This window comes from Streptomyces sp. NPDC020731 (genome assembly GCF_044334705.1).
Classification (GTDB): Bacteria; Actinomycetota; Actinomycetes; order Streptomycetales; family Streptomycetaceae; genus Streptomyces.
The window spans coordinates 278,349-336,019 of the sequence record NZ_JBIRTN010000003.1; the positions used below are offsets into that span (position 1 = coordinate 278,349).

At 73.5% G+C, this 57,671-nt stretch carries 43 protein-coding genes and 1 pseudogene (2 of these 44 cut by a window edge); 17 read left to right on the forward strand and 27 right to left on the reverse strand.

Annotated elements, in window-relative coordinates; genetic code table 11:
• On the forward strand, positions 1 to 65 hold the final stretch of the coding sequence (locus tag ACH4VX_RS06365) for a DUF2510 domain-containing protein (protein WP_398366176.1). 931 nt of this gene lie to the left of the window's left edge; 65 of the gene's 996 nt are visible here — the last part of the coding sequence; its start codon lies beyond the left edge, outside the window; it ends in the stop codon at positions 63 to 65.
• 139 nt (positions 66 to 204) lie between these two features.
• On the opposite strand, the gene ACH4VX_RS06370 is transcribed toward ACH4VX_RS06365, so the two are convergent.
• Complete coding sequence (locus ACH4VX_RS06370) at positions 205 to 819, reverse strand: TetR/AcrR family transcriptional regulator C-terminal ligand-binding domain-containing protein (RefSeq protein ID WP_398366177.1); 615 nt, start codon at positions 817 to 819, stop codon at positions 205 to 207.
• A 260-nt stretch (positions 820 to 1,079) separates the two neighbouring features.
• Between ACH4VX_RS06370 and ACH4VX_RS06375 the strand changes: the two genes are divergently transcribed.
• Positions 1,080 to 2,108, forward strand: coding sequence for a hypothetical protein (locus ACH4VX_RS06375; RefSeq protein WP_398366178.1), 1,029 nt, complete (start codon positions 1,080 to 1,082; stop codon positions 2,106 to 2,108).
• Between the two features lie 54 nt (positions 2,109 to 2,162).
• Here ACH4VX_RS06375 and ACH4VX_RS06380 read toward each other — a convergent pair whose 3' ends face one another.
• The 5 genes from ACH4VX_RS06380 to ACH4VX_RS06400 all read right to left on the reverse strand — a co-directional run bounded on the left by ACH4VX_RS06380 (position 2,163) and on the right by ACH4VX_RS06400 (position 15,990).
• Positions 2,163 to 4,217: a phosphocholine-specific phospholipase C gene (locus tag ACH4VX_RS06380; RefSeq protein ID WP_398366179.1), complete on the reverse strand. Its 2,055-nt coding sequence runs from the start codon at positions 4,215 to 4,217 to the stop codon at positions 2,163 to 2,165.
• A 152-nt stretch (positions 4,218 to 4,369) separates the two neighbouring features.
• Complete coding sequence (locus ACH4VX_RS06385) at positions 4,370 to 6,349, reverse strand: hypothetical protein (RefSeq protein ID WP_398366180.1); 1,980 nt, start codon at positions 6,347 to 6,349, stop codon at positions 4,370 to 4,372.
• Positions 6,346 to 9,984, reverse strand: coding sequence for a DUF5682 family protein (locus ACH4VX_RS06390; protein WP_398366181.1), 3,639 nt, complete (start codon positions 9,982 to 9,984; stop codon positions 6,346 to 6,348). The genes ACH4VX_RS06385 and ACH4VX_RS06390 overlap by 4 nt, the downstream gene beginning before the upstream one ends.
• 65 nt (positions 9,985 to 10,049) lie before the next feature.
• Positions 10,050 to 15,059, reverse strand: a complete 5,010-nt coding sequence (locus tag ACH4VX_RS06395) for a DNA-binding protein (protein WP_398366182.1) — start codon at positions 15,057 to 15,059, stop codon at positions 10,050 to 10,052.
• Positions 15,060 to 15,099: 40 nt separating this feature from the next.
• A complete protein-coding gene (locus tag ACH4VX_RS06400; protein WP_398366183.1) occupies positions 15,100 to 15,990 on the reverse strand; it encodes a DUF4132 domain-containing protein in 891 nt (296 codons plus the stop codon).
• Positions 15,991 to 16,580: 590 nt separating this feature from the next.
• Between ACH4VX_RS06400 and ACH4VX_RS06405 the strand changes: the two genes are divergently transcribed.
• Complete coding sequence (locus ACH4VX_RS06405; RefSeq protein ID WP_398366184.1) at positions 16,581 to 17,177, forward strand: LuxR C-terminal-related transcriptional regulator; 597 nt, start codon at positions 16,581 to 16,583, stop codon at positions 17,175 to 17,177.
• 40 nt (positions 17,178 to 17,217) lie between these two features.
• Here the strand turns inward: ACH4VX_RS06405 and ACH4VX_RS06410 are convergent, their stop codons facing one another.
• From ACH4VX_RS06410 to lanKC, 4 genes are all read right to left on the reverse strand, one after another.
• Positions 17,218 to 19,140, reverse strand: a complete 1,923-nt coding sequence (locus ACH4VX_RS06410; protein WP_398366185.1) for an ATP-binding cassette domain-containing protein — start codon at positions 19,138 to 19,140, stop codon at positions 17,218 to 17,220.
• Positions 19,137 to 20,921, reverse strand: coding sequence for an ABC transporter ATP-binding protein (locus tag ACH4VX_RS06415; protein ID WP_398366186.1), 1,785 nt, complete (start codon positions 20,919 to 20,921; stop codon positions 19,137 to 19,139). Before ACH4VX_RS06415 ends, ACH4VX_RS06410 begins: the two co-directional genes overlap by 4 nt.
• A gap of 114 nt (positions 20,922 to 21,035) precedes the next feature.
• Entirely contained in the window at positions 21,036 to 21,164 is a 129-nt protein-coding gene (locus ACH4VX_RS06420) for a SapB/AmfS family lanthipeptide (protein WP_003972313.1), read from the reverse strand.
• Positions 21,161 to 23,830, reverse strand: a complete 2,670-nt coding sequence (lanKC, locus tag ACH4VX_RS06425) for a class III lanthionine synthetase LanKC (protein ID WP_398366187.1) — start codon at positions 23,828 to 23,830, stop codon at positions 21,161 to 21,163. The genes ACH4VX_RS06420 and lanKC overlap by 4 nt, the downstream gene beginning before the upstream one ends.
• Before the next feature lie 248 nt (positions 23,831 to 24,078).
• Between lanKC and ACH4VX_RS06430 the strand changes: the two are divergent.
• Positions 24,079 to 24,733 (forward strand): annotated as a pseudogene (locus ACH4VX_RS06430) (ABC transporter ATP-binding protein); the annotation flags it as partial.
• 28 nt (positions 24,734 to 24,761) lie between these two features.
• On the opposite strand, the gene ACH4VX_RS06435 reads toward ACH4VX_RS06430, so the two are convergent.
• The 12 genes from ACH4VX_RS06435 to ACH4VX_RS06490 form a co-directional block, all read right to left on the reverse strand.
• Entirely contained in the window at positions 24,762 to 26,345 is a 1,584-nt protein-coding gene (locus ACH4VX_RS06435; protein WP_398366188.1) for a glycoside hydrolase family 13 protein, read from the reverse strand.
• A gap of 40 nt (positions 26,346 to 26,385) precedes the next feature.
• Complete coding sequence (locus ACH4VX_RS06440; protein WP_398366189.1) at positions 26,386 to 27,246, reverse strand: carbohydrate ABC transporter permease; 861 nt, start codon at positions 27,244 to 27,246, stop codon at positions 26,386 to 26,388.
• A complete protein-coding gene (locus ACH4VX_RS06445) occupies positions 27,243 to 28,196 on the reverse strand; it encodes a carbohydrate ABC transporter permease (RefSeq protein ID WP_398366190.1) in 954 nt (317 codons plus the stop codon). The genes ACH4VX_RS06440 and ACH4VX_RS06445 overlap by 4 nt, the downstream gene beginning before the upstream one ends.
• A 3-nt stretch (positions 28,197 to 28,199) precedes the next feature.
• Positions 28,200 to 29,543, reverse strand: coding sequence for an ABC transporter substrate-binding protein (locus tag ACH4VX_RS06450; protein ID WP_398366191.1), 1,344 nt, complete (start codon positions 29,541 to 29,543; stop codon positions 28,200 to 28,202).
• A 136-nt stretch (positions 29,544 to 29,679) separates the two neighbouring features.
• Positions 29,680 to 30,678 carry a LacI family DNA-binding transcriptional regulator gene (locus tag ACH4VX_RS06455; RefSeq protein ID WP_398366192.1) on the reverse strand — a complete coding sequence of 333 codons (999 nt, stop codon included), beginning with the start codon at positions 30,676 to 30,678 and terminating at the stop codon, positions 29,680 to 29,682.
• Positions 30,679 to 30,735: 57 nt separating this feature from the next.
• Entirely contained in the window at positions 30,736 to 31,395 is a 660-nt protein-coding gene (locus ACH4VX_RS06460) for a GntR family transcriptional regulator (RefSeq protein ID WP_398366193.1), read from the reverse strand.
• A complete protein-coding gene (locus tag ACH4VX_RS06465; protein WP_398366194.1) occupies positions 31,392 to 32,393 on the reverse strand; it encodes a proline racemase family protein in 1,002 nt (333 codons plus the stop codon). Before ACH4VX_RS06465 ends, ACH4VX_RS06460 begins: the two co-directional genes overlap by 4 nt.
• Before the next feature lie 12 nt (positions 32,394 to 32,405).
• Positions 32,406 to 33,296 (reverse strand): dihydrodipicolinate synthase family protein, encoded by an 891-nt coding sequence (locus ACH4VX_RS06470; RefSeq protein WP_398366195.1) that lies wholly within the window; start codon positions 33,294 to 33,296, stop codon positions 32,406 to 32,408.
• Positions 33,293 to 34,675: an FAD-dependent oxidoreductase gene (locus ACH4VX_RS06475; protein ID WP_398366196.1), complete on the reverse strand. Its 1,383-nt coding sequence runs from the start codon at positions 34,673 to 34,675 to the stop codon at positions 33,293 to 33,295. The genes ACH4VX_RS06470 and ACH4VX_RS06475 overlap by 4 nt, the downstream gene beginning before the upstream one ends.
• Positions 34,665 to 34,964 carry a (2Fe-2S)-binding protein gene (locus tag ACH4VX_RS06480; protein WP_398366197.1) on the reverse strand — a complete coding sequence of 100 codons (300 nt, stop codon included), beginning with the start codon at positions 34,962 to 34,964 and terminating at the stop codon, positions 34,665 to 34,667. The genes ACH4VX_RS06475 and ACH4VX_RS06480 overlap by 11 nt, the downstream gene beginning before the upstream one ends.
• A complete protein-coding gene (locus ACH4VX_RS06485; protein WP_398366198.1) occupies positions 34,961 to 36,124 on the reverse strand; it encodes an NAD(P)/FAD-dependent oxidoreductase in 1,164 nt (387 codons plus the stop codon). The genes ACH4VX_RS06480 and ACH4VX_RS06485 overlap by 4 nt, the downstream gene beginning before the upstream one ends.
• Positions 36,125 to 36,189: 65 nt before the next feature.
• Positions 36,190 to 36,849 (reverse strand): hypothetical protein, encoded by a 660-nt coding sequence (locus tag ACH4VX_RS06490; RefSeq protein WP_398366199.1) that lies wholly within the window; start codon positions 36,847 to 36,849, stop codon positions 36,190 to 36,192.
• A gap of 223 nt (positions 36,850 to 37,072) precedes the next feature.
• Here ACH4VX_RS06490 and ACH4VX_RS06495 point away from each other — a divergent pair, with 223 nt between their 5' ends.
• The gene (locus tag ACH4VX_RS06495; protein ID WP_398366200.1) at positions 37,073 to 37,729 is read left to right on the forward strand and encodes a helix-turn-helix domain-containing protein; all 657 of its coding nucleotides are present in this window, start codon (positions 37,073 to 37,075) and stop codon (positions 37,727 to 37,729) included.
• 351 nt (positions 37,730 to 38,080) lie between these two features.
• Complete coding sequence (locus ACH4VX_RS06500) at positions 38,081 to 38,296, forward strand: hypothetical protein (RefSeq protein WP_398366201.1); 216 nt, start codon at positions 38,081 to 38,083, stop codon at positions 38,294 to 38,296.
• A 39-nt stretch (positions 38,297 to 38,335) separates the two neighbouring features.
• On the opposite strand, the gene ACH4VX_RS06505 is transcribed toward ACH4VX_RS06500, so the two are convergent.
• Together ACH4VX_RS06505 and ACH4VX_RS06510 are read right to left on the reverse strand one after the other, a co-directional pair.
• Positions 38,336 to 39,013, reverse strand: coding sequence for a 4'-phosphopantetheinyl transferase (locus ACH4VX_RS06505; protein ID WP_398366202.1), 678 nt, complete (start codon positions 39,011 to 39,013; stop codon positions 38,336 to 38,338).
• Positions 39,010 to 39,867, reverse strand: coding sequence for a metallophosphoesterase family protein (locus ACH4VX_RS06510; RefSeq protein ID WP_398366314.1), 858 nt, complete (start codon positions 39,865 to 39,867; stop codon positions 39,010 to 39,012). The genes ACH4VX_RS06505 and ACH4VX_RS06510 overlap by 4 nt, the downstream gene beginning before the upstream one ends.
• A 235-nt stretch (positions 39,868 to 40,102) precedes the next feature.
• Between ACH4VX_RS06510 and ACH4VX_RS06515 the strand changes: the two genes are divergently transcribed.
• Entirely contained in the window at positions 40,103 to 41,230 is a 1,128-nt protein-coding gene (locus tag ACH4VX_RS06515; RefSeq protein ID WP_398366203.1) for an ATP-grasp domain-containing protein, read from the forward strand.
• Positions 41,231 to 41,402: 172 nt separating this feature from the next.
• Here ACH4VX_RS06515 and ACH4VX_RS06520 read toward each other — a convergent pair whose 3' ends face one another.
• Entirely contained in the window at positions 41,403 to 42,740 is a 1,338-nt protein-coding gene (locus ACH4VX_RS06520; RefSeq protein ID WP_398366204.1) for a 6-phospho-beta-glucosidase, read from the reverse strand.
• A 387-nt stretch (positions 42,741 to 43,127) separates the two neighbouring features.
• Between ACH4VX_RS06520 and ACH4VX_RS06525 the strand changes: the two genes are divergently transcribed.
• From ACH4VX_RS06525 to ACH4VX_RS06570, 10 genes are all read left to right on the forward strand, one after another.
• Positions 43,128 to 44,324, forward strand: coding sequence for a sensor histidine kinase (locus tag ACH4VX_RS06525; RefSeq protein WP_398366205.1), 1,197 nt, complete (start codon positions 43,128 to 43,130; stop codon positions 44,322 to 44,324).
• On the forward strand, positions 44,321 to 44,992 hold the full coding sequence (locus ACH4VX_RS06530; protein WP_398366206.1) for a response regulator: 672 nt from the start codon (positions 44,321 to 44,323) through the stop codon (positions 44,990 to 44,992). The genes ACH4VX_RS06525 and ACH4VX_RS06530 overlap by 4 nt, the downstream gene beginning before the upstream one ends.
• 130 nt (positions 44,993 to 45,122) lie before the next feature.
• A complete protein-coding gene (locus ACH4VX_RS06535; RefSeq protein ID WP_398366207.1) occupies positions 45,123 to 47,231 on the forward strand; it encodes an MMPL family transporter in 2,109 nt (702 codons plus the stop codon).
• Between the two features lie 624 nt (positions 47,232 to 47,855).
• Positions 47,856 to 49,262, forward strand: a complete 1,407-nt coding sequence (locus tag ACH4VX_RS06540) for a glycoside hydrolase family 16 protein (protein WP_398366208.1) — start codon at positions 47,856 to 47,858, stop codon at positions 49,260 to 49,262.
• A 379-nt stretch (positions 49,263 to 49,641) separates the two neighbouring features.
• Positions 49,642 to 49,893, forward strand: coding sequence for a hypothetical protein (locus ACH4VX_RS06545; protein WP_398366209.1), 252 nt, complete (start codon positions 49,642 to 49,644; stop codon positions 49,891 to 49,893).
• Positions 49,890 to 51,506 (forward strand): glucose-6-phosphate dehydrogenase, encoded by a 1,617-nt coding sequence (gene zwf / locus ACH4VX_RS06550; protein ID WP_398366210.1) that lies wholly within the window; start codon positions 49,890 to 49,892, stop codon positions 51,504 to 51,506. The genes ACH4VX_RS06545 and zwf overlap by 4 nt, the downstream gene beginning before the upstream one ends.
• A complete protein-coding gene (gene opcA / locus ACH4VX_RS06555; protein WP_398366211.1) occupies positions 51,503 to 52,438 on the forward strand; it encodes a glucose-6-phosphate dehydrogenase assembly protein OpcA in 936 nt (311 codons plus the stop codon). Before zwf ends, opcA begins: the two co-directional genes overlap by 4 nt.
• Positions 52,431 to 54,077 carry a glucose-6-phosphate isomerase gene (gene pgi / locus ACH4VX_RS06560; RefSeq protein WP_398366212.1) on the forward strand — a complete coding sequence of 549 codons (1,647 nt, stop codon included), beginning with the start codon at positions 52,431 to 52,433 and terminating at the stop codon, positions 54,075 to 54,077. The genes opcA and pgi overlap by 8 nt, the downstream gene beginning before the upstream one ends.
• Positions 54,078 to 54,083: 6 nt before the next feature.
• Positions 54,084 to 54,968 carry a phosphogluconate dehydrogenase (NAD(+)-dependent, decarboxylating) gene (gnd, locus tag ACH4VX_RS06565; protein ID WP_398366213.1) on the forward strand — a complete coding sequence of 295 codons (885 nt, stop codon included), beginning with the start codon at positions 54,084 to 54,086 and terminating at the stop codon, positions 54,966 to 54,968.
• A gap of 5 nt (positions 54,969 to 54,973) precedes the next feature.
• Entirely contained in the window at positions 54,974 to 55,558 is a 585-nt protein-coding gene (locus ACH4VX_RS06570) for a histidine phosphatase family protein (protein ID WP_398366214.1), read from the forward strand.
• Positions 55,559 to 55,814: 256 nt separating this feature from the next.
• Here ACH4VX_RS06570 and ACH4VX_RS06575 read toward each other — a convergent pair whose 3' ends face one another.
• Complete coding sequence (locus ACH4VX_RS06575; RefSeq protein WP_398366215.1) at positions 55,815 to 57,611, reverse strand: bifunctional sugar phosphate isomerase/epimerase/4-hydroxyphenylpyruvate dioxygenase family protein; 1,797 nt, start codon at positions 57,609 to 57,611, stop codon at positions 55,815 to 55,817.
• 42 nt (positions 57,612 to 57,653) lie between these two features.
• Positions 57,654 to 57,671, reverse strand: partial view of a shikimate dehydrogenase gene (locus ACH4VX_RS06580; protein WP_398366216.1) — the 3' end only. The gene runs 870 nt beyond the window's last position; only the last 18 of its 888 coding nucleotides appear in the window; its start codon lies off the right edge, out of view; its stop codon occupies positions 57,654 to 57,656.

Consider the following 57,671-nt stretch of genomic DNA (forward strand, 5'->3'; position numbering starts at 1 on the left):
TCCTCGACGAGATCACCGGGGGTATCGAGGTGTCGTCGGGCGGCGGCGACGGCCAGGACGTCTGACACCCGCACCTGACGGCCGGGTGGGACACCCCTCCGCTCAAGGGGTGTCCCACCCGGCCGGGAGGGGCGCCGCCCCCGTCCCCACGGTGCGGCGCGGTCAGGCCGCCGTACGGTCATCCCGTCGACGGCGGCCTGGGTCTCATCGGAGGCCGAGGGCCGGCAGCACGGCGGCCTCGACGAACCGGATCAGATAGTCCGGGTCCGCGTTGCGGCCGTCCAGCATGGGCCGGACCCGCAGCACTCCGAAGATCTGCGCCGGAATGTACTCCAGCGCCGGGTTCCCGGCGGCGACCTCCCCGCGCTCGACACCGCGCCGCAGGATCTCCTCCAGCGCGCTGATCTCCGGGTCTACCAGGGCCTCGCGCAGCGCCTGCGCCAGTTCCCGGTCCTGGAGGACCGCGGGCCCGAGCGCCTGGAGCAGCGTGGTGTCCTTCGGTGACCACTCCCCCGCGCACCGCGCCGCCTCGCGCAGGTCCCCTGCGAGGGTGCCGGTGTCGATGCGGGCGAACCGCGCCTGCCGGTTGGAGCGCAGGGCGGCGGCGACGAACCGGGGCTTGGTCCGCCACTGCCGGTACAGCGTGGACTTGCTGCACCGCGTGCTGGCGGCGACGCCCTCCATGGTGACGGCGTCGTAGCCGCACTCGCGGATCTGGTCCAGCACGGCGTCGAAGAACTCCCGCTCACGCTCCGGCGTGATCTTGGAGCGGCGCGAGGTTCCGACCGGCTCGGGTCGGTCCGCGTCCTGCGACGTCATCGGCTCGGCTCCTTGTCCTTCGAGTTGTCCTTCGAGTGAGGTGCACGTCATCGATACGCCAGTGTACCGGTACGCGACCGTATCGGTACACTGGCGTATCGGTACGATCCCGTATCGATGAGAGTCGGTACCCATGTGCACCGTCTGCACCACCGTCAGCGAAAGGTCCGGGGGATGAATGCCCGCAAGGAGTCGGAACCCGCGGGATCCGGCGCGTCCGCGCGCCCGGCGCGGGAACGGGTGCTCGCGGGGGCCGGCCGATGAGCGGCGTCGTCGTGGCCGTCCTGCTGTCCCTCGTCTCCGCCGTCGCCTACGCCGCCGCGGCGGTGGCCCAGGAACGGCTGGCCTCCCGGTCCTCCGGCACCGGCACGCTGCGGCTGCTGGCCGACGGCGCCTGGTGGTGGGCGGTCGCGCTGAACGCCTCGGCCGCGCTGCTCCATGTGGTGGCGCTCAAGTACGGCCCGCTCACCGTGGTCCAGCCGCTCGGCGCCCTCACCCTGGTCGCGGCGGTGCCCATGGGGGCGCGGATCGCGGGGCGGCCGGTGAGCGCGGTCGAGTGGCGGGGTACGGCGTTCACCCTCGCCGGTCTGGCGGCCGTGCTGGTGACGGCGTCCGGGCCGGCGCCCGACGACGTACTGAGCGTGTCCGAGGCGCTGGTCGTCACGGGCGGTACGGCGTCCCTGATCGGCCTGCTGTCGTGGCCGGGGTCCCGGCCCGGTCTGCGGCACGCGACCGCGTCGGGCATCGCCTCCGGGGTGGCCTCGGCGCTCACCCAGACCGTGACGGTCGCGGTGACGGGCCGCTCCGGCCCGTTGCTCAGCGTCCAGGTGGTCGTGGTGGCACTGCTGGTGGCCGCCCTCGCGGCCGGCGGACTGCTGCTGTCGCAGACCGCCTACCGGGGCGGCCTGGGCGCCCCGCTCGCGGTGGTCACCCTGACGAACCCGCTGGCGGCCGCGGCGATCGGCCTCTCCCTCCTCGGCGAACGCCTCCGCGACGGCCCGGCGGGCATCCTGCCGGCACTGGCCGGCGCGGCACTCGCCTCCTGGGGCGTGCTCCTGCTCAGCCGGGCGGCACCCCACCGGGCGGGAGCACCCGCGGCCCCGCGGACCTCGCCGGACCCGGTGGCCCCGGCCCACGTGATCACCCCCGTACCCCGGCCCGGACCGGCCGACCCGGTGAAGCAGCGGAGCTCCGTGGAGGACCGCCCGGTCGTCGGTGTCCTGGTTCCGGCGGCGGGGACGGTCCCGGAGCGTCGGCCGCGGGCCGCCGGGCCGCCCTCGGCCGCCTGACCGGAGGCCGAGGGCGGTCCGTCGCCCGGTCGCGGGCGTCCGGCCGGTCCGCGGTCAGTCCGTGGCGATCGCCGGGTCGCTGACGCCCGGCCGGCCGTTCTCGACGTGCCCCGCGAAGCGGCGCAGGTACGCCGGCTCGGCCGGGGAGGTGACCGTCAGGTCGTACCAGCGGTGGCTTCCGCGCAGGTCGACGGTGCGGTGCACGGTGGCGCCGGGGCGGACGGTGACGGTCGTGGGGCGGCCTCCGTATCCGTCGGCCAGCCGCAGCCGGGCCGTGCCGGGTCCCTCGTTGACGAATGTCAGCCGGATGTCGTCGCCGGCGTGGCGGGCGGTGACCTCAGGGCCCGCGGCCCCGTTCGGTCCCCGGAAGACGCGGAGGAAACCGTTCGGGCCGTGCACGGTGAGGTCGTACGAGCCTGCCGAGTACGCCGAGTTCCAGGTGTCCGAAATCTTCTCACCGGCCCCGGTCGTATAGGTCCAGGGGCCGTCGGCACGGTTGCCGGACGTGACCAGGAAGGCGGCTCCCGCCCGGGCGCCGGAGGCGAAGGTCAGCGTGAACCTCCCGGTCGCCGGGTCGGCGGAACCGTCCACCGCCGGGGCGTACTTCAGTGGGCGGGCCGGGCGCAGTCCGCGCTCCTGGCGGGGCATGCCGGCGTCGGCCGGGGGCGTGGGCCGGTAGTCGGGGTGGCGGTCGCGGTCCGGCGGCTCGTAGGCATCGGTGTCCGGCAGCCGGGCCGGCCTGCTGTCCCCGCGGGAGAAGTCGAAGGCGGAGGTCAGGTCGCCGCAGATCGCGCGCCGCCACGGCGAGATGCCCGGTTCGCGCACACCGAAGCGGCGCTCCATGAACCGGATGACCGAGGTGTGGTCGAACGTCTCCGAGCAGACGTACCCGCCCTTGCTCCACGGCGAGACCACCAGCATCGGCACGCGCGGGCCGAGCCCGTAGAAGCCCTCGCGGTGGGTCGCGCTGCCCTCGAAGAGGTCCAGGGAGACGTCGACGGTGGACCGGCCCTGCGCGGCCGACTTCGGCGGCAGCGGCGGCACCACGTGGTCGAAGAAGCCGTCGTTCTCGTCGTACGTGATGAACAGGGCGGTCTTCGCCCAGACCGCCGGGTTGGAGGTGAGCGCGTCCAGGACCTGGGAGATGTACCAGGCGCCGTAGTTGGACGGCCAGTTGGAATGCTCGGAGAAGGCCTCGGGAGCGGCGATCCAGGAGACCTGCGGCAGCCGGCCGGCCTCGACGTCGGCGCGGAGCCGGTCGAACCAGCCGTCGCCGTTCTTGACGTCGGTGCCGGTGCGGGCCTTGTCGTACCAGGGGTCGCCGGGTTCGGCGTCGCGGTACTTGTTGAAGTACAGCAGGGAGTTGTCGCCGTAGTTGCCGCGGTAGGCGTCGGGGATCCAGCCCCAGTGGCCGGCCGAGTCCAGGCCGTCGCCGATGTCCTGGTAGATCTTCCAGGAGATCCCGGCCTCCTCCAGCCGCTCGGGGTACGTGGTCCAGTCGTAGCCGAGTTCGTCGTTGCCGAGGACCGGGCCGCCGCCCTTGCCGTCGTTGCCGGTGTGGCCCGACCACAGGTAGTAGCGGTTGGGGTCGGTGGAGCCGATGAAGGAGCAGTGGTAGGCGTCGCAGACGGTGAAGGTGTCGGCGAGCGCGTAGTGGAAGGGGATGTCCTCGCGGGTCAGGTACGCCATGGTGGTGGTGCCCTTGGCGGGCAGCCAGCGGTCGTACTTGCCGTCGTGGTAGGCCTCCTGGCCGTCGGGCCAGCTGTGCGGCAGCCCTTCCAGGAACTGCATGCCGAGGTCGTCGGCCTCCGGGCGGAACGGCAGGACCTCCGTGCCGTCGCTCTTGGTCTGGTGCCACACCGACCTGCCGTCGTCCAGGGTCACCGGGTGCGGGTCGCCGAAGCCGCGGACGCCGCGCAGTCTGCCGAAGTAGTGGTCGAAGGAGCGGTTCTCCTGCATGAGGACGACGATGTGCTCGACGTCCTCGATCGACCCCGAGCGGTGGTTGGCCGGGAGCGCGGCGGCCCGCTCGATGCTCGCGGACAGCGCGCTGAACGCCGTGGTGGCGCCCGCGAGTTGGAGGAATCGGCGCCGGTTGACTTCGGGCATGGGTGAGGGCCTCTCGTGCGGTGCCGGATGCTGAGGGGGTGCGCGCGAAAGGAGTGTTCCAGGAGCAGCGAACGTCGGGGAAGGGCGCGGTGGCGCGGGCGTGAAGGTCGTCGGTACGTGGGGTGCGGTGACGCGTCGTGGACCGTCCCGGATCACCGTGCGGACCCGGCCGGCCCCGGGGGCCGGCCGTGCCAGTGGTCCCGGCGCAGCGCCGCTTCGGTGCCGGCGAGGTACACGGCCGTGGCGAGCCACTGGGCCGCGTACCGGTCGGGATCGCCCTCGTCGAGGCGGCCGAACGCGTCGCGGGTGCGGTCGGCGGCCACCTCGCCGAGCGCGGCGACCAGGGCAGCGCCGGTGACGAACCCGGCGCGGCGCAGCGCGGTGGCGTGGCCGCGCAGGTCGTCGCCGCGCGCGGGTTCGGCGGCGGCCCGGCGCCCCCCGGCGACGGCCAGTTCGACCAGCCGGCGGACCCGCCAGAGAGGTGAGTCGTCCGCGGGGGCGGTGGGGAGCGGCCCGGGCCCGGAGGCCGGCTCCGCGGGGAAGTGGTCGTCCCGGAGGTGGTCGTAGCCGAGATCGGCGCGGCCCTGCCAGTCGTCCGGCAGACGCAGGGTCGCCTCCGTGCCGGGCAGCGGGGCGACGGCGAGCGGGCGGAGGGTGGTGACCCGGTCGGGGTCGGGGCGTCCGACGACCCGGATCCGCAGTCCGGGGTGCTCGCCCAGACGCCGCAGGTTCGCGGTGTGGGCGAGGACGGGATGGCGGTGCGCGGGAGCCAGCCGGACCGGCCCGTCCCCCCGCCCCGGCAGTACGTGGACCAGCAGGTCCTCGCCGTCGGTGGCGGCGACCTCCACGTCGCGGACGGTCAGCGACCCGGTGTGTCCGGCTCCGCCGGGGTCCGGCGGGGTCCAGGGCCGGCCGGCGGCGAAGGTGGCGCGGACGCCCGGTTCCGGCAGCAGGCGGCCGTCCGGGGCGACGACCGCTCCGGTGACGATCAGGCCGCCGCGGGACACCCGGAAGTGGTCGCTCAGGAAGGCCCGGAGGGCGACATGGGCGGTACCGGCCCGGCGTGCGCGGGCGGGGCCGCCGGGCTTGACGTCGGGGAGCGTGTACCCGTGGCCGTCGCCGTCGACGAGGTGGGTGACCACCCCGCCGAGGCCGTCCGGCCCGATCACCGGTTCGCGGCAGACGCCGTACAGCCGCAGCGGTCCGTCGGGGCGGTGGTGGTGGTGGCGGACGGCACCGATGAGCGCCGGGTCGGGGTCGGCGGACCTCAGGCGGTGGGTGACGAGGAGGAGTTCGCGCAGGGCGTCGGCCAGTGCGGCGAGGGCGCGGGGGCTGTGCGGGTCGCGCTCGTCGCGCAGGCGGCGCACGACGTCCAGGGCGGCGGCCTCCGCGCGGTGGAGACCCGTGAGGCGAGCGGTGTGGGCGGCGCGCAGCACCTCCGCCTGAAGGACCGCTCCGGCCCCGGCGGTTCCGGCGGACAGCACGGCTGCCGCCGCCTTCCAGAGCCCGGAGGCCGCCCGTGCCCGGTCGGCGGAGGGGGCGAGGACGGGCCGGCGCCCCGAACCGGCGAGCGCCTCCTTCCCGGCGCCGGGACGACCGGGGGCGGCTCGGCGACCGTCGCCGGCGGGACGGTCCGGGTCCGCGCGCCGGTCGGCGTCCGGGTCCGGACCCGGCGTCCGGTGCGGACCCGGCGTCCGGTGCGGACCGCGTGCTCCGTCGGGGGCCCGGCCCGGTCCCGTGGGACGGTCCCGTCCCACGGGCCGGGCCCGGTCCGCCGGGCCGTCCTCATCCGCCGGGCCGTCCTCGTCGGCCGCGTCGGCCGCGTCGGCCGCAGGGATCGTGTCGGCGACCGGGCAGGCGCCCAGGACCGCCGCCAGGTGCAGGCAGCGCGGGGCCAGCAGGCAGGTGCAGTGGGCCTGGCCGGGCGCGGTGACGGTGCCGGCCGGGCCGGGGGTCAGGGTCACCCGGGCGTCCTCACCGCAGCGGACGCGGACGGTGCCGTCCTCGGTGGTGACCGGTGCGCCGGCCAGGGCCTCGACGGCCGCGTCCAGTCTGCCGCGGAGCCGTGTGGTGAGGCTCTCCACCGCGGAGGCGAACACCTCCGGTGCGACGGGTGGGAGGGCAAGGCTCATCGGGTCGCTCCGCGGAGGCGCTCGCCCACCCAGCGGGCGAGCGAGAGGGGGCTGAGGGCGGCCACCGGCATGCCGGCCGCGACGAGCTGCCGCGCGACCGGTACCGAGTAACGGGGGGCTCCGTCGCCGTTCAGGGCGGCACAGCCCAGCAGGTGGACACCGGAGGAGACCAGGGACCTGACCTCGGTCAGCAGACCGTCGACCGCGCCGCCCTCCTCGAAGTCGCTGACGACCACCATCAGGGTGCGGTTCGGCACCGTCACCAGCGTGCGGGCGTGCGCGAGACCGGCCGCGATGTGGGTGCCCCCGCCGACCTTCACCTCGAGCAGCAGGGAGAGCGGGTCGTCGATCCGGTCGGTGAGGTCGACGACCCGCGTGCTGAAGGTGAGGAAGTGGGCGGAGAGCATGGGCGCACCGCCCAGTACGGCGGCGGTCAGCGCCGACCAGATGACCGAGGACTCCATGGACGCGGACACGTCGACGACGAGGATCAGCCGCCAGTCGCTCTGCTTGGCGGCGCGGGTCCTGAAGACCGGCCGTTCGGGGACGATCTGGACGGTGCCGTCCGCCAGGCGGCGGCTGTGCACGAGGTTGGCCCGCAGGGTACGGGGCAGGTCGAGCCGGCCGCCGGGCCGGCGGGAGGGGCGCGGTGTGGTGAGGCCGGTCAGTGCGGGGCGCAGCCGGGTGGCGAGTTCCCGGGCGAGTTCCTCGACCAGCCGTTTGACCAGCGGCCGGAGGCGGGCGATCCGCTGTTCGGGCATTCCCCTGGCGAGCGACAGTACGGCGGACAGCAGCTCCACGGAAGGGCGTGCCGAGGCCGGGTCGAGGTGGTCGATCACATCCGTACGGCCCTTGGCCGCGGCGCGTCCGAGGACTTCCTCCCGGACGTCCGCGCCGAAGAGCGCTTCGAGGTCCTCGGCCCAGTGCCGGGCACTGGGGTAACTCGGACCCCGGCCGGCGGTGAGGCCGTCCGGACCGCCGTCGGCCGGATCCGCGCCCTCCGCCTGGTCCGTGTCACCGTCCGAGCCCTCGTCCCCCGCCGGTCCGTCCCGTCCGAACAGCTCGTCGAGGGCGCGGGCGTAGGGCAGCAGCTCCGGGGGGAGTTTCGCCGTGTCGCGGCCGAGCAGCAGCCGCCAGCGGTCGGCGGGACCGAGACGCGAGGTGCCGGGATCCGTGCCACGGGCGGGCCACGGGCCGCTCGCCCCGGACGCCCGCCCGTTCGGGGCGGGAACGTCCAGGGCCGGACCGTCCAGCACAGGCCCGCCCGCAACAGGCCCGTCCAGCACAGGCCCGCCCGGAACAGGCCCGCCCGGAACAGGCCCGCCCGGGGCGGAACCGTCCAGCACAGGTCCGTCCAGGACCGGACCGTCCGTGGGTGAAGGGTCCACCAGGTTCGCCAGGCCCAGGGCCTTCAGCAGGGCCAGCCCTTCGTGGTCGGCCTCGGCCCACCGGCCGGCCGACTCGGCGGGCGCGGTGAGCCGGAGGTCGGGCCGGTCGCCGAGCCGGCCGGTCACGGCCGCCAGCAGTCGCCCGCGTCCCTCCGGGGTGAGTGCCTGGAAACCCCCGCGCAGTGCGGGAAGCCGGTCGAGGAAGCTCCGGTCGTCCAGGGTCTCGACACGCTCCAGTAGCGGGTCGAGGGAGGTGGGCAGGGACGCGATCAGCGGTCCGGCGGCGACGAGCACACCGGTGAGCCGGCGCTCCAGCCGGTGCCGGGTGTCCGGTGCCGTCGCCGAGTCGATCCAGCCGGCGAGTCTCCCGCCCAGCGACCGCGAACTGTCGAGGTCGAGCAGTACCCGGGCGGCCAGGGCCGCTCCCTGGACGAGCGGGGAAGCGGTGCGCGCGAGCGCGGACAGCTCGCCGTCCAGGCGCAGGCCGAGCCGTTCCCCACCGCTGCGGACGGCCAGGGTCACGAGGGCGACGGCGTCCTCCGTCTCGTCGCTGCCGGCCAGCCCGGGCAGGATGCGGACGGCGGCTTCCAGCAGGATGTCGCGGAGCGCCGCCGCCCGGAGGCGTGTCCGCTCGGTCGTACCGGGCAGGTGCTCCCTGCGTATCGACTCCAGCAGGTCGACGCACCGCAGCAGTTCGCGAAGGGTGGCCGCCGCGGGCAGGACCCGCGCGGCCTGCGTGAGACAGTCACCGACCAGGTCCGGCAGGGCGCACCGGGCCGCTGCCCCCAGCAGGCCGATGACCCGGGCCGGGGTGACTCCGCCGGATTCCGTCGCCCGGCGGTGGTTCTCGCGCAGGGTGCCCTCGGCCGCCTGGGCGGCGGTGACGCCTCTGACGCCCACCAGGTCGAGCCGGGCCGCGACCGACGGGGTCCAGGCCGCCCGCCAGCGTGTGGTGAGGGCGCTCCCCTCCCCCACGGCGGACACCTCGACCGGTTCCGCGTAGCCCACCCCGCACTCCTCGAGCCGCTGGAGCAGGATCTCGCGCCGGGCGTCGAGGGCGGAACGCAGCGGCGAGAGCCGGATCTCCCGGCGGCCGGTACTGCCCGGCCCCGGCAGCCGGAGCGAGGCGAGTTCCGCCTCCACCCAGGGGCCGAGACCGGACCGGGGTGTGCCGGGGGCGAGATGGCCGCGGCCCGTGCCGACCAGCACCGTCTCCAGGACCCGGCCGGGTGGCGGTCCCCCCTGTCCCAGTACGGACGTCACCGCCTCCAGCAGCTCGCTCCGGCCGGGTGCCGCCAGGCCGCGCAGGGTGGCGAGGTCGCAGGCCAGTCGCAGGGTCTCGATCGCCTCGCCGGTGCCCGCGGTGTGGCCGGCCGCGCGGATCTCCCGGCACAGCTCGGTGACGACGCGGGCGGCGGCGTCGCGTATCCGGCCGGGGTCGCTGCCGGCGTCGAGCACCGCCTGCTGCCAGCGCGGGTCGCGGATGCCGGCCGGGTATCCGGAGCGGGAGTCCAGCAGGGCGAAGGCGTACGGCACGAGGGAGGTGACGACCGGAGGGCCCGGGTCGCCCGCTCCTTCGTCGGCCGCCTCCCCCGTGGCCGTGGAGTCGTCCTCGTCGATCAGTCCGGGCGCGTGGAAGGCGCCGGTCACCGCCGCGACCCGGCGTTCGCCGGCCCCGGCCGCGGCGACGGCCCGGCGCATGTGTGCCTCCCGGGCGAGGTCGACGGCCGCGATGCCGCCGCGGGCCGCCCGGTCCCGGCGCACGGCCCAGCCGAAGCCGAGGGCGGCGCGGCGCACGGCGTCGGGAGTGCTGCCGGGCGCCAGCACCTCCACGGTGCGGTCCCACAGGTCGTCCGCGTCCGGCCCGGTCGCCTCCGCGCCGGCCGCCGGGGCGGCCGTCCACTCCGGGGCCGCGAGGGGCAGGTCGCAGCAGATCACCTCCGCGCCCCGGTCCCGCGCCCAGCGGATCGCCGCCAGTTCCGGGGAGAAGTCGGCGAGGGGGTACAGGCGCAGCCGTCCGTCCTCGTACGCGCCGGCCAGGGCCACCGGCGCCGCGGTGCGCGGATCGGAGAGATACGGCAGCCAGGGCTGGAAGTCGGCCGGCAGTTCGACGCAGACGGCCTCGGCGTCCGCGGCGTCCAGCAGCCGGGGCACGGCGACGGCCAGCGCGGGGCTGTGGTGCCGTACGCCGATCAGGTACGGCCGCGTGCGGGCCGCCAGGGCGGCCACCTCTGCTCTTACGGTCATGGGTCCAGGGGAGCGGTTCGGCGGGGACGGCCGTACGGGACGGCCGCCCCCCTTCGTGACGGAACTCAGCGACGGCGCTTCGGTGGCCGCGGCACCTCCAGTTCCTCCAGCTGGGGCGCGTCCCCGTCCTGGACCCGCCGCCAGGCCTCGCGGTAGAGCGCGGCGACCGGCAGGGTGGGCACGACGACGCCCAGGACGGGCCTCTCAGCGTCGGTCAGGCCGTACATCGGCAGCTTCCACCGCTCCAGCGGCAGGTGCGGGAGGTCCAGCCGGGTCCAGCCGCCGGGCAGGAACAGCGAGCGTCCGGCCTTGGACCGGCTGCCCTCGACCACGAGGTCGGTGGCGGCGAGCTCGGCGCGGGCGGCACGCAGCCTGGCCGTTCCGCCGCGCTGCCCGGCCCAGCCGGTCCAGCGGGCGGTGTTGCGGTCGGTGGGGTCCGGCAGGGCGAGCAGCATCAGGTAGAGGACGGCGGCGTCCTCGCCGATGCCGTACCGCTTGGCGGCCTCCGTGACGAGGTCGGGTACGGACCGGGCGGGGTCCTGCGGCCACCACCGGCCGTCCGCGTCGCGCTCGCCGCCCACCGGGTTCCCGGGGTCGGCGAGCAGCTCGGCGAAGAGCCGGTCGTGGACCAGGCGCAGCGCGGTCTCCTGGGCGTTGGGCCGTTCACCGGTGAACAGTGCCGTCAGATGCGGGTCGTTGCCGGCCGCGTCCAGCAGCGCGGGACGGATGGCAAAGACGGTTTCGGACCTCCCGTTGCCCAGCACGACCGCGCCCTGGCGCACGAAGTCGTCGCCGGTCTCCGTGGGGTCTCCGGCGGCCCGCCGGAACGCCTCCCGGTCGACCCGCCGGTCGACCTCGATCAGCAGGCCCGGATGGGCCAGCCGTTCGCGCAGCGCAGTGAGTACGCCGGGCAGGGTGGCGCGGATCGGGTCGCCGGCCGGGAGACGGTGGGCGAGCCACGCCGCCAGGGCCACCGAGCCCTTCAGGACGGCGCCGTCGAAGCCGGGCGTCTGCTCGGTGCTCTCCGGGCGGTAGGAGCCGATCCTCCAGGTGAGGTCCCGGGACAGCCGGGGCTCGGCGGTCACGTCGAGGAAGCCGCGCAGTGCCGCGGCCGGTGCCCAGCCCGGGGAGACCACGCTACGGACCGCGTCGTGGAGCAGTTCCTCGGGGAGGGGCGTGCGCCGGCCGAGCCGCTCGTTCCACACCTCTGCCGCGCGGGCGGCGTCGGGGCCGTCCGTCCACAGCCGGGACGGGTCGGCTGGCAGCAGCGCCGCGACGACGGCCTGCCGGGCGTCCGCGTCGAGGGACCTCAGCTCGTCCTTGGCCACGCGCGCGTCGGCCGACTTCACCCCGATCGTCTTCAGCGTCGCCGAGGGCACCGCCTCCCGCTCGTCGTCGATCATGGGGAGGCCGGCGACCACCAGCCGGGCCATGGTCGGGGTGACGCCGGTGAGCCGCGCGAACTCCTCGGCGGCCGCCGGGAACCAGGGCGCCGGTCCGTGCTCGGCGAGCTCGGCGCGGAACGCCGCGGCCCAGCCGGGCGCCCGTGCCGGCTCCGGCACCAGCGGCCCGGCGGCGACCAGGGTGTACGGCGCGGGTGTCTCGAACCGGCCGGACGGGTCGTGGAAGAGCGCTCCGTAGGGCCGGCCGGTGGACTCGCCGTCGGGGTCCCACCCCTGGAGGAAGCGGAACGCGTGTTCGGGGAAGACCAGGAACGCGCCGCCGCCGAAGTCGAGCACGGTCGCGTCCCTGTACCCCTGAATGGCGTCGGGCCCTTCGAACAGGCTCTGGTCCAGCCGCAGCCGGACCCGCCGCCAGTGCCCGGGGTCCAGGTCCGTGAGCCCCTGCGCGTCGAACTCCTCGAGGTACGCGTCCAGCGCCTGCCGGTGCTCCTCCACGACGGCCTGCGAACCGGCCCGCAGGGCGAGGATCGCGGGCAGTACGGGCAGCGCCGGGACGTGCAGACACTCCAGGGACTCCTGCCTGGCCGTGTCGAGGTGGGTCCGGCCCGTGGGAGCCGGTTCGGCCAGGCCCCGCGCGGAGCGGCCCAGCAGGTCCGGCAGGTCGTAGAGGTGGTGGTAGAAGTCGTAGAACCGGCGGCGCCGGCCGATGGTCAGGCCGACGCCGTTCAGCGCCGCCCCGAGCACGCGGTCGCCCACCTTGGGCCGCGGCTCCCGCGGCACCTCTCCGGCGATCGCGGAGTCGAGCCGGGCCAGCGCCGCGTCCAGGACGCGCTGCTGCTCGGCGGCGTACCGCACGATGCCGGTGATGCCCGCCCGCAGCGCCTCGTGGCCGACCTCCGGCAGCAACTTCCGGACCAGCCCGGGCACCAGGTCCTGGTCGTCCCCGATCGGCTCGTCCGGCTTCTCGGCGTTCCGTGGCCGCTCCGTCACGGCCCCGGTCAGCAGTGCCTGCGCGGTGTCCTCGTCGATCCGGCGGAGCGCCTCGGAGCCCTGCGGGTCGCGGGGCCGGAGCAGGTGCCAGTGGCTCAGGGGCGGCAGCAGCGCGGTGCCTGCGCTGAAGCGCCCGTGCGTCCGGTCCTCCGGGACCTCGGCGAGCACCGTGCCGTCCGGGCCGAGCAGCCGGACGGCGTTCCAGTACCGGATGACGGCCAACGGCCGGTCGGCGCCAGGGAGTTGCAGCGCGTGCCGGGGGAACGCGTCCTTGTCGTCCGGTACGACGACCGAGCGTCCGGCGAGGTCCTCGCCCCGCAGCCGGCCGTCCGCCAGCTTCGTCAGGCGCCAGCCGAGGAGCCCGTCCACGGGGGCGCACACCGGACCCGGTACGGCGGTGGGGGCCGGCCGCAGCCAGGAGTTCTGCAGAACGTGGTCCTCGGAGCCGGTGGCCGGTCCCCCGCCGAACCACTCCGGCGTCCCGGGCTCGCCCACGGTGTCGCCGGCCGGGTCGTACGCGCACCAGGTGTGCTGTCCGTCCTCGGCTCCATGGGCGGCCCACACCCAGTACGACGTCCCGTCGCCGATCACCCGCCGCCTCGTCCGGACCACCGTGTCCCCTCGGCGCAGCACGCCGTGACCGGAGGTCCGTCCGCCCCCGGGCAGCGGGAGGGAGACGAGGAGCCGGTCCGCGTCACGTCCGCCCGCCTCATTGGCGCTTTGGAAGTAGCCTGCGACGGGCATCGGTGACGGGTCCGGGGTGTGGCTCCAGTAGCCCTCGGTGCCGGTGGAGTACGAGTCCCACCAGACGAGCAGTTCGCCGTCCACGTACTGACAGCTGACGCGCCACAGCCGGTCCGTCATGTCCGGCGGGAGCCGCAGCTCGTGGGTGAGCACGGTGCCCTCCGCACCGATCACCCGGGCCTGTGTACCGGTCAGGACGACGAGATACGGCCAGGCGTCGACGACCCAAACCTTCGGGGCGCGCTGCTCCGGTTCACAGGGCGGGAGCGCCTCCTCCCAGGCGGGCCAGCCCAGTTCGTCGAGCACGCCGGTGCGCAGCGCCCGGGCGAGTGCGGGGGCGATCCCGGTGCCCAGCGCGTCCCGTACCGCCTCCTCGGCGACCGCCAGCACCTCTCCCGGCAGCCAGCCCAGGGTGCGCAGAGGGCCGGAGTAGCGGGAGAACGCGGGCAGTTCCGCGGTGATGTACATCCGGCTGACCTCGCCCACCCATTCGGTGAGCATGGGCCGCCCGCCGGGGGACTCGGCCAGGATGAGGACGGTCTCCTTGTGGTTCCCCCTGTCGTCCTCGGGACAGCCGCGCCGGAACGCCGGGCGGAAGCGGTGGTCGGCCTCCAGCGCGACGAGATCGCGCCGGGTGTCGCAGGCGGCCCACGCGCTCAGGCGCAGCCAGCCTCCGTCCCCTGGCTCCGCCACCGGTATGCGCAGCGCCAGCAGTTGGTCGAGGAGGTTCACATCGCTGAGCGGGGGCGGCAACGTGCCGCCGGAGGCGTGCAGTTCGGCACGCAGCACGTCGGCCATGCGGTCGACGAGCGGAGCAAGCTCCGGCGGGGCGAGACTGTGGTCCTCGGCCCGGCACAGGTCGAGGAACCTGCGTGTCCACCCGGCCGTACCGTCGGAGGGCCGTACGTCGGCGGGCAGCGTGGGATCGCACAGCCCGGCGGTGGCGCCGGACTTCTCCAGCAGGTCCAGCCACTGGGACAGGTCCTCGCCCTCCCACTCCTCGGGCATGAGGCCCAGCAGGGTGCCGCGGACGGCGGGCTCCCGCCGGGTCAGTTCCAGCAGGGCCTGGCGGTGCGCCTTCCACCAGCCGGGCGGCGCCTTGAGGGTGCCGGGCAGCGTCAGCATCTCGCGCAGATGGGCGATCTCCTCCGCCTGCGCGTCCTTGCCCGCGACCGCCTTCGCCAGTTTGCGCAGTTCGGCCGCGCCCGGGCTCGACGGAGCCAGTCCGTGCGCCGCGAGCCGGACGAACAGTCCGCGCAGGTGCCGGAACGCCGTCGCGGCCGGGACCCGGGACGACAGCCCCTTGGCGTAGCTGGAGAGGACCTTCGTCGGCATGGCGTCGGCGAGGGCGAACTCCAGGAACACGGCGTCCATGCGCGCCTCGTCGAACGGCAGCGCGTGGGCCGTCTCGGCCTTGCGCGCGTTGACGAACATCTGGGACGCGTACGCCGTCTCGTCGGCGGCCAGGAACACCCGGCCGGCCTGCTCGTAGAAGGTCGGCAGGAAGTGCGGTACGGACCCCGCGAGCCGTTCGCCGATCGACTCGTAGGCGGCACGGGCCCGCTTCGGGCTCGATCTCGCCCTCCGCGCCACCTTGTTCATCTCCTCGACCAGGGACATGGCGAGGTGACCGTCCGAGGGGTGATGGACCAGCACCCAGTCGGGGAAGCCCAGGGCCCGGGGCCGGCCGAGACCGACCTCCACCGGCTCGCCCTCGGGTACCAGGCCGAGGAAACCGGTGCGCGGGCCCTCGGTCTGCTCCTCGGTGGTGAGGCGTACGACGATCCGGCCGTCCAGGCCCGGATGACGGTAGGCCTGGGTGTACACGGGCACGGCCCGGTCGCCCGCACCGCCGGTGCCCGGCGGCAGTACCGCACCGGCGCGCAGCAGCTCCTCCGGGTCCGCCTGCGTGCCGTTCCGTGTCGTCGGGTCGTTCATGCGTGCGTGCCTTTCCTGGGTGTGCGTTCCGTCGTGCCGTTCACGCGACGCCGTCCTCGGTCACGGTGCGGCCGGCGTGCAGGGCCGCGGCCATGCGCATGCCCTCGGACCAGGCCACGGGGCCGACTTCGGTCAGGGGCAGGCTGCGGTAGCCGTCCTCGTCGCTCCAGCTGAGGCTGCCGGTCCAGGCCTTCTCCTCGGCGTAGGGATCGCTCATGCCGACCGAGGCGGTGACGACGCGCCCGCCGTCCAGGATCCGGTCGACGGCGCTGCTGCCGGAGACCTTGTAGCCGAGGGACGTGATACGGGAGGAGAGGTGGAACCACGAGCGGTACTCGGCGCCGGCGAACTCGTGGACCGATTCGGCGGCCCCGTCGATGTCGGCGGGCTTGTGCCAGGTGGCGCGGTGGATCTGCTCGACGCCCTGCGTCACGCCCAACTCTGCTGCGAACGCCCTGAGTTCCTCCAGGTCCGGGAGGAGGACGGGATGGGGCATGGTCACCGTGCGGGGGGCCAGGCGGACGGTCTCGCCGTCCAGGGTGACCACCCGCAGCTCACCCGAGCCGTCCGCGTCGCGCAGGAAGCCGGTCTCGTCGGGGCCGTCGCCGACGACGACGATGTCGCGCAGCGCGGACTGCCATGCCTCGTCGGGCCAGAGCCGGGCCAGCAGACCGGTCGGCACCGGCAGCGAGGACACCATCCAGGTGTCGACCTGTGCCGCGCACTCGGCCGCGTGCCGCTCCAGCCACTCGGCGAACCGCTGCAGTTCCTGTACTTCGGGACGGTCCCGTATCTCCTCCGGCAGGGTCCTCGCCCGCCCTGCCGGTGACACCCCGGCCGGGGACTCCGCCACGGCGGACCGGGACCGGGCCACCACCCTGCCCTCCACCAGAGCGACTTCGTACGCGTCGCCCGCTGCCAGCCAACCCATGGGTTACTCGCCTCTCCCACCACTCGGAATCCGGCACAGCTCGTCCGGCAACGGTCCGATCGGCGTGCCTCGCTGTGACGATGGGCGAAAGACTAGAGGCACCCGCCGACAGTCCACCGGCGCCCGCTCCGGGCCGAGTTGGCGGGGAGGCGGTGGGCAACGCGGTCCGCCCGGACGGACGGTGGGATTCGCGCCAGATTGGACGACGACTGTTTCCGGCCGCGCTCCGGACGGGCGGACCCGCTGCCCCGGTGCCTCCTGTCCGGCGCGGTACGGCCGCTCCGGCCGGCGATGTGCCGCCGCAACCAGGGCGACGGGGCCGCCGGCGTGGGCGTGACGGCCGATCGGCGCATTCCGCACGGGCGGGCGCCGCTCGTGCGGAGGGTGTGCGGCCCCGTCGTTTTCGGCCGGGCGGGCACAGGCGTCCCCCCTCCCCGAGGGGCACCGGGGACGGCGGATTGCGTCCGGTGAGGTTCGCACGTGCGTACGCGTCGTGTTGTTCCTGGGCGGATCAGGGCACACGGCCCCTGGCGCGGAGGGAGTGCGCTGTCGGCTGCCCAGGGAGCAGCCGCTGACAGAGGGTGGGGGAGATGGTTCGTACTGTCGTGGTGCACGACGAGGAACTGCTGAGATCGGCATTGGTGCAACTGCTCAGATCCGATGTCGCGCTGGAGGTCTCGTCCATGTCACCCGGCGCCGGCCTGCCGGATCACGAGGTGTTGCCGACGGACGTGTGGGTCGTGGACGGTGACTGCCTGTGGGGGCCGGGGCAGACGGACGGCGCGCCCTTCCGGGCGCGGCGCGGGGACCGGCTCGTCGTCCTGACGACCGCCAAGCGGCCGGGGATCCTCCGCCGGGCGTTCGACAGCGGTGCTCTCGGGCTGGTCGACAAGAACGCTCCGGCGCGCCGGCTGATCACGGCGGTGCACACGGTCGCCAAGGGGGAACGTTTCCTCGACGAGACGCTCACGGTCGCCCTGCTGGAGGGCGCGGAGATGCCGCTGACCACCCGCGAGCTGAGCGTGCTGTCCCTCGCCTCCCAGGGTGCGCCGATGGCCGAGATCGCGGCCCGTCTGCACCTGTCCCGGGGGACCGTCCGCAACTACATGGCCACGGCGATCCGGAAGGTGGGTGCCCGCAACCGGGTCGACGCGATACGCATCGTCCAGAGCGCCGGATGGACGTGACGGGACGTGCGGTGACCCCGCCCGGGACGGCCGGCCCCGGTCAGGGCTCCCGGGCCGGGCCGCCGTTCCAGTGGCCCGTCAGGTCACGGTAGAGCGGCGAGCGCTCCAGCACCTGCTCGTGCGTGCCGCACACCGCCTCCGTCCCGTCCAGCACCAGTACCCGGTCGGCGCGGACGGCCGACGACAGGCGGTGCGCCACCACCAGCAGCGTTCCCCGGCGCCGCGCGAGGGCCTCCTCCGCACGTGCCTCGGACGCCGGGTCGAGATGGCAGGTGGCCTCGTCGAGCAGCAGCAGCGGCGCGGGGGACAGGTAGGCGCGGGCGAGCGCGACGAGCTGCCGTTCGCCCGGGGACAGTTCGGCGGGCCGCACCGGTGCGTCGAGCCCGCCCAGGCGCTCGACCAGCGGCCGCAGACCGAGGGCCCCGACGGCGGCGTCGAGGTCCGCGCGGTCCGCGTCCGGACGCAGATAGGCGAGGTTGTCCCCCACGGTCCCGGAGAAGACGTACGCCTCCTGGGGCACCAGCACGCGCAGCGCGGCGAGTTCGGCGGGTGCGCGCCCGGTCACCTCCCGGCCGGCCACCCGTACCTCGCCGCCGCTCGGCGCGAGCGTCCCCGCGACCAGGCGGGTGAGCGTCGACTTGCCGATGCCGCTCGGGCCGACGACCGCGAGGCGCTCGCCCGGGACGACGCACAGGTCGAGCGAGTCGAGGACCGGCTGCGCGCGGGCGCCGTAGGACAGGGTCACGGAGCGCAGCTCCACCGCCGCGGTCGGTCCGCCGCGCGCCGGACGTCTCCCGTGAACCGGTGACCGGGCGCCGGCGTCGGCGATGTCTGCGGTCGTCCCGGTGCGGGCGGTGACGGCCGTGCCGGGGGCCGGGAAGCGTGCGGCCGGGTACGCGGTCTTCGACCGCGCGTGATGCCTGACCGACGCCCTCGCCGGCTCCGGCTCCGGCTCCGGCTCCGGCTCCGGGCCGATGATCCGGTCGAGGACGACCAGCAGCCGGGCCCCCGCCGCACCGAGCGCGGTCATCAGCGTGTGCAGGGCGGGCAGCAGCGACTGGACGAGGTAGGTGAAAGCACCCAGCAGCGCGCCCGCCGTCACTCCCCGCCCGCGCAGCCACGGCACCGCCAGCAGCAGTGCGAGGACGGGCAGATGACCCGCGACACCGAGCGCCGCCGTGCGCACCGCCGCCCAGCCGGCCAGGGCACGGGCCGCCGCGGCGGCCCCGTCGACCAGTTCCGCGCCGCGTCGCGCCGCCTCGGGCCCGGTTCCGCAGGCCGTCAGGTCCCGCAGCGCCGCCCGTGACCGGGCCGCGTGGTCGCCCAGCGCCTCGTCGGCCGCCAGAGCGCGTCGCTGGGCCGCGGCCATGGGCCGCAGCGTCACCAGGAACAGCGCCAGGCCGCCCGACAGCGGTGGCAGCACCACCACGAGGAGGGCGGGGTGCAGCGACAGCAGCCCCAGCAGCGCTCCGGCGGCGGTGAAGACGAAGGACCGCAGGGTCAGGACGAGACCGGCGAAGCTGTCCCGGGCGATCTCGACCTGATTCGTCAGCCGGGAGACGGCCGCCCGGTCCGTCCCGCCGGCCCCGCCCGGGGCGGCCCGGGCCAGGGACCGGTCGACCGCACGCCGCACCAGGCCGTCGCGCAGCGGCTCCGTCAGCCCGGCCAGCTGGGTGAAGACACCCCGGATCACCGGGGCACCGAACAGTACGGCGACCAGCGCGATCGCGAGCCACAGCAGCCCCCGACGCACGTCACCGGCGAGGAACCCCCGGTCGACGGCCCGGGCGACTCCGTAGCCCACGAGGAACGCCTGCCCGGTCTCGGCCAGCGACCAGAACGCGAGCCGCGCCAGCACCCCTGTGCGGCGGGCGAGGAAACGGCGGGCGGGCGGCGCGATGCGGCGCAGCGCCCCGGACCCGTCGCCCGTACCCCGCGCGCCCGTGTCCGCGACGCGCGTCACGGCCGCGCCCTCTCGGGCCGGGGCCGGCGCGCGGCGCTCGTACGCGGTGCCGCGGCCCCGGTGTCCCCGGCGCCGAAGACCGCCCGGTAGCCGGCCACGTTCCACAGTTCGCGATGGGGCGCGACGGCCCGCACTCCCCCGTCCTCCAGCCAGATCACCAGATCCGCCCGGGCCGCCACCGACGGGCGGTGCGCGACGACCAGCCTGGTTCCGGGCCGCACCGAGTGGCGCAGCGCCCGGTCCACCTCGTGCTCCGTGGCGGTGTCCAGGCTGGACGTCGCGTCGTCCATGATCAGCAGCCGTCCGGCGTGCGCGAACGCCCGGGCGAGTCCGAGGCGCTGGTACTCGCCGCCCGAGAGCGGCGCCGCGGACAGCGGGGTGTCGTAACCGCTCGGCAGCCGGCGGACGAAGCCGTCGGCGCCCGCGGCGCGGCAGGCCTCCCGGATCTCCTCGGGCGACACCCGCCGGGGGCCGGTGGCGACCGCTTCGGCGACCGTGCCCTCGGCCGGCGCCGGGCGCTCGAAGGCGTAGGCGACCTCGGTGCGCAACGCCTCCCGGGTCAACCGGTCGAGGCGGACACCGTCCAGCAGCACATGTCCCTCGTCGGGGTCGATCAGCCGTCCCGCCACGGCGGCCAGGACGGACTTCCCCGCTCCGCTGCGGCCGACCACCGCGACGGTGGTGCCGCCCGGCACCCGCACAGCGTCGGCGCGCAGGACCTGCCTGCCGTCGCGCACCACCCGCACCCCGCACAGTTCGAGATCGCCCGGCCCGGCCGGGGGAAGACGCCGCGTCCCGTGGACCAGCGCGGGCATGTGTGCCAGTGCCAGGATCCGGTTCCGTGCCTCTCGGCCCCGTACCACCGCGCCCAGCAGGGACGCGGCGCCGCCGACGCCGGCCGTCAGCTGCGCGTACCGGAACACGGCGAGCAGCTCGCCCACGCTCAGCGCGCCCGACGCGAGACGCAGGCCGCCGACGGCCGTGGCGGCCAGGGTGAGCAGGGGGACCAGGACACCGCTCCGGCCCAGGGCCCGTCCGTGCAGCGCCCACATGCGCCGGCCCAGGGTGGCGAGTTGCGTCAACGGCTCGAGCACGCGCGCCCGTTCGCGGGCGCCGGTCCCCGCGGCGGCGATCGTCGCCGCGCCTTCCAGGGCCTCCAGCAGTCGGGACGCGATCTGTGACTGCGTGTTCTGGTAGGCGGCCACCGAGGCACCGGTGTCGCGGGCGAAGGTGCGCAGTACCAGCGCCAGGGCGGGCAGCCCGGCCAGTACGCAGGCCGCCACCCACACGTCGACGACGGCCAGCGCCGCGAGCGCGCCCACCGGCGTGACCATCGAGGCCGCCAGCGCCGCCCGGGCCGCCGGGGCGCCTCCCGCGTCGGCGGCGTTGAGGGTCAGGCGGGTCCCGACGTCCCCCGGTGTGAAGGGCCGCGCGCGCTCCGGTACGGCGCGCAGCAGACCGTCGAAGGCGCGGGAGCGGAGGGACGCCGTCCAAACCGCGTTGCAGCGGCCGGTGAACAGGGAGGTGAGGCTGTCGAGCAGCAGTTCTCCGACGAGCAGCGCGGCGCTCAGCGCCAGCCAGCGTCCCGCGGCACCGGCGGCTCCGTCGGCGCCGTCGCGCAGGAGCAGATCGAGTGTGCGGCCGAGGGCGAAGGGCTGGGCCACCGTCGCCGCGGCCGCTCCGACCGAGCACAGCAGCACCAGCGCTTCGGGCGCGCGCCCCGGCGCCGCGCCGTCCCGCGCCCCGCCCGTCCGCCGCGTCCGGAACCCGGTCGTCGGCACCAGCCGGCCTCCTTCCGTCCGTCCACCGGAACGTGCTGCGGCGCCCCGGGCCGGAACCCGGGGCGCCGGAGCCGAGCGACGTGACTCACCACGTCGCGGCGGTCAACACCGGTGTCAGTTACAGGTGGTGATGCTCAGGCTGCTGTCGCCGCAGAGCAGCAGGCTCGCACGGCTTCCGGTCTCGACGTCCCCCATGGCCTCTTCCTTGGGGGTCTCCATCGACTGCAGGTCGAACAGGTTCATGACATCTTCCCTTCGTGGGACAACGGGTTCTCTTGCATCACGACCCCGGGAGGGGCCGAGTCATGGGGCCGCCCCTGGGTGCGCGGCGGCGGAAGGAACGGCAGCCCGGCGGCCGGGGCACCGTGTGCGGAGGCGACGGCCAGCAGGCATCCGGCCGTGCCGGTGGAGAGGTCCATGGACAGGCGCATCATCTGCTCACCGGGGAAGGCGAGCCGGCCGCGGTAGGCCATGGCGTGCCAGGACAGCGCGTCGAGTTGACGCCGGACGGCCTCCGGACCGGTGCCGGGTACCTCGGCCGTCGTGCGGGCGAGGTACAGCACCATCCCGGACACACCCCGGTACAGGCCCGGCTGGGCGTAGAACATGGCCTGCGCCGCGGCCACGATCTCGCCTCTCGCCCGCTCGAACTCCTCGTCCTCCCGGTGCGCCAGGTAGTCGTCGAGCACCATGCCGATGCCCACGCTGCCCGCGCCCAGGTAGGGCATGGTGCGCCAGCCCTCGTCGACCTGCAGCGCGCCGCCCGCGCCGCGGACGCAGCGGGCGAGGTCCTGGCGCAGCGCGTCCCGCGCGAGGTCGAGCAGGGCGGGGTCCCGGTCGCGTTCGTACAGCCGCAGGAAGAGCAGGGCGCGTCCCGCCGCGCCGTACAGCAGTCCCGCGCGCGCCCGGCCGGTGCTCCCGTCGCCGGTGCTCCCGTTCCCGGCCGGCCCGCCCCGGGCGGTCAGCTCGGCGCAGCGCCGGGCCGCCGCGCGCAGAGCGGTCTCCCCGGTGGCCGCGGCCAGCGAGTCCAGGGCCAGGCCCACTCCGGCGGTACCGCTGTGCAGGTCCGGGGCCAGGTGGTCGATGGGCTGGTCGAGGAGCAGCTCGGCGAGGTCGAGGGCGCGATCGCGGTGACCGAGGTACTCCAGCGTCCAGGCGAGGCCGGCGAGCCCGTCGTGGAAGCCGGGCGGCATGCCCGACGGCGGTTGCTTGGTCCGCTCCAGCAGCCACTGCTCCCCGTCCTCGTCCCTTCCCGCCCCGCTCTCGGCCAGGGCGTACAGCACTCCCGCCGCGCCGTGACCGAAGGCCAGTCCGCCGCCGGCGGTGGCGAACTGCGCGATGTCGCCGGGGAAGAGACGGTCGGTACGGGACGGTGTCGCCGACGCGCGGATGGCCTCGGCCATCGAGTCCCGGCTGCGGGGCCAGTCGTCGGGGCGGACCGGCACCACCGGCCCGTCCGCCCGTCGCGCCGCCGGGGCGCCGGCGGGGGCACCGCCCGTGATCTCGTCGACCGCCGCGTCCAGGAAGGCCCGGTCCACCGGGAACCGCTCCGCCACCACATCGGCGAGATGGGCCGCCTTGCGCCGGTCCAGCGCCAGCAGGCTGGTGAGCGGGAGGAACAGCGCGAGCCGCAGACAGGCCAGCGCGTACCGGTCCACCGCGACGCCCCGCCGGTCGGACGGCGCCACGAACCCCGGGTTGGCGACGGTCTGCCGGCCGGCTTCGCCGACCCGGTGGGCCGCCTCGAAGTCCAGCAGGGCGACGCTGTCGTCCTCACGGATCATGATGTTGAACAGGTGCAGGTCGTTGAAGACCACGCCCCGGGCGTGGACGGCCTCGACGGCGCGTTCCACCCGCGCGTGGACGTCGAGGGCCCAGGCCGTGTACTCGGCCAGCCGCTCCTCACCGGGGTCGGCCTCGATGAGCGGGTGACGGCGGGCGAAGAACGTGTTGAGCGGCTTGCCGTCGATGTGCTCCAGCACCAGGAAGTGGTGCTCCCCCACCGTCAGGTGATCGAGCACCTCGGGTGTGCAGTCGAGGCCGGACAGCCGCTCCAGCGCCCGGCGTTCGCGGTGCAGCCGGGTCACGGCGTCCGCGCCGTCGGCCGCCAGACCGGCGTGCGGACGGGCCTCCTTCAGGACCACCCGCTCCCCGGTGCGGGAGTCGCGGGCGAGGTAGACACCGCCACCGTTGGAGAAGTGCAGCGCCGACTCGACGGAGTAGGGCAGGCCGCCCACGGTCAGCGCGTCCCGGGCCGCCAGGTGCGGGCGCAGGAAGGCGGGCGGCTCCACCCAGTCCGGTATGCGGAAGACGGGGCCGCGCAGGTCGGGCACCAGCACGCCGTCGGGACCGGTCACGGCCGGCCGCAGCTCCCCTTGCGCGTCGTAGCAGTTGCGCCGGGTGAAGCCGCCGTACCGGACGTGCACGGGTCCTTCGCCCAGCCGCAGATCGCTCAGGATGTACGGTCCGGGCTCGCCCGCCAGCAGCTCCGACAGCTCGCCGGCGAGCCGTTCGAACCGCTCCTCGTCCGCCGGGTACACGGTGATGAACTTGCCGCTGCCCGCCCGGTCCGCGTACTTGGCGTTGCGCTGGTGCAGCAGATAGCGGCTGGGGACGAACTTGAAGGCCGTGCCGCCGGCGACGCAGTGCCGCCACACCCGCTCGAGCACGGACTCGGCGTTGTCGAGACAGGCCGAGACGTGGATCTTCCACCCCTGGTCGGGCAGTTCGGCGTCGGCCGGACGCAGGGCGAGCCAGTCCCCGCTCTCGTTGCGCTGCCATCCCTGCGGGACGGGCCACGAGGCCGCGGCGTACCGGGAGCGCCCGGTGCCGGCCGGGGAGACGGTGCGGTGCGGAGCGTCGTAGAAGTACGGGTCCGCGTCGCAGTACACGGCATAGCCCTTGTTCACGCCGTCTCCCTCCCACCGATTGCTGACGGGCATGACGCTGTCACGGGGCGCACCGTCCCGCACAGTCACCGCTGTCATCACTCCGGCGTGCGGAACGCACGGGTAACTTCGCGGGAGGTTCCGTACGGCGGAAGTCCCCTTGCCGGGGCGGGGTCGGCGTCGTCATGGTGCGAGCGACACGACGTCGAGGGATGACGGGAGCCGCGACGATGCCGCACATCACCGCCTTCGCCAGGAACCAGTGGTACGTGAAGTGCGTGGGCGGGCTGCTCGAACCGACGGCCGGTGAGGTGTTCCTGGCCGGGCGGAAGGTGGACGGTCCGCCGCCCGGCATGGCGTTCGTGTTCCAGGAGTACGGGCGCAGCCTGTTCCCGTGGATGCGGGTCGGCCAGAACGTCGAACTCCCGCCGAAGCAGAAGGACCTGGGCAAGGCGCGGCGCCGCGAGCTGGTCGCGGACGCCCTCGCCTCGGTGGGCCTCGCGGACGCGGCCGGGGCGTACCCGTGGCAGCTCTCCGGCGGTATGCAGCAGCGGGCGGCGATCGCGCGGGCGCTGGCGTACGAGCCCGAGGTGCTGCTGATGGACGAGCCGTTCGCGGCGGTGGACGCGCAGACCCGCGCCGATCTGGAGGACCTGGTACGGCGGTTGTGGCGGGATCACGGTCCTGTTCGTCACCCATGACATCGACGAGGCGGTGTACTTGGGCGAGCGAGTGGTGGTGCTGTCGGCCTCCCCCACCGTCGTACGGGAGCAGCTGAAGGTCGACCTGCCCGCCGAACGGGACCAGTTGGGCACCCGCGTGGCACCGCGCTTCGCCGAACTGCGGACCCATGTGTACGAGCAGATCCAGGCGGCGAAGCGCGGAGCCACGACGGCCAAGACGGACACGCCCCCGCTTCACTGAACAACGCGGTACGGTCCCGGGGCGGTCCTCAGGCGCGCAGCCAGACCGCGGTGTCCTTCGGCAGTCGTCCGTCGGGGTCCAGGGGGCCGCTGGCGAGGAGCGGCGCGGTGTGGGCCGGGAGGGTGGCGGGCGTGTCCGCGAGGTTCACCACGCAGAGGGTGCCGCCGTCCGCGCGGGTGAAGGCGAGCACGCCGTCGGCGGTGGACAGCCAGGTGAGCGGGCCGTCGCCGAAGACCGGGCGCAGACGGATCGCCTCGCGGTAGAGGGCGAGCATCGAGCCGGGATCCCGTGCCTGCCGGTCGGCCGCGTACGATGCCCAGCCGGCGGGCTGCGGCAGCCACGGTTCGCCGCCGAACCCGGCGTGCGGCGCGTCGGCCGTCCACGGCAGCGGCACCCTGCACCCGTCGCGGCCGGGGTCGGTGCCCCCGGAGCGGGCGTGCATGGGGTCCTCGATGCGGTCGAGCGGGATGTCGGCCTCGGGCAGGCCCAGTTCCTCGCCCTGGTAGACGTAGACCGCGCCGGGCAGGGCCAGGGAGAGCAGGGCTGCGGCGCGGGCCCGGCGGGTGCCGAGGGCGAGGTCGGTCGGGGTGCCGAAGGCCTTGGTGGCGAAGTCGAAGCCGGTGTCGGCGCGGCCGTAGCGGGTGACCGTGCGGGTGACGTCGTGGTTGCACAGCACCCAGGTGGCGGGGGCGCCGATCGGCGCGTGTTCGGCGAGGGTGTCCTCGATGGAGGTGCGCAGCCGTGCCGCGTCCCAGGCGCAGGTCATGAAGGAGAAGTTGAACGCGGTGTGCAGCTCGTCGGGGCGGAGGTAGCGGGCGAAGCGTTCGGTGTCGGGCAGCCAGACCTCGCCGACGAAGACGGCCCCGTACTCGTCGGCGACGGCCCGCCAGGCGCGGTAGACGTCGTGGAGTTCGTCGCGGTCGACGTAGGGGTGCGGGTCGCGGCCCTCGGTGAGGTCCGGCAGCCGGGGGTCCTTCGCCGGCAGTGCGGCGGAGTCGATGCGGACGCCGGCCACGCCCCGCTCGAACCAGAAGCGCAGGATGTCCTCGTGCTCCTGACGGACGGCGGGGTGCGCCCAGTTGAGGTCGGGCTGCTCGGGCGCGAACAGGTGGAGGTACCAGTCGCCGTCGGGCAGCCGGGTCCAGGCGGGGCCGCCGAACTCCGACTGCCAGTCGTTCGGCGGGAGTTCACCGTGGTCACCGCGCCCCGGGCGGAAGTGGAACAGCTCCCGTTCGGAGCCGCCGGCGAGCGCCGCCCGGAACCAGGGGTGCTGGTCGGAGACATGGTTGGGCACGATGTCGACGATCGTGCGGATGCCCAGTTCCCGTGCCTCGGCGATGAGTTTCTCCGCCTCGGCGAGGGTGCCGAAGGCCGGGTCGATCACCCGGTAGTCGGCGACGTCGTAGCCGCCGTCCTTCATCGGGGACAGGTACCAGGGGTTGAACCACAGGGCGTCCACGCCGAGTTCGGCCAGGTACGGCAGCCTGGCGCGGACGCCCGCGAGGTCGCCGGTGCCGTCGCCGTCGCCGTCGGCGAAGCTGCGGACGTACACCTGGTAGATGACGGCGGAGCGCCACCAGTCGTCGTTCAGGGCAGGGGTGGGCTGTCCCACGGTGCGTGCCTTTCTCTTCTGTGAACGGAGGGGTCCGGTGTCAGCCCTTGGTGCTGCCCGCGCTGATTCCGGCGATGATGTGCCGCTGGAAGACGAGGAACAACGCGACCATGGGAATGCTGGCGATCACCATCGCGGCGATGAGTACGGTCAGCTGGATGTTCTGCGACAACTGCACGAGGGCCACGCTGATCGGCTGTTTGTCCGTGTCGGAGAAGACCATCAGCGGCCACAGGAAGTCCTGCCAGACGGCGACCAGCGCGAAGATCGACACCACTCCGAGGACCGGGCGCGACATGGGCAGCACGATCGACCACAGGGTGCGCAGCTTCCCCGCGCCGTCCATCTCGGCGGCCTCCAGCACGTCCCGGGGCAGTTGGTCGAAGAACCGCTTGAGCAGGTAGAGGTTGAAGGCGTTGGCGACGGCCGGCAGCCAGATGGCGAGCGGGTCGTTGAGGAGTCCGAGGTCCGCCACGGTCAGGTACTTCGGTACGACCAGGGCCTGCGCCGGGACCATCAGCGTGGCGAGGATGCCGCCGAGGACCAGCTTGCCGAAGGCGGGCCGCAGCTTGGACAGGGCGTAGGCGGCGGCCGTGCAGAACACCAGCTGGAAGATCCAGGCGCCGGCCGCCTGCACCACCGTGTTCCACAGGTGGGTGGGCAGCTCCATCAATTCCCAGGCGTCGGTGTAGCCGCTGGTGCTCCAGCTCTCCGGGACGAGGGTGGGCGGGGTGCGGGCCACCTCGTCCGGTGACTTCATCGCGCCGCTCGCCATCCAGTAGACGGGGAAGAGGAAGGCGAGCGCGAACAGCACGACGACGCCGGTGAACACGGTCCAGTAGACGGCCCTGCCGCGCGGGCGGGCCAGGACGGCCGGGGACACCAGGGTGCGGGTGCTCATGCGGCCTCCTCTCCGGAGCGGGTGAGACGGAGGTAGCCGGCGGAGAACAGGCCGAGCAGGGCGAGGAGCATCACGCTCAGCGCGCAGGCGCCGCCGAAGTCGTTGTAGAGGAAGGCGTACTTGTAGATGAGGTAGAGGACGGTCACGGTCGCGTTCTCGGGGCCGCCGCCGGTGATCACGAAGGGTTCGGTGAACACCTGCATGGTGGCGATGATCTGCAGCAGCATCAGCATGAGGATGACGAACCTGGTCTGCGGGACCGTCACATGGCGGATGCGCTGGAGCAGGTTCGCGCCGTCCAGTTCGGCGGCCTCGTACAGCTCGCCGGGGATGGACTGCAGGGCGGCGAGGTAGATGAGGACGGTGCCGCCCATGTTGGCCCAGGTGGCGACGACGACCAGGGAGACCAGCGCGGTGTCGGCGCCGTTGGACCAGTTCGAGGTGGGCAGGTGGAGGAAGCGCAGCGCCTCGTTGGCGAGGCCGGCGCCCGGGTCGTAGAACCACTTCCACAGCAGGGCGCTGACCACCGGCGGGATCATCACCGGGAGGTAGACGACGACCCGGAAGAAGGCCTTGGCGTGCCGGAGTTCGTTCAGGACGAGGGCCAGCACGAAGGGGATCGCGAAGCCGATCAGCAGGGCGAGGAGAGTGAAGGTGAGCGTGTTGCGCCAGGCGGCGCCGAACTCGGGGTCGTTCAGGACCCGGGTGAAGTTGGCGGTGCCGACCCATTCGGGGTCGGAGCCCGGCGTGTACTTCTGGAAGGCGATCACGACGGCGCGGATCGCCGGGTACCAGGAGAACAGGGCGAAGCAGACGAGTCCGCCGAGGAGGAAGCCGTAGGCGCGCAGCTGGTCGGTGAGGCGGCGCCGTCTCCGGTCCCCTGCCGGGGACGGCGCCTTCACCGGCCGGACCCGCACGGCCGCGGCCGGCCGTTCAACCGTCTTCGTCACCGGTCAGCTCCGGGCCAGGATGCCGTCGATCTTGCCGGAGGCGTCCTTCAGGAGCCGGTCGATGTCCGCGTCCTCCTTGGTGAGGACGGCGGAGACCACACCGTCGAGGACGGAGTAGAGCTGCTGGGCGTGCGGCGGCTCGATCTTCATCTCCAGCTGCTGGTTGCCGTCGAGGAAGGACTGGTAGTTCTCCACCGGGACGTTGGCGTTGGCCTGCTTGACCTGCTGGTCCTTGTCGTCGGCGGCGCCGGTGAACAGGCGGGGCTCGGGCAGGCCGACCGGGGCGTCGTTCTTCTTGGCGCGGGCGTAGTCGCCGAGGAAGCCGTCACCGGGGGTGAGGAACATGTGGTCGAGCCACTTCAGGCCGGCGCGGATCTGCTCGGGTGAGGCCTCCTTGTTGAACATGTAGCCGTCGCCGCCGATGAGGGTGCCCTCGCCGCCGGGCATGGGGGCGAGGGCGATGTTCTCGTACTCGGCGCCCTTCTCCTTGACGAGGATCGGGATGTTGTCGGGGGCGGCGAGGTACATGCCGAGCTTGCCGGCGCCCATCATCTGCTGGGCGTCGTTGATGACGAGCAGTTGCCTGCTGCCCATCGACTCGTCCTTCCACCGCATGTCGTGCAGGTTCTGGAGCACGGCGCGGCCCTCGGGGGTGTCGACGGTGGCCTTCTCGCCGTCGGCGCTCACCACCTCGCCGCCCTGCGAGTAGAGCTCTGCGGTGAAGTGCCAGCCGCCCTGGTTCTGGGCGCTGTAGTCGGCGTAGCCGACGGTGCCGTCGCCGAGTGCGGTGATCTTCTCGGCGGCGTCACGGACCCCGGCCCAGGTGGTGGGCGGCCGGTCCGGGTCGAGGCCGGCCTTCTCGAAGAGTTCCCGGTTGTAGATCAGCCCCATCGAGTAGCCGGTGCGCGGGATGCCGTAGACCTTGCCGTCGGCGGTGTAGATGTCCCGCAGCTGCTGCTGGATGGTGCCGTAACTCTTCAACTCCTTGACGTACGGGGTGAGATCGGCGGCCTGGTTGATGTCGACGACGTGCCTGGCGTCGGTGAAGTACGTGTAGAAGACGTCCTCCATCTGTCCGCCGGCGAGTTTGGCGTCGAACGTCTTCGGGTCCTGGCAGGGGAACGCGTCGTGCGGGACGACGTCGATGTCCGGGTTCTTCTTCTCGAAGGCGGCGATGTCCTCCTCGAAGAACTGCCGGTCGACCTTGGCGCTCTTGGGCGGCATGCAGTTGACGGTGATGCGGGTCTTGCCGCCGGCGGCTTCGTCGCCGTCCGAGCCGCAGGCGGTGAGCGCGAGCGCGCCGACGCCTAGCGCGACGAGGGTACGGCGGATCCCGGTGTTTCTCATCGGTGGACCCCTTAAGGGACAGGAGCGAGTGAACCCCTCGGAACAGGAGCGGTGGGCGGGGCACACTCAAGCACCGACGACATCGGTCCGCAAGATGTCGCGTAGAATTTGAAATTATTCGACAGTAGAGTGGATCTCAGGAACGGGGCGCCTGCGCGGTCGACCCCCGTACCACCAGCTCGGGTTCGAACAGCAGTTCCTCGGGGGCCACCGCACTGCCGTTGATCTGCGCGTTCAGCAACTCCACCACCGCCTTGCCCATGGCTTCGATGGGCTGTCGGACGGTGGTGAGCGGAGGCTCGGTGCAGTTCATCAGCGCCGAGTCGTCGTATCCCACGACGGATATCCGCCCCGGAACGTCGAGTCCCTTGCGACGGGCGGCCCGTACGACGCCGAGGGCGAGGGGGTCGCTGGCGCAGATGAAGCCGGTGACGCCCCTCTCGATGAGCCGGGAGGCGGCGGCATGACCGCCCTCGATGGAGAACATGGCACGGGCGACATGCTCTTCCGGCACGTCCCCGGCGACCACGCGGGCGGCGGCCAGTTTGCGCGCCGAGGGCATGTGGTCGCCGGGGCCGAGCACCAGCCCGATGCGCTCGTGCCCGAGCGAGGCCAGATGCCGCCACGCCTGCTCCACGGCCACGGCGTCGTCGCACGACACGGCGGGGAAGCCGAGGTGCTCTATGGCCGCGTTGACGAGGACGACCGGAATGTTCCGCTCGGCGAGCCGCCGGTAGTGGTCGTGGGGCGCGTCGGCCTGGGCGTACAGGCCGCCGGCGAACACCACGCCGGACACCTGCTGCTGGAGCAGCAGGTCCACGTAGTCCGCCTCGGAGACACCGCCCCGCGTCTGGGTGCACAGCACCGGCGTGAGACCGAGCTGGGCCAGCGCGCCGCCGATGACCTCCGCGAAGGCCGGGAAGATCGGGTTCTGCAGCTCGGGCAGGACCAGGCCGACCAGCCGGGCGCGCTCACCGCGCAGCTGGGTGGGCCGCTCGTAGCCGAGCACGTCCAGGGCGGAGAGCACCGCCTGCCGGGTGGCCTCGGAGACTCCCGGCTTGCCGTTGAGCACCCGGCTGACCGTGGCCTCGCTGACCCCGACCTTCTTCGCCACCACAGCAAGTCGTCGTGTCATGAACGCAAGGATAACGCAAGAAATGCAAGCCGCTTGCGTTCCTGCGCAAATTCGTTGTCAAGGCGCCGCCCAGAGCCCTCGGACATGTCCGAGGTGGCGGGTCATCACGGCCCGTACGGCCTCCGTGTCCCGGGCGAGCAGCGCGTCGAGCAGCTCCAGGTGCTCCTCGGCCGACGCCTCCAGCCGCCCCTGCTCCACCAGCGCGGTCAGCCCGTACAGCCGTGCGCGCTGTCGCAGGTCCCGGACCACCTCGACCAGGTGGCCGTTACCGGCGAGCGCCAGCAGCCCCAGGTGGAAGCGCTGGTCGGCCTCGACGTACGCGATGAGGTCACCGGCCGCGGCGGCGGTGACGATCTCCGCGGCGACCGGGCGCAGCGCCTGAAGCGCCACCGGGTCCGCGGTGGCGGCCAGTCCGGCCGTCGTCGGGATCTCGATCAGGGAGCGGATGTGGGTGTACTCGTCGAGCTGCCGGTCGGAGACGGCGGTGACCCGGAAGCCCTTGTTGGGCACGGTGTCGACCAGCCCTTCCTTGGCGAGGTCGAGCATGGCCTCGCGCACGGGGGTGGCGGAGACCCCGAAGCGGGCGGCGAGCCCGGGGGCCGAGTACACCTCGCCGGGGCGCAGTTCCCCGGCGATCAGCGCGGCCCGCAGCGCGTCCGCGACCCGCTCGCGGTAGCTGGGCCTGCGGCCACCCAGGTCGAAGAGGGCGGTGTTCACAGCACGAACCCCGCCGGGAACGGGTCCCTCGGGTCCAGCAGGTACTGGGCGGTGCCCGTGATCCAGGCCCGGCCGGTGAAGCTGGGCAGCACCGCCGGACGGCCGGCCACCTCGGTGGTGCCGAGCAGCCGGCCGGTGAACCGGGTGCCGATGAAGGACTCGTTCACGAACTCGGTGTGCAGCGGGAGTTCGCCGCGCGCGTGGAGCTGGGCCATGCGGGCGCTGGTGCCGGTGCCGCAGGGCGAGCGGTCGAACCAGCCGGGGTGGATCACCATGGCGTGCCGGGAGTGGCGGGCGGTGGCGTCGGGAGCGGTCACCTGGACATGGTGACAGCCGTGGATGGACGGGTCCTCGGGGTGGACCGGTTCGCCCTCGGTGTTGATCGCCTCCATCAGGGACAGGCCGGCCGTGAGGATGTCGTCCTTGCGGGACCGGTCGTAGGGCAGCCCGAGCCGGTCCAGCGGCAGGATGGCGTAGAAGTTGCCGCCGAAGGCGAGGTCGTAGGTCACCGTCCGCCCGTCGGGCAGGGTCGCCTTCCGGTCGAGGGCGACGGCGAAGGACGGCACGTTGCGCAGGGTCACGGCCGTGGCGGCACCGTCCTCGACCGCCACCTCGGCGACGACGACCCCGGCGGGGGTGTCCAGGCGGACGGTGGTGACCGGTTCGACGACCTCGACCATCCCGGTCTCGACGAGCACCGTCGCGACGCCGATCGTGCCGTGCCCGCACATCGGGAGGTAGCCGGAGACCTCGATGTAGACGACACCCCAGTCACAGTCGGGCCTGGTCGACGGCTGGAGGATCGCGCCGCTCATCGCGGAGTGCCCGCGCGGCTCGTTCATCAACAACTGCTTGATGTCATCGCGGTGTTCACGGAAGTACAGCCGTCGTTCGTTCATCGTCGCACCGGGGACGGTGCCGATGCCGCCGGTGATCACGCGGGTCGGCATGCCCTCGGTGTGCGAGTCGACGGCGTGCAGGACGAGCTTGCTGCGCATGTCCGGCCCTCCCTACGCGAGTCCGGCCGAGACGGCCTTCTCGGTGGCCGCGCGGACGGCCGCCTCCTGACCGGGCTCCAGCGGGACGCGGGGCGGGCGGCAGCGGCCGCCGTGCCGCCCGACGAGGTCCATGGACAGCTTGATCGCCTGGACGAACTCCACCCGTGAGTCCCAGCGCAGGAGGGGATGCAGTTGCCGGTACAGCGGCAGCGCGGTGTCGAGGTCGCCGCGGGTGGCGGCGCGGTACAGCTCCGCGCAGGACCGGGGCAGCGCGTTCGGGTAGCCGGCCACCCAGCCCTTGGCGCCGGCGACGGCGAGTTCCAGCAGGACGTCGTCCGCGCCGATCAACAGGTCCAGTTCGGGGGCGAGTTCGGCGATCCGGTAGGCGCGGCGGACGTCCCCGGAGAACTCCTTCACGGCCTGGACGTACCCCTCGCCGTGCAGCCGGGCGAGCAGTTCCGGCACCAGGTCGACCTTGGTGTCGATGGGGTTGTTGTAGGCGACGACCGGGAGTCCGGCCGCGGCGACCTCGGCGTAGTGGGCGAGAACGGCACGCTCGTCGGCGCGGTAGGCGTTGGGCGGCAGCAGCATCACGGCCCGGCAGCCGGCCTCGGCCGCCTGCTCGGTCCAGCGGCGGGCCTCGGCGGACCCGTAGGCGGCGACACCCGGCATGACGCGCTCCCCGCCGATCGCGGCGACGGCCGTCTCGACGACCCGGGCGCGCTCCTCGGGGGTGAGGACCTGGTACTCGCCGAGGGATCCGTTCGGTACGACGCCGTCACAGCCGTTGTCCACGAGCCAGGCGCAGTGCTCGGCATAACGGTCGTGGTTCACGGAGAGGTCGTCGTTCAGCGGGAGCGCGGTGGCGACGAGGACGCCGCGCCAGGGACGGTGGTCGGTCATGAGGGTCCTCTCTCGGTGTGCTGTTCGTGCTGTTCGGCGAGTACGCCCAGCGGCACCGGCCGCGCGAACGGCCGCCGGGACGCGGTGGGTTCGCATCCGGCGAGCCCGGCGACCGCCGGTTCGCACATCCGGCCCTGGCACCAGCCCATGCCGGCCCGGGTGAGCAGCTTGACCGTACGGGCGTCCCCGGCACCGAGAGCGAGGGCCTCGCGGACCGTGCCCGCCGTGACCTCCTCGCAGCGGCAGACCAGGGTGTCGTCGGTGACCCGGTCGGTCCAGCGGGCGGGCGGGGCGTACACGGTGTCGAGGGCGGCCGCGTACCCGCGCATCCGGGCGCGTGCCCTGGCGGCCGGGGCCCACTCACCGGGGTCGGGTACGGCGCCCCGCGACCGGGCGGCGACCGAGCGGCCCGCGATGTGCCCTTCGGCGAGCGCGAGAGCGGCTCCGCCGATGCCGGTGGCCTCGCCCGCCGCCCACACACCGGGTACGTCGGTGCGCTGTTCCGCGTCGACCGCCACCGCGAGTCCGTCGAGGCGGCAGCCGAGGCTCTCGGCGAGGTCGGTGTGCGGGAGCATGCCGTGGCTCACCGCGAGGGTGTCGCAGGGCAGGCGGCGTTCGGTGCCGGGCCGGACACGGCCGTGCGCGTCGAGGGCGGCGACGGTGACACCGGTCAGCCGGCCTCCCCCGCCGTGGGCGCGGACGACGGTGTGACGGGCGAGGAACGGCACGCGGTGGCGCAGCAGCCGGGCCGCGTACCCGGCGCCCTCGGGCAGTTTGCCGGCCAGCGCTCCGGCGTGCCGCAGCAGGCGGCCCGGGTCCGCGGACTCCACCAGCGCGGCGACCCGCGCGCCCGCCGCCGCGAGCCCGGTCGCCACCGGCAGCAGCAGCGGCCCGGTCCCGGCCACGACGGCGGTCCTGCCCGGTACGACGAGCCCGCCCTTGAGCATGGCCTGGGCGCCGCCCGCGGTGACGACTCCGGGAAGAGTCCAGCCGGGGAAGGGCAGCACGGTCTCGTATCCGCCGGTGGCCAGCAGTACGGCGCCGGCGCGCACCTCGGCCGGCTCCCGCTGATCCGGTCCGAGCAGCGCGTGCACGGCCGGTCCGTCGGGTGTCCGTTCCACGCACCACACATGGTGCTCGCCCAGCATGCGCACGGAGCTCGTGGCGAGCCGGTCCCGCAGCCGGGTCCAGGTGCGCCACTGGTGGTGCAGGACCTGGGGGTGTTCCGCGCGGAGTCCGGCGGCGGGCTGCCGGTAGAACTGCCCGCCCGGTTCCGGAGCCGCGTCGACCAGGGCGACCCGCAGACCGCGCCGGTCCGCCGCGAGGGCCGCGGCGAGTCCCGCCGGTCCCGCGCCGATCACCGCGAGGTCAGTCCGCATGGCCCGTCCCCTCCTGGCTGCGGATCACGTCGCCCGGCCGGGCCGGGACCAGACAGGCCCGTTGGTTGGGACGGTCGTTCACGGTGACCAGGCAGTCGAAGCACACCCCGATCCCGCAGAACACCCCGCGGGGGCGTCCGCCGCCCCGGGTGGTGCGCCACGAGGTGACGCCGGCGGCCCACAGCACGGCGGCGACCGTCCGGCCGGGCAGCGCCTCGATCCGCCGTCCGTCGAAGGTGACCTCGAAGGCGGGTCCGGGCCCCGCCCCGGCGAGCTCCAGCGGATTCACTGCTCGGCCTCCTTCGTCGTACGGGGGAAGCGGTCGGGCCGGAACGGGGTGAGGTCCGGTTCCGGTGTCCCTCCGGTCAGGGCTCGGGCGATCAGCAGACCGGTGCCGGTGGCCAGCCCGATGCCCGCGCCCTCGTGGCCGCACGCGTGGAACAGTCCGGGCGCCCGGGGGTCGGGGCCGATCGCGGGGAGGTGGTCGGGCAGGTACGGCCGGAAGCCGGCGTACGTGCGCAGGGCCCGGACGCCGGACAGGAAGGGGAACAGGCGTGTCGCTCCCGCCGCCAGGGCCCGCACCGCCGGGAGGGACAGGGACCGGTCGAAGCCGACCCGTTCCCGGCTGGCGCCGATGAGCACCGGTCCGGCGGCCGTTCCCTCCACCACCGGTGAGGTCTGGAGCGCCGCCGAGTCGCTGGCGACGTCGGCGACGTAGTCGGCGGCGTACACCTTGTGCCGGATACGGGGCGGCAGTGGCTCGGTGACCAGGACGAAACCGCGTCGGGGCAGGACGGGCAGGAACACCCCGGCGCGGGCGGCCAGTTCGCCGCCCCAGGTGCCGGCCGCGTTGACGACGGCGGGGGCGTGCAGGTCGCCGCGGTCCGTGCGCACCCCGCGCACCGCGCCGTCGGCGGTGCGCAAAACCCGGGTCACCTCGCGGCCGGTGAGCAGCCGGGCCCCGGAGGCACGCAGGAGGTGGGCGGCGGCGAGGGCGGGCATCACCTGGGCGTCCTGCGGATAGTGCACACCGCCCGCGAGGCCGGGCGCCAGGCGCGGTTCCAGGTCGTGGAGCCGGTCGGCGGGGACGGGGTCGGCCGTCACCCCGGCGGCCCGCTGGGTGTCCGCGAACCTCCGCAGCCCGTCGAGCGTTTCGGGGGTCCCGGCGACGACGAGTCCGCCCTTGGCCTCGTACTCGACCGGTCTGCCCAGTTCCTGTGCCACCTGCGCCCACAACCGGTTGGACAGCAGGGCCAGTTCGAGTTCGGGACCGGGCGCCTTGTCGGAGACGAGGAGGTTTCCCTCGCCCGCGCCGGTCGTGCCGCCGGCCACGGGACCCCGGTCCACCACGGTCACGGCGAGGCCCGCCCGGGCCGCGTACAGGGCGCAGGCCGCGCCCGTCATCCCGGCGCCCACCACCACGACATCGCAGGTCAGCGGCTCGCTCACGTCAGTAATATGTCACACAGCACTACTGCGGGGAAGAGGGCGGACGTCGTCGGCGAAGGGCCGCCTCAGTCGGCGGAGCGCACCACTCTCAGGTGGGAGGCGCCGCGGCGGGACCCGCGGTCCCCGGAGGGGGTGCGGCGCGCCTCGCGCAGGACCAGCGTCAGCCGGGTGCAGTCCATGTCCTGGAGGGTGGGGGTCGTCTCCGCGACGATCCGGCATTCCGTGGCGCCCCAGCGCGGGTCGGGGTGGAGCAGCGGCCGTACGGCGCCGTCGTGTTCGGCGGCCTGCTCGCCGACGGCCCGCAGCCAGTGCGGCAGCCCGTGCCGGTAGGCGGCCTCCATGATGGGGTCCTGGGCGATGTCGCGGCGGATGGCCCCCAGCCCGTGGTCGTGGCCGTACCGCTCGACGGTCTCGGCGAAGTGGGCCAGCATCGGCAGGCACCAGCTCGACTCGTGGTCACCGAGCACCATGGACGCGTCCGGGTGGAAGAGGACGAACCGGAGGAAGTTGTCGGAGGGCAGGGCCGTGGGGTGCGGCTCGGCGTCCTGGAAAAGTGTCCGGAAAGCGGTGTTGGTGAGCAGCACGTCCCAGCGGTGGTCGACCACCAGGGAAGGGAAGGGGCACGCCTCCAGGAGTACGGCGTAGTCCTGGAGATAGGCCTGGGCCTCGGGGGTCCCGGGGACGGGCCGCGGTGCCGGCCGCTGCCCTCCTGCCTGATATGCCATCGGGAGGTCACCCCTCTTGCCTGTGCGGCCCTGACGCGGCGCCCCGATCCTGCTGCCCGCACGTGAGGTGTGTCAACTATCGTGGCATTTCATGCCGGTTGACGGCCGAAATTGGCCACAGTTGTGGCGAGACCTGGATGTGGGTTCGAGGCAACGGCTAGTCTCCGTGAAGTTCACGGCAATCGCTTGTGAGAAGCCTGTGAGAGACGTAGGAGATCTTTCGGTGACGGGTGGCTTCGAGGGTCCGGGCGCCACGCCGACGACCGCGCTGCCGGCCGTCGTCACCCGCGTCACCGCACTCGCCGACCGGCTCGGCGTGGCGCACACCGAGGTCTTCGACGTCGGCCGGCTGTCCGCCGCCTCCGGTGTCCCGGAGTCCGTGGTCAAGGCGCTGCTGAGCGGCCGGTCCGCGGGCGCGCCCGATGTGCAGGCGCGGTTCGTGCAGCGGCTGGACCTGCTGCGCCGCACCCGGCTGAAGCCGAACGGCCGCAGGTACACGCAGCAGGAGATCGCCGACGGCGCGGGCATGTCCCGGCAACAGGCCGGCGCGCTGATCAACGGCGACCGGCGTCCGACCATGGAGCACTGCGACGCCATCCAGCGGTTCTTCCGGGTGCACGCCGGTTTCCTCACCGCCGAGGACCCCGAGGCGCTCGCGGGCGCGCTCCAGCACACCGAGCAGGAGCTGCTGCAGAAACTCGCGGACCGGGAGCGGGCGGCGGCGGCACCGGCCGACGACCCGCTGGACCGGCTGCTGCAGGACCACGGGGTGCGCGGGATCGCCTGGCGGGCCGCCCAGCTCCCCACCGACCAGCACCGCGACAAGGTCGCGGAGTGGCTGGACATGCTCCTGGAGAGCGTCCAGCGGCCCAAGGCTTGAGCCGGGGGAGCACACCGCCCGTACGACGAACCACCGGCAGCGCCGGCGCTTCCCGTCCCGGCGCGGCCCGCCGGTCCGTACGCGGCCCCGTGCGAGGCGATGAGCGGGCGCCGCGGCCGGCCCGTGCCGTTCCGTACGACGGTCCTCCCGTCCGGGACGACGGGCGGGGCGCGGCCCGACACGGCGGACCCGGGTGCCCGGGGTGTCCGGGGCCGCGGGGCCGAGCCGGCACGTCCCGGCGCGCGAGCCCGCCGGCCGGGCGAACCGGTCCACGGTGAGACCCGATTGTCAGTGGTGGGCGGCAAGCTGGAGGCGAATCGTCACCGACCGCGACACGGGGAGAACCGAGCGATGCCGACCACCGTACTGACCGACCGCGAGCGCACCGCCGTCCAGGCCTACCTACGACTGCTGCACACGGTGCGCGCCACCCTCGACAGCCGGTCGGGCCCGATGGTGCCGCCCTCCGTGCTCGCCGAGGCGGAGACCGCCCTGGCCGGGGCGGGCCTGACCGGCAACGAGGAGGCGTTCTTCCGGATGCTGCGCGGCCGGCACCCCGAGCCGTAGCCGGACGTGTCCCTCCCGTGGCGGCGGTCGCCGTCCCGCTCAGCCGTGCGGGACGGCGACCGCCGTCGCGACCAGGTCTCCCTCGGTGATCCAGCGGCCGGTGAAGTGGTCGACCACTCGGGTGCCCACGCGCGGGCCCGGGACGAGGAGGGTGGCCCGGAAGCCGCCGCGGGTGTGCCCGCCGGGGTCGGCGAAGAGGTCGAGGTCGGCCTCCATGAAGTCCAGCCACTTCCCGGTGAGCGGGAACCACGCCTTGTAGACGGACTCCTTGGCGCTGAACAGCAGCCGGTCCCAGTGCACGGCGGGCAGCTCCCCGGCCAGACCGCCGATCCGCGCCGCCTCCTGCGGCAGCGCCACGGAGGACAGGACGCCCTCGGGCAGCGGAGCGTGGGGCTCCGCGTCGATGCCGAGGGACGCCAGGTCGGCGGCGCGCACCAGGGCGGCGGCGCAGTAGCCCTGGCAGTGGGTCATGCTGCCGGCCAGCCCGTCGGGCCAGACGGGGGCACCCCGCTCGCCGGGCAGCACCGGCCGCGCGGGCACGCCCAGCTTGTCCATGGCACGGCGGGCGCAGGAGCGTACGGCGGTGAACTCCCGGCGGCGCTTGGGGACGGCGCGCGCCAGCAGCGCCTCCTCCTCGGGATACAGGGGGGCGTCGACGCCCTCGTCTCCGTGGGCCTCGACGGCGACCACCGTCTGTGGCAGCAGTTCCTCGATCATCGCCCCTCGTCCTCCCGCGGCACGATCCGGCGCAGCCGCCCCGGCGGCTGTTCCCGCTTGCGCCATTCGCGCGGGTAGCCCACCGACACCTCCTCGAAGCGGACGCCGTCCTGCCGGGTGGTCCGGGGGATGTGCAGATGGCCGTAGACCATGGTGTGGACGGGGAACCGCCGGTGCCAGTCGTCGGTGAGCACGGTGCCGCACCACATGGCGAACTCGGGGTACCACAGGACGTCCGTCGGATGGCGGTGCAACGGCCAGTGGTTGACCAGGACGAGCGGCATCCCGTCCGGCACCTCGGCCAGCCGGCGTCCGGTCTCGGCGACCCGGGCCCGGCACCATGCCTCCCGGCTCGGGTACGGGTCGGGGTGCAGCAGCCGCTCGTCGGTGCAGACGACCCCGGTGCCGTGCGCGTACTCCAGTCCCTCGTCCTTGGTGGCGCACCCGGGCGGCAGGAACGAGTAGTCGTACAGCAGGAACAGCGGTGCGACGACGACCGGGCCGCCGGGGCCGTCCCAGACGGGGTACGGGTCCTCGGGCGTGATCACTCCGAGGTCGCGGCACTGTTCGACCAGGTGGTCGTAGCGGGCGACGCCGCGCAGCGTGACCGGGTCGCCCGGATGGGTCCACAGCTCGTGGTTGCCGGGCACCCAGACGACCTTGGCGAACCGGTCTGCGAGCGTCCTGAGGGCCCAGTGGATGTCCTCCACGGTCTCCGCGACGTCACCGGCCACGAGCAGCCAGTCCCCGTCCGACCCGGGCCGCATGCCGTCGACCAGGGCACGGTTCTCGGCGTAGCCGATGTGCAGGTCGCTGATGGCCCACAGCTGTCCGCCGCCGTCCGTCCCCGACATCACCCGTCGCTCCTTCAGCCGTCGCGCGCTCCACCACGAGATCACATCGGTGCCGCCGGAACAAGCGTGCCCCGTCATCCGCGTGTGGTACGGGAACAGCCTGTGAAGCCGTATGATCTGCCCCGACACCACCGCCGTGAAACACCCTTCCACAGGGCGGTTCGGTGACCCTCCACACTCCTGCCCGGGCAACGGGTCGCCGAGCCCTGCCCGCGCACCCCGAAAGGCGGCCTGCATGGTCTCTCGCGTACGCGTCTGGCTCAACCGCACGTACGCGGAGAACGTGTTCTTCATGGATCAGCTGCGGAGAAATCCCGCCGACCGGGCCGTCGAGATCCACGCCACCCACGGTGACCCCGACTCCCCCGTGCTGGCCGCCGCCGACACCGCCGAACCGGAGCCCGAGGGGTTGTCCCCGGCGGCGTACGTCGAGTACGCGCTCGCCCAGTGCGAGCGGCGCGGCATCGATGTGTTCGTGCCCCGGCTGCACCAGGCGGTGATCGTCGCGCACCGTGCCGAGTTCGAGGCGGTCGGTACGGCGCTGCTGGCGCCGCCGCCCGAGGCGGTGGCCGTGTTCCACGACAAGGTGACCGCCTATGAGGCGGTCCAGGCGGTCGGGGTGCCCGTGCCGCCGTGGTGGCGGGTCCGCAGTGCGGACGAACTCGTCGCGGCCGTCGGCGAGTTGGAGGCAGGCGGATACCGGGCCTGCTTCAAACCCGCCTCGGGCGCGGGCGGGGTGGGTTTCCGCATGATCACCCGTGCGCCCTTCTCGCTCGCCCAGCTGAGCGGCTTCCCGAGCCCGTACGTGCCGCTCGGCCCGGTGCTGGACGCCCTGCGGGAGGCCGACGATCCGGTGGACTGGCTGGTGATGCCCCGGCTGGAGCAGCCCGAGGTGTCGGTGGACTGTCTCACCGGCACCGACAACCGGGTCCGGCTGGCGGTGGGGCGCACGAAGAACGGCCGGCGCAGGGGCTTCACGCTGCACGAGCAGTGGCTGGAGCCGGCCCGGCGGATCGCGGAGGGCTTCGGGCTGCACCACCTGTCCAACATCCAGTTCCGGATGCTGGGCGAGCGGCCCGTGCTCATGGACGTCAACACCCGTCCGGCGGGCGGGCTGCACCAGTTGTCGCTGTGCGGGGTGAACGCCCCGTGGGCCGCCGTGCGGCTGGCGCTCGGCGAGGACCCGGGCGAGATGACACCGCCGTTCCTGGGCCAGGGCTACACGGTGGTGTCGGGTCCGCGTCCGCTGCTGCCGGTGACGCTGCCGCAGCAGCGTGCCGATGTGCCCGCGCCCGCGCTGGGGGCCGTACCGGCTCCGGCCGTGTCCGTGGGGCCGCGGGCGGCGACCGGAGCGCGCACGTAGAAATTCTCCAGAAAGTTTCCGCCGGGGGTGTATCAGGGGCCGGGCCGCGTGCTCTTGATGGTGAAGGCGACTTGGGGAAGCCGCCGGGGGGAAGCACGGGGGAACGGGGGGCTCGGGTCGGTCGGCCGCTGTCACGGGGGGCGACCGGCCGACCCGAAGCCGTGCCCGCCGGCTATCCGAGGTAGGCGAGGCCGGGGTGGGCGGCGGTGTAGCCGTCGACGAGACGGCGGGCCACGTGCACGGAGTCGACGAGCGGATGCAGCGCGAACGCCTTGACGGCCGTCGCGCGGGAACCCGACCGGGCGGCGGCGAGCACCTCTCGCTCGACGGCCTTGACGGCGCAGACCAGACCGGTGGCGTGGTCGGGCAGCGGGTCGACGGAGACGGGGTGCGCCCCGCCGGCGTCCACCAGGCAGGGGACCTCGATGACGGCGTCCCCGTCCAGTGGTGACAGGGTGCCGCGGTTGCGGACGTTGAGGATCAGGGTGGTGCGTTCGTCGCGGGCGATGGCCCGCATCAGGGCGAGCGCCACGTCCTCGTAGCCGCCGGACAGGTCCTCGGCCTCGCGTTCGCCCGCGCCCGCCGCCTCCCGGTTCTCGGCCATGTAGGTGGCCTCGCGTTCGGCGCGGGTGCGGTTCCACAGGTCCAGGGCGGGGGCGCCGGGGTCGGCCGCCCCGGCGTAGAACCGTGCCTGCTGGTCGTGCAGGAACGCGCCCCGCGTCTGCTTCGCCTCCTGGTAGGCGTGCACGGCCTCACGGTTGAAGTAGTAATAGTGCAGGTACTCGTTGGGGATCGCGCCCAGGGACTGCAGCCAGTCGGCGCCGAAGAGCCTGCCCTCCTCGAAGGAGCCGAGCAGGGCGGGGTCGGCGAGCAGGCGCGGGAGTTGGTCCCGGCCGGCGACCCGCAGGCCGCGCACCCAGCCGAGGTGGTTGAGGCCGACGTAGTCGACCCACGCCTCCCGCGGCCGCGCGCCGAGCACCCGGGCGATACGGCGGCCGAGGCCGACCGGTGAGTCGCAGATGCCGATGACGCGGTCGGCGAGGTGGCGGGACATGGCCTCGGTGACCAGGCCGGCGGGGTTGGTGAAGTTGATGACCCAGGCGTCGGGGGCGAGGCGGGCCACCCGCCGGGCGATGTCGACGGCGACGGGCACGGTGCGCAGCCCGTAGGCGATGCCGCCCGCGCCGACCGTCTCCTGGCCGAGCACGCCCTCGGCGAGGGCGACCCGTTCGTCGTTCGCCCTGCCTTCGAGGCCGCCCACGCGGATCGCGGAGAAGACGAAGCCGGCGCCGCGCAGCGCCTCGTCGAGGTCGGTGGTGACGGTCACCTCGGGCGCGTCGGGCACACCGGCGGCCTGCTCGGCCAGTACCCGGGCGATCGCGCGCAGCCGCCCGGCGTCCACGTCGTGCAGGACGACACGGGTCACCCGGCCCTCGGCGTGGTCCCCGAGCAGCGCCCCGTACACCAGCGGCACGCGGAATCCTCCACCGCCCAGAATCGTCAGCTTCACATCCGCACCTTCCCACCACGACGAACCGGGACGACCCTACTCGCGGCGCGACCGCGCCGGGTACGCTCCGCCGACCCGACCCGCTGGAGGGCAGCCTGCCATGACCAGCCGCTCCGCGCCCGGCACGTGGACGCCCCGACAGGGCGGGCCACGACCGAAGAGCCGACCCGCCGCCCTGCCGGCGCGGCACGCTCCCCCCACCCGCCCCCGGGCCCTGTGCCGGCGGTCGGGCTTCCGGTCGGACGCCGTCCCCGCCCTTTCGGCCGGAGTGGCCGATCGTCCCGGTCCGCGCATGCCCGGAGCCGCTGCGAAATCCCTCTCACCGGTGAGGACCGGGCTCCCGGCTCCTCGTGATACTGGTACGGCCCCCGCCCCGAGGAGCCGCCCATGTCCCTCCGGTCCGCCTTCGCGCCGGTCGTCGTCCGCTGGCGTACGGCGAATCCGTACGCCCTCGACACGGCGCTCGCCGCGCTCGTGCTGTTCGCCGTCTCCCTGCAGTGGATCTTCCCCGACGAGGGCGACGACCGGCTGACCTGGCAGGGCTGGCTGCTCGGCGCCGCCACGGCCGTACCGCTGATCTGGCGGCGGCGGGCACCCTGCACGGCCGCGTGGGCCGTGTCGGTCGCCACTCCGGCGCAGGCGCTGTACCAGGCTCCCCCGCCGGACGTGATGTACGGCGGCATGGTCGTGCTGTACACCATGGCCGCCCAGGTCAGGCCCTGGCAGCGCCGGTTCATGCTCACGGGCTGGATCGTCGGGGTCGTCGTGACCATGCAGCACCAGGCGGACAAGGAGCCCTTCGAGTACGCCTTCCATCTGATGGGCCTGGTCTGCGCCTACGCCCTCGGGATGCTCGCCCGGGTCCAGCGCGCGTACACCACCGAACTGGAGGACCGGGCCCGCCGGCTGGAACGGGAGCGGGCCGCGGACACCGCGCGGGCCCGCGCGGAGGAACGCGCCCGCATCGCCCGGGACATGCACGACATCCTGGCGCACGCCGTGAGCCTGATGGTGGTCCAGGCGGAGGCCGGACCCGTGGTGGTGCGCAAGGATCCTGAGCGCGCGGAGGCCACGTTCGACACCATCGCGACGACCGGACGGGACGCGATGTCCCAACTACGGCGCATCCTCGGCGTGTTGAAGGAGGAGCGGCCGGACGGAGACATCGCGCGGCGGTTGCCGCAGCCGAGCCTGGCGGCGCTGCCCCTGCTGGTCGGCCAGGTGCGGGACTCCACGGGGCTGCGCATCGAACTGCGCACCACGGGGATATCCTGCCCGCTGTCCTCGGACACCGAGGTCGCCGCCTACCGTGTGGTCCAGGAAGCTCTCACCAACACCGTGAAGCACGCCCGGGCCTCCCGCGCCGTGGTGGAGCTGGACTGGGCGGAGGACCAGGTGACCCTCACGATGACGGACGACGGGCGGGGCGCCCCCACGCCGGTCGGCGGACACGGGCTGATCGGCATCCGGGAGCGGGCCGCCGCCTGCGGGGGCAGCGCCGAGACCGGCAGCGGCCCGGACGGCGGCTTCCGGGTCGTCGTACGCCTGCCGGTGGCCGCCGACCGGGAGGGGGCCCTCGGGTGAGCATCCGGGTGGTCGTCGCCGACGACCAGGAGCTGGTCCGGGCCGGCTTCGGCATGATCCTCGACGCCCAGGACGACATCGAGGTGGTCGCCGAGGCCGGGGACGGCGAGGAGGCCGTCGCCGCGGTGCGCCGGCACGCCCCGGACGTGCTGTTGCTGGACATCCGCATGCCGGTGATGGACGGTCTGGAGGCGGCCCGTCAGGTGTGCGGGCAGTCGGGCTGCAAGGTGGTCATGCTGACCACGTTCGACCTGGACGAGTACGTGTACGAGGCGCTGTACGCGGGTGCCAGCGGCTTTCTGCTGAAGGACGTCCGCCGGGACGACCTCGTGCACGCGGTGCGGGTGGTCGCGGCGGGCGACTCGCTGCTCGCCCCCGCGGTGACCCGGCGGCTGGTCGCGGACATCGTGCGGCGCCGCCGGGAGCGGGCCGCCGCCGATGCCGCCACCCCGCAGCGGCTGGACGCGCTCACCGCCCGCGAGGTGGAGACGCTGCGGCTGCTGGCCCGGGGACTGTCCAACGCGGAGATCGCGACGACCCTGTTCGTCAGTGAACACACCGTCAAGACCCATGTGAGCAACGTGCTGAGCAAGCTCGGTCTCAGGGACCGGGTGCAGGCGGTGATCTGCGCGTACGAGACGGGGCTGATCGTCCCGGGCTCCCCCTGAGGAGTGAGTGAGGGGGCCGTCTCCCCCGTACGGGCGAGGGCCGCAAACCGCTCCCTCCGGCGATCCGCCGCACCGCCCCCCGGCGCGAGTCTGAGGGGTGTTGACGAACCATCACCCGCCGGGAGGGACCGTGCTTTCCGCACTTGCCCGGGCGGCCACCCGCCGCCCCTTGACCGTGATGCTCCTGTGGGGGCTCTTTCTGCTGCTGGGATTCGGACTGGGGACGGGCGTGTTCGCGCGGCTCTCCGACAACGTGCCCGAAGTACCCGGAACCGAGTCGGAGTCGGCCGCCCAGTACCTGGACCGGGAGGACCCGGCCGGTGAGTCGGTCACCGGCGTGGTGGCCGGCACCGCCGTCTCGGACCCGGAGTTGCGCGCCGAGGTCGAGCGGGCCGTCGCCGACGTCCGGAAGGTGGCCGGGGTCGCCGCCGTGCCCGACCCGTACACCACGCGCGGTCTGACCGCGGAGGACGGACGGGCGCTGATCATCCCCGTCACGCTCGAGGGCGGTCTGGACGACGACGCCGAGGAGCACACCCTCGACGCGGCGGCCGAACGGATCAGGGAGATCGACGCCCCCGACGTCCATGTGAGCGGGGGGCCGCTGCTGGGGCAGCAGCTCAGCGAGCAGGCCCAGAAGGACGTCAAGTTCGCGGAACTGGTCTCCCTGCCGGTGGTGCTGGCGCTGCTGCTCGTGGTGTTCGGCGGGCTGCGCTCGGCGCTGCTGCCGCTGGTCGTCGCGGTCAGCGGGATCGCGGGGGCCTTCCTGGCGCTGTTCCTCTTCAGTGAGGTCACGGACATCTCCGTGTACGCGATCCAGGTGACGACGATGCTGGGGCTCGGGCTCGCCGTGGACTACGCCCTGCTGATGGTGATGCGTTTCCGGGAGGAGCGCCGGCACACCGAGGACGTCGTCGAGGCGGTGCACCGCACGGTCGCGGCGGCCGGGCGGACGGTGCTGTTCTCCGGGCTCACGGTGGCCGTCAGCCTGACCGGGCTGCTGGTCTTCCCGAGCGTGTTCCTGCGCAGCATGGGCCTCGCGGTCGCCGCCGTGGTCGTCATCGACATGCTGGCCGCGCTCACCCTGCTGCCCGCGATGCTGGCCCGGTTCGGCGGGCGGATCACCCCGGCGAAGGACCGTCCGGAGGGCGAGGAGGGCCGCCTCTTCGCACGGCTCGCCCATTTCGCGGCCCGGCGCCGGATCGCCGTCCTGGCCGTGGCCGTCCCGGTGCTGCTGGTCCTCGCGGTGCCGGTGGCCGGGATGAAGATCGCCATCGGGGACGCGCGTCAGCTGCCCACGGACAGCGAGGCCCGGCAGCTGCACGACACCGTGGGCGACCACTTCCCGCCCGGCGCCGGGGTCACGCCGGTCACCGTCGTCGTCCGGCCCGGCGCCGACGGCGCGGCGGTCGACAGGATCCGCGCGCTGTCCCCGGCCACCACGGCCCGTGAACTGCCCGGTGGTGCCGCGGTGCTGGAGATCCGGCCGCCCGGCGAGGCCGACGGCAAGGAGGCGACCGACCTGGTCGAACGGGTGCGGGAGGTACGCGGCGACGAACCGGTCGAGGTCACCGGGCCCGCGGCCCGGCTGGTCGACTTCCGCGAGATGCTCGCCGAACGGGCACCGTGGGCGGCCCTGACCGTCCTGGCCGGCATCTTCGTGCTGCTGTTCGCGTTCACGGGTTCCGTGCTGCTGCCGCTGCGCACCATCGCGACGACGCTGCTCAGCCTGGGCGCCGCGCTCGGCGCGGTGGTGTGGGTCTTCCAGGACGGCCATCTGGCCGGGCTGCTGGGCACCGAGGGGCTGGGGGCGCTGAGCCTCACCGCGCCGCCGCTGATCATCGCGATCGCGTTCGGACTCGCCATGGACTACGAGCTGTTCATCCTGGCCCGGATGCGCGAGGCCCGGGAGCGCACCGGTGACGACGCGGAGGCCGTGGTGACCGGGCTGCGCCGCTCCGGCCGGGTGGTCACCTGCGCGGCGCTGCTGCTGGCGGTCGTCTTCGCCGCCTTCATGACGGGCGGCTTCTCGCCCATCCTGCAGATCGGCCTGGGTCTCACCCTGGCCGTCCTCATCGACGCGACCGTCGTCCAGATGCTCCTGGTCCCGGCCACCATGTCCCTCCTCGGCCGCCACGCCTGGTGGGCCCCGGCCCCGTTGCGCCGGGTCCACGACCGCTTCGGCCTCCGGGAGGAGGCGGAGGAGGCGTCCCGGCCACGGGTGCCGACGGGGGTGTGAGGACCCACCCACCGAAGGCTCCTCGCCACGCGTGCCGGCCGGGTGGCGAGCGCCCGACCCGCATGTGACCGGACGGAGCGACGGGCGCGGCGCCGGAACCTTCCCGGCGCCGCGCCCGCACACGCCGACCGGTGTGCGCGTACGGCACCGCCCGCTTCCGGGAGCACCGGCCGCCTTCGAGAGCACCGGGGACTTCACGAAGCACCGGGGACTTTGCCCCCGGACCCCCTTCGCGCCCACGTGGCGGAGCCGCGTGCCGGTACAGCCCCGCGCCCCTTCAAGGGCGCGGGGAACCGCGCGAGCGACCAACCACCCACCCGCAGCCGCCGCACAACCGACCCGGCATCCCCCCGCCCCCGCATGGTCGAACGGAGCGACGGGCGCGCCGCCCGGGACCTTCCCGGCGCCGCGCCCGTCCGGCGTCCACGGCGCCCCTTGCACCCATTCGCGTCAATTCGGGACGTGAACTCTCCACGTCCGCAAGGACTTCCTCGGTTACACCTCTTGACGGCGCAAGCGTCGCAGAGCACATTGGCGTCACTTTGAGAGCGCTCTCAAGCGAAGTTCCGGGCTCTCGAACGCACTTCCCGCCACAGGCATCCGAACCCGAGAGGGCATCCCCACATGAGTGACACCTCCGGCACCCCCCGCCCGCTCCGCGGACCCCGCCCGCTGCGGCGGGCACTCCTCGCCGTCGTCAGTACGCTCGCCCTCGCGGCGGGCGCCGCCACCGCGGCCGGCACCTCCGCGAGCGCCTCCGTGCCGCCTCCGCCGTCGGGCTGGACCCAGGTCTTCGCCGACGACTTCGACGGCGCCGCGGGCAGCGGTGTCAACACCTCCAACTGGCAGTACGCGACCGGCAAGGGCTACCCGGGCGGCCCCGCCAACTGGGGCACCGGCGAGATCGAGACGATGACGTCCAACGCGGACAACGTCTCCCTCGACGGCAACGGCAACCTCCGCATCACCCCGCGCCGCGACGCCTCCGGCAACTGGACCTCCGGCCGCGTCGAGACCAGGCGCACCGACTTCCAGCCCCCGGCCGGCGGCAAGCTCCGCGTCGAGAGCCGCATCCAGGTGCCGAACGTCACCGGCGCCGCCGCCAAGGGCTACTGGCCGGCGTTCTGGATGCTGGGCTCCCCCTACCGGGGCAACTACTGGAACTGGCCCGCCGTCGGCGAGCTGGACATCATGGAGAACACGCAGGGCAACAACACCGTGTTCGCCACGATGCACTGCGGCACCTCACCGGGCGGCCCGTGCAACGAGACCAGCGGCATCGGCAGTTCGACCACCTGTCAGGGCACGACCTGTCAGGCCGGCTTCCACACGTACCGGATGGAGTGGGACCGCTCGACGAGCGTGGAGGAGATCCGCTTCTACCTCGACGGCAACAACTTCCACACCGTGCGGGAGAACCAGGTCGACGCGACGACCTGGACTAACGCGACCGACCACGGCTACTTCATCATCCTGAACGTGGCGATGGGCGGCGGCTTCCCCGACGCCTTCGGCGGCGGCCCGGACTCGGGCACCCAGCCCGGACACCCGATGCTCGTCGACTACGTGCAGGTGCTGACCTCCGGTGGCGGCGGCACCACTCCCCCGCCGACCGGCAGCCGCGACGCCTACGGCACCATCCAGGCCGAGTCCTACGACGGCCAGGGCGGCGTGATGACGGAGAACACCTCCGACTCCGGCGGCGGCCAGAACGTGGGCGCGCTGGCCAACGGCGACTGGCTGCAGTTCAAGGGCGTCACCTTCGGCTCGAACCCGGCCCGGCAGTTCTCCGCACGGGTGGCGAACGGCGCCGGCGCCGGCGTCAGCGGGCTGGTCGAGGTGCGCCTGGACAGCCGGAGCAACGCGCCCATCGGCAGCTTCGCCGTGGGCAACACGGGCGGCTGGCAGTCCTGGCGGACGATCCCGGCGAACATCAGCAACGTGACGGGCACCCACGACGTCTATCTGACCTTCACCAGCGGCCAGCCGTCGGACTTCGTGAACGTCAACTGGTTCACCTTCGGCCACTGATCCCACCCCCCACACCGGCCTCCCCGGCCGGAGAAAGAGGGCCCCACGTGCACGTGGGGCCCTCTTTCGCATGTCCGGTTCGCATGTCCGGCCGCAGACTGCATGGTCAGGGCGGTTCCACGGTACTCGGCACCACGTGAGGAGTGGTGGGCCGCCGACGCCGAGGGTGCTCCGTCGACCCGGAGTGGGCAGTCCACCGGAAAGGTCATACTTTTAAACTTGAACGCATGACGGCACCGATGTTGCTTGAACCGAGGACTTCTTGAAGGGAGGCGGCGTGCCATCCGCCCCCTACGGCGTCACCCCGGCAACGTGGCCGCCAGGGAATCACCGTCCGCCGCGCGTGGTTGCCGTGACCGCGAGAAAGAAGATGAGGACTGTGAGTGAAGCAACCGCGAGGCTCTTCTCCGCCGAGCGCCGAGCGTCCGCCGGGGTGAAGGACCCGGCGGACAAGGACACGCCGGAGGTGACGGCGCCGGTCGCACCTGGCTCCGCCCGCACGACGTTGCCGTACGACGAGGTGGCGCGGCGGCGAGGGGACCAGGGCGTCACGACGCCCGGGGGCGCCCGGCAGGAGCTGCTCGACGCGGTGACGAAGTCGCTCGACAGCAAGGGAGTTGACGCGGAATGACCGACGAGACGACCGAACCGACGACAAAAGCTCCGGAGGAGCGGCCGGAGGATCAGGAGGAGACTCCCGCGGCCCTCCCCGCGCCTGCGGCCGACTGGTCCAACCCGCTGCGCGACCCGCAGGACCGGCGTCTGCCCCGGGTGGCGGGCCCCTCCGGTCTTGTCATCTTCGGAGTGACCGGCGACCTGTCCCGCAAGAAGCTGATGCCGGCCGTGTACGACCTGGCCAACCGGGGCCTGCTGCCGCCGGGCTTCTCGCTGCTCGGGTTCGCCCGCCGGGACTGGGAGGACCAGGACTTCGCCCAGGTCGTGCACGACGCCGTCAAGGAGCACGCGCGCACCCCGTTCCGCGAGGAGGTCTGGCAGCAGCTCGCCGAGGGCATGCGGTTCGTCCCGGGCGACTTCGACGACGACAACGCGTTCGACCAGCTGCGCAAGGCCGTCGACGAGCTGGACTCCTCCCGGGGCACCAGCGGCAACTACGCCTTCTACCTCTCCGTACCGCCGAGGTTCTTCCCGAAGGTCGTCCAGCAGCTGAAGAAGCACGGGCTGGCCGACGCTCCCGAGGGGTCCTGGCGGCGCGCGGTGATCGAGAAGCCGTTCGGGCACGACCTGAAGTCGGCCGAGGAGCTCAACGCGATCGTGCACGAGGTGTTCGACCCGGAGCAGGTCTTCCGGATCGACCACTACCTCGGCAAGGAGACCGTCCAGAACATCCTGGCGCTGCGCTTCGCCAACCAGATGTTCGAACCGGTCTGGAGCCGGTCCTTCGTGGACCATGTACAGATCACCATGGCGGAGGACATCGGCATCGGCGGCCGCGCGGGTTACTACGACGGCATCGGCGCCGCCCGTGACGTCATCCAGAACCACCTGCTGCAGCTGATGGCGCTCACCGCGATGGAGGAGCCGGCCTCCTTCGACGCGGCCTCGCTGCTGACCGAGAAGCTGAAGGTGTTCCGGGCCGTGCGGCTCCCGGACGACCTGGGCCGGCACACGGTGCGCGGACAGTACGCGGGTGCCTGGCAGGGCGGCGCGAAGGTGCGCGGCTATCTGGAGGAGGAGGGCATCGACCCCTCCTCGAGGACCGACACCTACGCCGCGATCAAGCTCGGGGTGGACAACCGGCGCTGGGCGGGCGTCCCCTTCTACCTGCGCACCGGCAAGCGGCTCGGCCGCCGGGTCACCGAGATCGCGGTGGTCTTCCAGCGCGCGCCGCACTCCCCCTTCGACTCCACCGCCACCGAGGAGCTGGGGCAGAACGCGGTCGTCGTCCGGGTCCAGCCGGACGAGGGCATGACGGTCCGGTTCGGCTCCAAGGTGCCGGGGACCTCGATGGAGCTCCGGGACGTCACCATGGACTTCGCCTACGGCGAGTCGTTCACCGAGTCCAGCCCGGAGGCGTACGAGCGGCTCATCCTGGATGTCCTGCTGGGGGACGCCAACCTGTTCCCCCGTCACCAGGAAGTGGAAGAGTCCTGGAAGATCCTCGACCCGATCGAGGAGTACTGGGCGTCGCACGGCCGGCCGGCACGGTACACCTCGGGCAGCTGGGGACCCGTGGAGGCCGACGAGATGCTCGCACGAGACGGACGGAGCTGGCGCAGGCCATGAAGATCGACCTGACCGACACCACGGCAAGCAAGGTCAACAAGGCGCTGGTGCAGGGCCGCCGCGCCATCGGCACACCGGCCGTGGGCATGGTCCTGACGATGGTGATCGTCACGGACGAGGAGAACGCCTACGACTCGATCAAGGCGGCCGAGGAGGCCTCGCACGAGCACCCCTCGCGCACCCTGGTCGTGATCAAGCGGCACGCCCGCAACCCGCGCGAGCGCACCCACCCCCGGCTGGACGCCGAGGTCCGGGTGGGCTCGGAGGCGGGCACCGGGGAGACGGTGGTGCTGCGGACGTACGGCGAGGTGTCCGACCACGCCGACTCGGTGGTGCTGCCGCTGCTGCTGCCGGACGCGCCGGTGGTGGTGTGGTGGCCGGCGGACGCACCCGAGAACCCGGCGAAGGACCCGCTGGGCGCGCTGGGCCAGCGCAGGATCACCGACCTGTACGCGGTCGAGAACCCCATGGATGTGCTCGAGGCCCGGCGGCGCACCTACGCGCCCGGCGACACCGACCTCGCCTGGACCAGGCTGACGCTGTGGCGCTCGATGCTGGCGGCGGCGCTGGACCAGGCGCGGGCGACGGTGACCTCGGCGACCGTGGAGGCCGAGGCCGACAACCCGGCCGCCGAACTGCTGGCGCGCTGGCTGGAGGCGCGGCTGCGGGTGACCGTCGACCGGGTGGTGACCGCGGGGCCCGTCGTCACGGCGGTCCGGCTGGGCACCACGGACGGCGAGGTCGTCATCGACCGTCCCGAGGGCCCGCTGGCCACGCTGACCCTGCCGGGGCAGCCCGCGCGCCGGCTGGCGCTGAAGGTCCGTCCCACCTCCGAACTCATCGCCGAGGAGCTCAGGCGCCTCGACGCGGACGAGATGTACGCCGTCGCCCTGCGCGGCGAGGCCACCGAGGAGATCCCCGCTCATGTCTGACGTCCCCGAGCCGACCCGGCGCCCCGAGTGGGCCGCCCTGGAGAACCACCGCACGGACGCGCTGCCGCAGCCGGACCTGCGCGGGCTGTTCGCCGACGACCCGTCCCGCGCGCAGCGCTATGTCGTGCGCGTGGGCGACCTGCGCATCGACTACTCCAAGCACCTGGTCAACGACGAGACGCTCGCCCTGCTGCTCGAACTGGCCGAGGCCACCGATGTGTTCGGCCTGCGCGACGCCATGTTCCGGGGTGAGCGGATCAACGTCACCGAGAACCGGGCGGTGCTGCACACCGCCCTGCGCGCCCCGCGGGACGCGGTGATCGAGGTCGAGGGCGAGAACGTCGTCCCGGCCGTGCACGCCGTGCTCGACCGGATGACCGACTTCGCCGGCCGCGTCCGCTCCGGGGAGTGGACCGGTCACACCGGCAAGCGCATCCGCAACGTCGTCAACATCGGTATCGGCGGCTCCGACCTCGGCCCGGCGATGGCGTACGAGGCGCTGCGCGCCTACACCGACCGTTCGCTGACCTTCCGGTTCGTGTCGAACGTGGACGGTGCCGACCTGCACGAGGCGGTGCGCGACCTGGACCCGGCGGAGACGCTGTTCATCGTCGCGTCCAAGACCTTCACCACGATCGAGACGATCACCAACGCCACCTCGGCGCGGACCTGGCTGCTCAACGGCCTGGGGGGTGACGAGAAGGCGGTGGCCAAGCACTTCGTCGCGCTGTCGACCAACGCCGAGAAGGTCACGGACTTCGGCATCGACACGGCGAACATGTTCGAGTTCTGGGACTGGGTCGGCGGACGCTACTCCTACGACTCCGCGATCGGCCTGTCGCTGATGATCGCCATCGGCCCGGACCGCTTCCGGGAGATGCTCGACGGGTTCCGGATCGTCGACGAGCACTTCGTCAACGCCCCTGCCGAGGCCAACGCCCCGCTGCTGATGGGCCTGTTGGGTGTCTGGTACAACAACTTCCTCGACGCCCAGTCGCACGCCGTGCTGCCGTACTCGCACTACCTGTCGAAGTTCACCGCCTATCTCCAGCAGCTGGACATGGAGTCCAACGGCAAGTCGGTGGACCGCCAGGGCCGCCCTGTCGCCTGGCAGACGGGGCCGGTGGTGTGGGGCACGCCCGGCACCAACGGACAGCACGCCTACTACCAGTTGATCCACCAGGGCACGAAGCTCGTCCCGGCCGACCTGATCGGTTTCGCCCGTCCCGTCGCCGAACTGAGCGACGAACTCAAGGCGCAGCATGACCTGTTGATGGCCAACCTGTTCGCGCAGGGCCAGGCCCTCGCGTTCGGCAAGACCGCCGAGGAAGTGCGGGCGGAGGGCGTGTCCGAGGAGCAGGTGCCGCACCGCACCTTCCGGGGCAACCACCCCACCACCACGATCCTGGCCACCGAATTGACCCCCTCGGTGCTCGGCCAGCTGATCGCGCTGTACGAGCACAAGGTCTTCGTCCAGGGCGCCGTCTGGGACATCGACTCCTTCGACCAGTGGGGCGTCGAACTCGGCAAGGTGCTCGCCAAGCGCGTCGAACCCGCCCTCACCACAGGCGCCGACGTCTCCGGTCTCGACCCGTCCACGGCCGCTCTGGTGGCCGCCTACCGCGAACACAGGGAGTGAACTGACATGCAGATCGGCCTTGTCGGGCTCGGCAAGATGGGCGGCAACATGCGTGAGCGCATCCGCAACGCCGGCCACACCGTCATCGGGTACGACACCAACCCCGAACTCTCCGACGTCGACCACCTGTCCGACCTGGTCGACCGGCTCGACGGGCCGCGCGCCGTGTGGGTGATGGTGCCGGCCGGCGCCGTCACCCAGCACATCGTCGATCAGCTGGGGAGCCTGCTCGAGCCCGGCGACACGGTCGTCGACGGCGGCAACTCCCGCTGGACGGACGACGAGAAGCACGCCAAGGAGCTGGGCGCCCGGGGCATCGGTTTCGTCGACGCGGGCGTCTCGGGCGGTGTGTGGGGCCTGAAGAACGGGTACGCCCTGATGGTCGGCGGCGACGAGGAGCACGTGGAGCGGCTGAAGCCGATCTTCGACGCGCTCAAGCCGGACGGCCCGTACGGCTATGTCCACGCGGGCAGGGTCGGCGCCGGGCACTTCGCGAAGATGGTCCACAACGGCATCGAGTACGCCATGATGCAGGCCTACGCCGAGGGCTGGGAGCTCCTGGAGAAGGTCGACTCGGTGGACAACGTCCGGGAGGTGTTCCGCTCCTGGCAGGAGGGCACCGTCATCCGTTCCTGGCTGCTCGACCTCGCGGTGCACGCCCTCGACGAGGACCAGCATCTGGAGCGGCTGCGCGGGTACGCCGAGGACTCGGGCGAGGGCCGCTGGACCGTGGAGGCGGCCATCGACAACGCCGTGCCGCTGCCCGCCATCACCGCCTCGCTGTTCGCGCGGTTCGCCTCCCGTCAGGAGGACTCGCCGCAGATGAAGATGATCGCGGCGCTGCGCAAGCAGTTCGGCGGGCACGCCGTCGAGTCGGCGGAGAAGGCGTAACGCCGGTGGGAGACCTGCTGCTGGCGCGGCACGGCGAGACGGAGTGGAGCAGAACGGGCCGGCACACCGGCCGGACCGATCTCCCCCTGACCCCGGCCGGTGAGGCCCAGGCCAAGTCCCTCGCTCCCCTGTTGGCGGGGCTGACCTTCGGGCTGGTCCTCACCAGCCCGCTGGTCCGCGCCCGGCACACCGCCGAACTGGCGGGCCTGACCGGGGCCGTACGGGAGCCGGACCTGCGGGAGTGGGACTACGGCGGTTACGAGGGGGTCACCACCGCGGACATCCACCGCACCCGGCCCGGCTGGGACCTGTGGACCGACGGGGTGCCGCCCGGCCGGGAGTTCCCCGGCGAGTCCCCGGAGCAGGTCGGCGAACGGGCGGACCGGGTGCTGTCCCGGGTTGCCGTGGCACTGGAGGAGGGGGACGTGATGCTGGTGGCGCACGGCCATCTGCTCCGCGTCCTGACGGCCCGCCGGCTGGGCCTGCCGCCGTCCGCCGGGCGGCTGTTCCGCCTGGAGACGGGCACCCTGAGCCGTCTGTCACTGGAGCACGGCAGCCCGGTGGTGGCGGAGTGGAACACCCGGCCGTGAGGTGCGGGGGTCCGGCCCCGGCCACCGGGCCGTCGGCGAGTGCGGCCGTGCCCGCGTCGCGGGCGGCGGTGCGCCTGACGGCCCCCGTGCGCCCTGGCAGCACGGGGCCGGTGGCCGGGTCGGCCCGACCCGGCCCGTCGTGGGCTGACGGCCCGCCGCTCCTGCGCGCTGATGCGCGTCGGGGAGGCCGGCCGGCAGCCATCGGTGCCGCGGCCCTCTGCCGAAGCCGTCCACGGCTCGGCGAGAAGCCGAGCGCTCAGCCGCCCGCGCGCGTCTGTGCCGCGTGCTGGGCGGCCAGGCGGACCGGGGCGTTGCGGGCGCCGTAGCCGCGGTGGCCGCCGTCGCGCTGGACGAGTTCGAAGAAGACGCGGCCGACGGTGCGGGTGTAGCAGTGGCGCAGGGTGCCGTGCTCGTCGCGGTCGTGGAGGATGCCCAGGTCGCGATAGGTCTCCAGCTCGCCGTCGGCGAACTCGTGACGGGCGGCGAGGTCGTCGTAGTAGTTCGCCGGGATGGGCAGCAGCCGGCCGCCGGCGTCTCGGAAGCGGCGGGCCGCGGCGACCACGTCGTCGGTGGCGAGCGCGATGTGCTGGGCGTGCACGGTGTCGTCCGTGGGCGCGGCACCGACGCCGAGGGCGATGCGGACACTGCCGTCGGTGTTGCCGACCGCGCGGCTGCGCTGCAGGCCGTAGGGGTCGGCGACGTCCACGCTCTCGTCGGCGAGCAGTCCGAGCACGCCGCGGTGGAAGAGGGCCGCCTCGTCGAAGTGGTGCCAGGGCTGGGTGAGGGCGAGATGGTCGATGTGCCGTACGTCCGCGGCGGCGGGGGCGTGCTCCACGTCCGCGAAGTCGGACCGCCAGCCGCCGCCGGACGGGAGCCGGGTGCCGCAGAAGAACAGTTCCGTGCCGTCGGGCGCGGCCACCGCGTCGAGCGGGGCGTCCTCGGGGGCGCGGCGGCGCGGCAGTACGGGTGCCAGCAGGGCCTCGGCGCGGCGGGCGGCACCGGCGGCGTCGGGTGACTCCAGCCCGACGGCAGCGAGCCGGGTGCCGTCACGGCGTACGGCCGCCCCGGTGTTGACCAGGATCCGGGCCTCGCCCTGCTGCCACAGGTCGACGGGCTTGCTGCGGTGCCGGGCGGTGCGGGCGAAGCCCAGCGCGTGGAGCAGACCCGCGAGGGGGTCCGCGTCGGGCGTGACGAGTTCCGCGAAGGCGAATCCGGTGGGGACGACAGGGGCCGGGGGTTCGGCCGCGCCCACCTCCTCCTGGAGCATCAGCAGGGAGCGGCGGGCGTCCACGGCGGTCGGGCCGGCCTCGGCCTGCCGGACGACGTCGTTGAAGACCTCCAGGGAGAGCGGCCCGTCGTAGCCGGTGCGCAGCACGTGCCGGACCAGTCCGGCGACGTCGAAGCCGCCCTGGCCGGGGAAGCAGCGATGGTGGCGGCTCCACTGCAGTACGTCCATCGCGGGCAGCGGGGCGTCGGCGAGCTGGAGGAAGAAGATCTTCTCGCCGGGGATGTCCTCGATGCCCTTGGGGTCGCTGCCGCGCGAGAGGATGTGGAAGCTGTCCAGACAGGTCCCGAGCGCGGGATGGCCGGCCGCCTCGACGATGCGCCAGGCATGGTCGTACGTACTGACGTGCCGCCCCCAGGCCAGCGCCTCGTACGCCACCCGGATGCCGAAGTCGTCGGCCAGGTCGGCCAGGTCGCTCAGCTGCCGCGCGGCGAGGGCGTCGTCGTCGACGGCGGACGGGTCGACGCTGGAGCAGACGAGGACCGTGTCGGCGCCCAGCCTGCGCATCAGCCCGAACTTGTGCCGGGCGCGGCGCAGATTGCGGGCGAAGACGTCCTCGGGCACGGCCTCGATGTCCCGCATCGGCTGGTAGAGGTCCACGGTCAGGCCGAGGTCGGTGCAGCGCGCGCGGATCTCCTCGGGGGTGAGCGGCGCGGTGATCAGGTCGTTCTCGAAGATCTCCACTCCGTCGAAGCCGGCCCGGGCCGCGGCCGTGAGCTTCTCGGTGAGGGAGCCGCTGAGGGAGACGGTGGCGATGGACGTACGCACGTCGGTACCTCTTGCTTCCGTGGTGCTTCTCGGTCTCTCGGTCTACTTGGGCGCCCCGAC

Excerpts from the sequence above, each read along its gene's own strand:
- ACH4VX_RS06370 (WP_398366177.1), bottom strand. The coding sequence starts at position 819 with ATGACGTCGCAGGACGCGGACCGACCCGAGCCGGTCGGAACCTCGCGC.
- ACH4VX_RS06375 (WP_398366178.1), top strand. The coding sequence starts at position 1,080 with ATGAGCGGCGTCGTCGTGGCCGTCCTGCTGTCCCTCGTCTCCGCCGTC.
- ACH4VX_RS06380 (WP_398366179.1), bottom strand. The coding sequence starts at position 4,217 with ATGCCCGAAGTCAACCGGCGCCGATTCCTCCAACTCGCGGGCGCCACC.
- ACH4VX_RS06385 (WP_398366180.1), bottom strand. The coding sequence starts at position 6,349 with ATGAGCCTTGCCCTCCCACCCGTCGCACCGGAGGTGTTCGCCTCCGCG.
- ACH4VX_RS06390 (WP_398366181.1), bottom strand. The coding sequence starts at position 9,984 with ATGACCGTAAGAGCAGAGGTGGCCGCCCTGGCGGCCCGCACGCGGCCG.
- ACH4VX_RS06395 (WP_398366182.1), bottom strand. The coding sequence starts at position 15,059 with ATGAACGACCCGACGACACGGAACGGCACGCAGGCGGACCCGGAGGAG.
- ACH4VX_RS06400 (WP_398366183.1), bottom strand. The coding sequence starts at position 15,990 with ATGGGTTGGCTGGCAGCGGGCGACGCGTACGAAGTCGCTCTGGTGGAG.
- ACH4VX_RS06405 (WP_398366184.1), top strand. The coding sequence starts at position 16,581 with ATGGTTCGTACTGTCGTGGTGCACGACGAGGAACTGCTGAGATCGGCA.
- ACH4VX_RS06420 (WP_003972313.1), bottom strand. The coding sequence starts at position 21,164 with ATGAACCTGTTCGACCTGCAGTCGATGGAGACCCCCAAGGAAGAGGCC.
- ACH4VX_RS06440 (WP_398366189.1), bottom strand. The coding sequence starts at position 27,246 with ATGAGCACCCGCACCCTGGTGTCCCCGGCCGTCCTGGCCCGCCCGCGC.
- ACH4VX_RS06450 (WP_398366191.1), bottom strand. The coding sequence starts at position 29,543 with ATGAGAAACACCGGGATCCGCCGTACCCTCGTCGCGCTAGGCGTCGGC.
- ACH4VX_RS06455 (WP_398366192.1), bottom strand. The coding sequence starts at position 30,678 with ATGACACGACGACTTGCTGTGGTGGCGAAGAAGGTCGGGGTCAGCGAG.
- ACH4VX_RS06465 (WP_398366194.1), bottom strand. The coding sequence starts at position 32,393 with ATGCGCAGCAAGCTCGTCCTGCACGCCGTCGACTCGCACACCGAGGGC.
- ACH4VX_RS06470 (WP_398366195.1), bottom strand. The coding sequence starts at position 33,296 with ATGACCGACCACCGTCCCTGGCGCGGCGTCCTCGTCGCCACCGCGCTC.
- ACH4VX_RS06475 (WP_398366196.1), bottom strand. The coding sequence starts at position 34,675 with ATGCGGACTGACCTCGCGGTGATCGGCGCGGGACCGGCGGGACTCGCC.
- ACH4VX_RS06490 (WP_398366199.1), bottom strand. The coding sequence starts at position 36,849 with ATGGCATATCAGGCAGGAGGGCAGCGGCCGGCACCGCGGCCCGTCCCC.
- ACH4VX_RS06500 (WP_398366201.1), top strand. The coding sequence starts at position 38,081 with ATGCCGACCACCGTACTGACCGACCGCGAGCGCACCGCCGTCCAGGCC.
- ACH4VX_RS06505 (WP_398366202.1), bottom strand. The coding sequence starts at position 39,013 with ATGATCGAGGAACTGCTGCCACAGACGGTGGTCGCCGTCGAGGCCCAC.
- ACH4VX_RS06510 (WP_398366314.1), bottom strand. The coding sequence starts at position 39,867 with ATGTCGGGGACGGACGGCGGCGGACAGCTGTGGGCCATCAGCGACCTG.
- ACH4VX_RS06515 (WP_398366203.1), top strand. The coding sequence starts at position 40,103 with ATGGTCTCTCGCGTACGCGTCTGGCTCAACCGCACGTACGCGGAGAAC.
- ACH4VX_RS06525 (WP_398366205.1), top strand. The coding sequence starts at position 43,128 with ATGTCCCTCCGGTCCGCCTTCGCGCCGGTCGTCGTCCGCTGGCGTACG.
- ACH4VX_RS06540 (WP_398366208.1), top strand. The coding sequence starts at position 47,856 with ATGAGTGACACCTCCGGCACCCCCCGCCCGCTCCGCGGACCCCGCCCG.
- zwf (WP_398366210.1), top strand. The coding sequence starts at position 49,890 with ATGACCGACGAGACGACCGAACCGACGACAAAAGCTCCGGAGGAGCGG.
- opcA (WP_398366211.1), top strand. The coding sequence starts at position 51,503 with ATGAAGATCGACCTGACCGACACCACGGCAAGCAAGGTCAACAAGGCG.
- pgi (WP_398366212.1), top strand. The coding sequence starts at position 52,431 with ATGTCTGACGTCCCCGAGCCGACCCGGCGCCCCGAGTGGGCCGCCCTG.
- gnd (WP_398366213.1), top strand. The coding sequence starts at position 54,084 with ATGCAGATCGGCCTTGTCGGGCTCGGCAAGATGGGCGGCAACATGCGT.